This window comes from Stenotrophomonas sp. PFBMAA-4 (genome assembly GCF_030053215.1).
In the GTDB taxonomy this organism is placed as follows: Bacteria; Pseudomonadota; Gammaproteobacteria; order Xanthomonadales; family Xanthomonadaceae; genus Stenotrophomonas.
Map to the genome: position 1 here is coordinate 1 of NZ_JASGBW010000019.1, position 56,985 is coordinate 56,985.

The following is a 56,985-nucleotide window of genomic DNA, read 5'->3' on the forward strand; positions in this document are numbered from 1 at the left end:
AGCAGGAGAGCATGCGAACCAACGGTTCGCACCCACCAGAGCAGGAGAGCATGCGAACCAACGGTTCGCACCCACCAGAGCGGGGGTTCGCACCCACCACAGCGTTCGGGTAGCGCCGGGCCGTGCCCGACGACCACCCGGATCACCTCAACCGTGCAGGTCGTAGCGGTCCAGTTCCATCACCCGCGTCCAGGCGGCGATGAAATCCTGCACGAACTTGTTCTCGCCATCGGCGCTGGCATAGACCTCGGCCAGTGCGCGCAGCACGGCATTGGAGCCGAACACCAGGTCGGCGCGGGTGCCGGTCCAGCGTGCGCTGCCTTCGCCGCGGGCGCGGCCTTCAAAGCTCTCGCGGCCGGTGGCCTTCCACTGCGTGCCCATGTCCAGCAGGTTGACAAAAAAGTCGTTGCTCAACGTGCCCGGGCGTGCAGTGAACACGCCGTGCTTGCCACCATCGGCATTGGCACCGAGTACGCGCAGGCCGCCGACCAGGGCGGTCATCTCCGGCGCGGTCAGGGTCAGCAGCTGTGCCTTGTCGATCAGCAGCGCTTCGCCCGGCACGCTGTAAGCGCCCTTGAGATAGTTGCGGAAGCCATCGGCGGCCGGCTCCAGCACCGCGAACGACTCGACGTCGGTCTGTTCCTGGCTGGCATCGGTGCGGCCCGGGGTGAACGGCACGCTCACCTCATGGCCACCGGCCTTGGCGGCCTGTTCGACACCCACGCCACCGGCCAGCACGATCAGATCGGCCAGCGACACCTGCTTGCTGCCGCCGCCATTGAACCCGGCCTGCACCTTTTCCAGCGCGGCCAGCACCTTGGCCAGCTGCTGCGGCTGGTTCACCGCCCAGTCCTTCTGCGGGGCCAGGCGGATGCGCGCACCATTGGCGCCACCGCGCTTGTCCGAGCCGCGGAAGGTCGAGGCCGACGCCCACGCGGTGGACACCAGCTCGGCGACACTGAGGCCGGTTGCAGCGATCTTCTGCTTCAGCGCGGCGATGTCCTTGGCGTCGATCAGCGGATGCTTCGCTTCCGGCACCGGATCCTGCCAGATGAATTCCTCGGCCGGAATTTCCGGGCCCAGGTAGCGCGCACGCGGACCCATGTCGCGGTGGGTCAGCTTGAACCAGGCGCGGGCGAAGGCATCGGCGAAGGCCTGCGGATCATCGAGGAACCTGCGCGAGACCTTTTCGTAGGCCGGGTCCATGCGCAGCGACAGGTCGGTGGTCAGCATGGTCGGGCGGTGCTTCTTCGACGGATCGTGCGCGTCGGGAATGACCGCATCGGCGTTCTTGGCCACCCACTGGTGGGCGCCGGCCGGGCTCTTGGTCAGTTCCCATTCGTGGCCGAACAGCAGCTCGAAGAAGTCGTGGCTCCACTGTGCCGGGGTGCGCGTCCAGGTCACTTCCAGGCCGCTGGTGATGGTGTCGCCGCCCTTGCCGCTGCCGAAGCTGCTGGCCCAGCCCAGGCCCTGGTTTTCCAGGCCGGCCGCTTCCGGTTCCTTGCCGACGTTGTCGGCCGGGCCGGCGCCGTGGGTCTTGCCGAAGCTGTGGCCGCCGGCGATCAGGGCGACGGTTTCCTCGTCGTCCATGGCCATGCGGGCGAAGGTGTCACGGATGTCATGCGCGGCCAGCACCGGGTCGGGGTTGCCGTCCGGGCCTTCCGGGTTCACGTAGATCAGGCCCATCTGCACGGCGGCCAGCGGGTTTTCCAGCTTGCGCGAATGCACGTCGCCATCGGCATCGTCATCGGACACCAGCACGCCGTGGTCTTCCTGCACGCCTTCGGAGCCGTGCGCGTAGCGCACATCGCCGCCCAGCCAGGTGGTTTCGCGGCCCCAGTACACGTCCTGGTCCGGTTCCCAGGTATCAGGGCGGCCACCGGCGAAGCCCAGCGTCTTGAAGCCCATCGATTCGAGGGCGACATTGCCGGTCAGGATCAGCAGGTCGGACCAGGAGATGGCCTGGCCGTACTTCTGCTTGATCGGCCACAGCAGGCGGCGCGCCTTGTCCAGGCTGACGTTGTCCGGCCAGCTGTTGAGCGGGGCGAAGCGCTGCTGGCCGCGGCCGCCGCCGCCACGGCCATCGCCGATGCGGTAGGTGCCGGCGCTGTGCCAGGCCATGCGGATGAACAGGCCGCCGTAATGGCCGAAGTCGGCCGGCCACCAGTCCTGCGAATCGGTCATCAGCGCCTTCAGGTCGGCCTTCAGCGCGGCGTAGTCCAGGCCCTTGAAGGCCGTGGCGTAATCGAAGCCCGCATCAAGCGGATTGGAGCGGCTGGAGTGCTGGTTGAGCAGGTCCACGCGCAGCTGGTTCGGCCACCAGTCGCGGTTGGTCGTCGCGTCACCGACGACGGCGTGGTTGAACGGGCACTTGGCTTCGCTTTTCATGGGTGTCTACCTGTGGACTGGCGAAAGGTGGAATCGGGGGAGGCCTGACCACCATAGGTGGCGCCTACTGATGGGTAAATTCGATTGATTCAACCGATGCGATAGTGGCGGCCTATCAAGGGCGGGGCTTGGACCGTTGTGCGCGATCAGCGCTTGAGCAGGCCCGCACCGAGCTTGAGCAGATCGCTGGCACCGAACTGGCCATCGCCGTCCTGGTCGAGTGCGCCCCCCAGCAGGCTGCCGAGGCCGCCGCCAGCGTGCTGGGCTTCCTGGCCGAGGGCCGAGCTGAGTTCGCCGGCATTGCCCTGCTGGGCAAAGCGCTGGGCCAGGAACGACATGACGATGGGGGCGAGAATGGCCAGCAGCTTGCCGGTGGTGCCGCTGTCCAGGCCGGTCTTCTGGCCGAGCAGCTCAGCCGCCTGCGGCTGCTGGCCGCCGAATACATGGCCGAGGATGCCGGCGCCGTCGGTGGCACCGCTGCCACCACCGCCCATCACCGCGCCGAGGATGCCGCCGAGGTCGAAACCGCCGCCGCTGCCGCCGCCAAGATGATCGCGCTGCAGTGCATTGAGCAGGGACTGCGCGCCCTGTGGCTCGCTGGCATTCTGGCCCATCGCGCCCAGCAGCAGCGGCAGCGCGCTGCCCACCGCCTGGGTGGTCTGGCTGCTGTCCAGGCCGAGCTGCTGGGATACCTGCTGCAGGCCTTGTCCCTGCTGCAGCTGCTGGAAGAGGGAAGCGGCGAGGGATTCGGTGTTCACGGCGGTCTCCGTTCTGTGAAGGAAGGACCGCCCGAGCATAACGCCGGGTACACGACGGAAATGCGAAGGCAGCCGAGCATGGGCTCGGCTCTACAGGGGTAGCGCCGGGCCATGCCCGGCGGCGGGGGTTACACCAGCCGAGCGTGGGCTCGGCTCTACAGGGAGGGCGTGACGGGGCCGTTGTAGAGCCGAGCCAACGCTCGGCTCAGCCCTGCCGCTTACAACAACGTCTTCAACCGGTACAGGGCTTCCAGCGCCTGCTTCGGGGTCAGCTCATCCGGGTCGATCGCGGCCAGCGCTTCCTGCGCCTTGCTGGCCGGTGCGCTGAACAGGCCGAACTGCTGCGGTGCATCCAGCGCCTGCGGCGAGACTTCAGCGGCATGGCTCTCGCCACCGCGCTGTTCCAGCTCGGCCAGGCGACGGCGGGCCTGCGCCACGGTCGCCCGCGGCAGGCCGGCCAGCGCGGCCACCTGCAGGCCGAAGCTGCGGTTGGCCGGGCCGTCCTTCACCGCATGCATGAACACCAGCGCTTCGCCATGCTCGACCGCATCCAGGTGCACGTTGGCGATGCCGCTGCGGCCGCCTTCGTGCTGCTCGTCGGCCAGCGCGGTCAGTTCGAAGTAGTGGGTGGCGAACAGCGTGTAGCAGCGGTTCTGGTAGGCCAGGTGGCGGGCCACTGCGTCGGCCAGGGCCAGGCCGTCGTAGGTGGACGTGCCGCGGCCGATCTCGTCCATCAGCACCAGCGAGTGCGCGGTGGCGTGGTGCAGGATGTAGCTGGTCTCGGCCATCTCGACCATGAAGGTCGATTGCCCGCGGGCCAGATCATCGCCGGCGCCGATGCGGGTGAGGATGCGGTCGATCGGGCCGATCAGCGCGCGGCTGGCCGGCACGAAGCTGCCGATGTGGGCCAGCAGCACGATCAGCGCGTTCTGCCGCATGTAGGTCGATTTACCGCCCATGTTCGGGCCGGTGATGACCAGCATGCGACGGTCCGGATGCAGGTCCAGATCATTCGGCTCGAACGGCTGTTCGCGCACGGCTTCGACCACCGGGTGGCGGCCGCGTTCGATCTTCAGGCAGGGCTCGGCCTGCAGTTCCGGGCGCGCCCAGTCCAGCGCCTGCGCGCGTTCGGCGAAGGCGGCCAGCACGTCCAGTTCGCTCAGCGCGGCGGCGCACTGCTTCAGCGGTTCCAGCTGGCCGCCGAGGGTGTCCAGCAGCTGCTCGTACAGATACTTCTCGCGCGACAGCGAACGGTCGCGCGCGGACAGCACCTTGTCCTCGAAGGCCTTCAGTTCCTCGGTGATGTAGCGCTCGGCATTGGTCAGCGTCTGTCGGCGGGTGTAGTGCACCGGCGCGCGGTCGGACTGGCCCTTGCTGATTTCGATGTAATAGCCGTGTACGCGGTTGTAGCCCACCTTGAGGGTGGCAATGCCGCTGCTCTCGCGTTCGCGCTGTTCCAGGTCGACCAGGAACTGGTCGGCATGGGTGGACAGGCGGCGCAGTTCGTCCAGCTCGGCATCGAAGCCATCGGCCAGCACGCCGCCGTCGCTCAGCTTCAGCGGCGGCATCTCGGCGATGGCGCTGGCCAGCAGGTGCGCGCACTCGTCGTGCTCGCCCAGCGCGGCGTGCAGGGTCTGCAGGCGCGGCGAATCCAGCGGCGCCAGCACTTCGCGCACGGCCGGCAGCAGGCCCAGGCCATCGCGCAGGGTGGAGAAATCGCGCGGGCGCGCCGAGCGCAGCGCCACGCGGGTGAGGATGCGTTCGAGATCGCCGAGGCGGCGGAACTGCTCGCGGATGTCGGCGTCGCTGCCGCGGTCGATCAGCGTTTCCACTGCATGGTGGCGCTGCACCAGCACCTCGCGCAGGCGCAGCGGGCGGTGCAGCCAGCGGCGCAGCAGGCGGCCGCCCATCGGCGTCACCGTGCTGTCGAGCACGCCCAGCAGCGTGTTGCGGGTGTCGCCGTCCACGCGCGTATCCAGTTCCAGATGGCGGCGGGTCGCGGCGTTCATCGCGATCGCTTCACCGGCGGTTTCCATCGCGATGGAGGTCAGGTGCGGCAGGCGCTGCTTCTGGGTCTCTTCGACATAGCCGAGCAGGGCGCCGGCGGCTGCCGTGGCGCGCGGCTTGTCGTCGATGCCGAAACCGCTCAGGTCGTGCAGCTTGAAGAAGGCCAGCAGCTGGCGGCGGCCGCTGTCCGCATCGAACAGCCACGGCGCACGGCGGCGCACGCCGGTGCGCTGGCGCAGGAACTCGGGCCAGTTCTCTTCGTCGGGCACCAGCAGCTCGGCCGGCTCCAGGCGGGCGAGTTCGGCTTCCAGCGCGTCGTCGGTCTCCACTTCGTTGACCAGGAAGCGGCCACCGGCCAGGTCGGCCCAGGCCAGGCCGTAGCCCTGCTTCGTGCGCGACAGCGCCATCAGCAGGGTGTCGCGGCGCTCGTCCAGCAGCGCCTCATCGGTGACCGTGCCGGGGGTGACGATGCGCACCACCTTGCGTTCGACCAGGCCCTTGGCCAGGGCCGGGTCGCCGATCTGTTCACAGATGGCCACCGATTCGCCCAGCGCCACCAGGCGGGCCAGGTAGCCCTCGTAGGCATGCACCGGCACGCCGGCCATCGGGATGGGCGCGCCGCCGGAGCTGCCGCGCTGGGTCAGGGTGATGTCCAGCAGCCGCGCCGCCTTGCGGGCGTCGTCGTAGAACAGCTCGTAGAAGTCGCCCATGCGGAAGAACAGCAGCAGGTCCGGATAGTCGGACTTGGCTGCGAAGAACTGCTTCATCAGCGGGGTGTGTTCGGTAGCGGCCTTGGAAGGGCTGCTCTTTTGTTTTGAATCAGTGGCTTGCAATGCGTCCGGTCTCGATGGGTGAGGGCGGGTTGCCGTCAGAAGCGGCAAGTAGCGGGAAATAGGGTTGCGAGGGCGGCGAAGGCACCCAGCAGAGCCATGATCGTACCGTGACGCTGGTCAGGATGGCTGGGATCAAGCCAAAAACTGCTTCGGCGGGCCGCGACATCTGGCGCGAGGTGCCTAGTTTAGTCTGACCCACCAACAGGTGATGGAGCTTTCGGTTCGTCCCATCCCTGCGTGAAGGGGCGCAGGCAAGCGGTCCACGCTGGTGGAGCTACCGGACAGGGCTTCAAGGCCTATCGCGTGCTGGATGGAAATCAGGGGGCACCGGTCGGCTTTGGCTTCTACGTGAGCAAGACCCGCACCACCTGCGAGGTCGTCCGAGGGGAGGGGCGCAGGGCGTTGGCCGCTTCGTGTCAAGGAACGTCACGGACATTGGGTGGAAGAGGCGTCCTACGTGGGCCGGGAGCTCATTCACGAGCTCAAGACATCGGGCGAGAATCCGAAGACTCGGGCAGCTCGGGCGAGCCGGCAGCAATATGTCGGACGTCCGGATCGGCTCACCGTGGTCGACTGTTTCGACGTGGCGCTCCGCAGAAGCGCTATGGTCCGAGTTGGACGGGATGACCACGGGCTGACCGCGAAGGATGGGATTGGAGACCCGTTTGCAGTTAGCGTAAAAATTGCTGCCGTCGATGAGTCAGGACATGGAGGTTTCAGATGTGCTGGATTTGCAGGGGAGAAGGCGAAAACGTCGTGTCGTCGGAAGAGGACATGGAAGCGTACAACCGAGAAAGACGGGCTGGCAGAAGCTGGAGAGAGGTGCGCAGGGAGCAGGCCGCGGAATGCGAGGAAAGGCGTGCGTCAGAGCAGAAAAAGGCAATCTTGAAAGACGTCAAAAGCCGCGGAAAGCCGAACAAGAAGCGAAAAATGTAGGTGCCTCGCCACTGCTTCCGGAAATTCCAGGTCACCGCACCCCTGACGTCGAGCACGACGTTCTCAGGCACCCCTATCACTGCATTGGCCGGATTGCCCGGATACGGCTCAAAGCGTCCGGCAGGCTGTTGGTAGAGTTGCCAACAGGCACATATTGGGCCGTGCTCTCCACATGGCTTCACTCGTGCGGTATCGTCGCTGAGCCGCCAGCAGGGTGGCTCGCCAAGGATTGCTCATGCGTTGGTTCATGCCTCCCGTCGTTTGCCTGCTTGCTCTGGCCGGTTCCGCCTCTGCCGCCCAAGGCGAAGTCTGCTTGGCCGCAGAACAAACCACCCCGGCCGGCGTGATGAAGCCCTTCAGCGACAGCACGGTCTTTCAATGCAAGTCGGCCGGCCAAGTGACCGTTCCGCAGTTGTATGCGAAGGGATGGAAGGTGGTGTCGGTGTTTCCGCAGAGCTCCATGGATCCGTCCAAGCCAGGGATGGTCAGTGTCCTCTGGACGCTGGTCGTTGAAAAAGACTGATCCGTTGCACTGACATTCGGGTGCCGTGCTCGGCACCGATGGCTGCGGCCTGACAGTGGAAGTCGGCAAGTGGATTCTCGCTCCCCGCTCTTCCAGGTAGTAGTCGCAGCGCCTGAGACGTTGGAGGAACACACTGAAGGTCACTCACTGGAATTTTCGCCATGACCTTCGATGCCGCAAATCTCAACTTGCTGGAGAAGCTTCGCGACTTCCGTGTCGCGCTGTCGCTGTTGGCATTTGCCGCGCTTCTGGATGTGTTCCTGGTGCTGACGACGGGGGCCAATCTTTGGTCCTTCCAGTGGAATGAAGCCGTGTCGCGTCCAGGGCCTTTGCTGCTGCTGGTTCTTGCTTACAGCGTAATGATGACCGTTGGTGCGGGATTGCTTTCCTGGGTTGCCATGGCCGTTAGGGAACTGTTCGTGCCGAAACTTCAGGAGTGGCTGGGAGGTGGAGAGGCGGCACAGAATCCTAACCCGCAACGCTACGTCACACGTCTGGAGGCGGAGAGCGCATTGGCGAATTTGACCGATGATGCTCGGCCGAGAGCAGTCGAGGCGCAGCTGGCCGAGCGAGGGTCTGAGATGCAGAAGTGGCACGGTCTGGTCGGTGCGGGATGGGTAGGTATGGCATTGGTGATGCTGGACTGGAGGCTCGATGGCTCGGCAGTTCTGGCCTTGGTCGCTTGGCAGTCCTGGACCCCTTGGTTGGTGCTTGCGATCCCAGCGCTCCCCTGCGCTTACAACGTGTGGTATGGCGTGCCCGGCCACGATTTCGTCGAGTGGCCGCAGTTGGCAAAGAACCAAACGCGCAACAACCCCGGCGCTTCCGTTGCAATGCCGCCCGTATGAGAGAGCAATGCTTGCTGTGTATCTGAGCTGCGTCCCAACGCGGATGTAGCCTCTTAGGCAGTCGCAGCTGCCCAGGCCCGCGCGCAGGCCATGGCCGCATCAGGTGGCTGAGCTGCGCCGCATCATGGCTGGCGTCGTTTCCCCTCAGGCCAACGACAACAGGAACAGTCCGTAAGGCAGGTCATGGTCCAGCCACTGATCCTTCACTCTCCAGCCGGCACATTCTGCGATTGCCGCCAGGCGCTGGGGCGTGAATTTGTGGGAGCTCTCGGTGTGCAGTCCTTCGCCAAGGGCGAAGTGAAAAGGATGGCCTGCAATCCGTACCGCCTGCTCGCGGCGGCTGACCAGCCACATCTCCATGCGGGACTCGCTGGCATTCCAGTGCGCACGATGCAGGAATGCACCCGGATCGAAGTTGGCGCCCAGTTCGTCGTTGATCCGCACCAGCAGATTGCGGTTGAAGGCGGCGGTGATGCCGGCGGCATCATCGTACGCAGCCAACAGCGTTTCCCTGTCCTTTACCAGATCCACGCCGACCAGAAGCTGGGCGCCCGGCCCCAGGAGGTTGCGCAGATGCGACAGCAGCGCGACCGATTCCCCCGGGCTGAAATTGCCCAGCGTAGAACCCGGGAAGAAGCCCAGCCGCGCATGTCCATCAGCGAGCCCGGGCAGGGTGACCGCCTGGGTGAAGTCCCCTGACAGTGCGGCCAGTTGCAGATGGGGATAGTCACGTGCGATGGCCGCACCCGCCTGCGCAAGCGCGGACGCGCTGATGTCGATGGGTACGTAAGCGCCGAGGTGGGGTGAGGCATCGAGGAGGACGCGTGTCTTCACGCTGGCGCCGCTGCCGAACTCTACGAGCACGGTTCCGGGTTCGATGTGGCGGGCGATGTCGGCCACCGAAGACCGCAGGAGGGCCAGTTCGGTGCGGGTAAGGTAGTACTCGGGCGTGGCGCAGATCGCCTCGAACAAGCGCGAGCCTTCTTCGTCATAGAAGTATTTGGCCGGCACATTTTTCGGGGTCGCCGAGAAACCACGTAGCACGTCATCGAGGAACGCGTTTGAGGGTGCCGGCACGGCAGGATCGTTGTCGCGTGCCAGGCGCACGCCGTTGAACAGCCAGCGCTGGGCTGGCGCAAAGAAATTGCGGTAACTCGCCCTTGCGTGTCCGGGAGGGGTGATCGAGGAGCCTCCGCGCAGGACCATCTGGCCTGCCATGAACTTGCCGTTGTATTCGCCCACGGTTCCAGGCGGTGCGCGGAAGCCGGGGTAGGCATGGTAGGCGCTGCAGGTCCATTGCCATGCCTGGTCGTAGAGGCCGCCCAGGTTGGGCAGCGTCGTCGCAGCGTGCTCCCACTCGGCTTCGCTGGGCAGGCGCGCACCGGCCCAGCGTGCGTAGGCGTCTGCCTCGTAGTAGCTCACGTGGCGCACGGGAGCGTGTGGATCCAATGGGGTGCGGCCCTGCAGCGTCAGGGTGCTCCATTGGTCGCCTTCATCGCGCCAGTAGAGCGGTGCCTGCCAGCCCTGCGCTTGGGCAGTTGCCCAACCGTCGGCCAGCCACAGCAGAGGCTGCCGGTAGCCGCCATCGGCGATGAAGGTCAACCATTCCTCATTGCTGACCAGGCGATCGGCAAGCGCGAAAGAGGGCAGGAAGACCGTGTGGCGCGGCATTTCATTGTCGAAAGCGAAGTCGTCGCCTGTCGCGCCGATGTCCACCAGCCCGCCGGCGATGTCGGCCCATTGCAGGGGCCCGGCAGGCCGCGCGCGGGAGGGGAGTTCCGGCCGATACGCAGGCGACAGCGCCGATCGGGAGAACAGGTGCAGCACGTCCATGAGGATCAGTTCCTGGTGCTGTTCCTCATGCGCCAGGCCAAGCTCGACCAGTCCGGTGCAGGCCGCCGGCAACGCGTGCAGCAGCCTGTCCATTGCAGCATCGACATGGGCGCGATACGCCAGTACTTCGTCGGCGGAGGGGCGTGTCATCAGGCCGCGTTCTGCACGCGGCAGCCGTGGGCCGGCGCCTTCGTAGTACGAGTTGAAGAGGTAGCCGAACGTTGGATCAAACGCAGCGTACCCCGGCAGGTGCGGCGCCAGCAGGAACGTTTCGAAGAACCAGCTGGTATGTGCCAGATGCCACTTGGTCGGGCTGGCATCCGGCATGGATTGGGCCGCCTGGTCTTCCACGCTCAGCGGGACGGCCAGAGCGACGCTGTGCGCACGTACAACACGATAGCGACGGCGTAGATGGCTCACAGACTCAGCCCGATTTGACGGCCGAACGTGCGCGCGCATTCCTGACGGTCACCCAGATGGCCGAGAGCAGGAAGTAGAACGCGCCCAGGCCGGCGTAGGGGGCCACCGTGGTGACATCCAGGGCAATGCCACTGCTGGCCTGCTTGAAGAAGAACGCGCCGGCGGCTGCCGATTGCGCGCCACTGAGGATCATGACCCACTGGCCACCTGCGCTCTTCCAGCGATGCACCGCGGTAGCCAGTTGCAGCAGGCCGGAGAGGATCGCCCAGACACCGAAGACCTTGATCGTGGCGACCATGCCGGAAGTGAGGGCAACGCCGATGGCAATGGCAGTCACCACGCTGACGATGAAGTTGAACATCTGCGTGCCGTTCGCACCCAAGCCGCCGGTGCGGCGGGCATCGATGTAGTTCGCCAGCGCATCCCATGCCGGGTACAGCACCAGCAGCACCGCACCTACGGCTGCGTTCTGCCGGCCAACCACAACGGCCAGGGCGATCCACGCAATGGATACGCCTGCGCGCAGGAAGTAGTAGCGCTGGAGCCAGGCACTTGCCGGGGAAACGGAAGGGGCGGTGGCAGTCATGAAATTCTCCGGATTCGAAAGGAAGAAGCGTGGGTGGGTGGCAGTCTATCTACCAATAGGTAGGCTAACGTTGTGCATGCTTGCCTACCAGTAGGTAGGTCGTCAATCAGTTTCCGTCAGGGCTCCGCGCCGGGTTGCCTTCTGTTCATTTCCTGGGCTTCAGCGGGGCGCCGGGTGGCTTTGGAAGTGCTCGATGACCCACTGTTCGCAGAGTGCCCACAGGCTCGGCGCGCCTTCGCGGATGACCGGACCATAGCGCTCGAGCACTTGTTCCATGGAGACGCCATTCTCCGTCCAGGTCCCGCCGCCGGCGAATATGTTCGCCAGCAGGGGTTGGAAGCGATCCAGCGCCTTTGCAAACCTGGCGTCGGCGCTGCGCGCGCTTTCAAATTCATGCCACAGCGCCAGCATGTCCTCGCCCTGTGGCTGCGGCAGCATGCCGAAAAGCCGCTGGGCGGCAACGGCCTCCAGCTGCGCCTGATGCGCGGCACTGGTGCCGCCATGGATGGGCATGTCACCCACGTCGATTTCAACGATGTCGTGCAGCAGAAGCATGGTCAGCACGCGTTGGACATCGACCGCTTCTGCGGCGTGCTCAACCAGCACAAGTGCGTACATCGCCAAGTGCCAGGAATGTTCGGCCGAGTTCTCACGCCGGCTGCGGTCGAGCAGGGGAGACTGGCGAACCACGTTCTTCAGCTGGTCGATCTCGCGAAGGAAGGCTACCTGTTTCTGAAGTGTCGTCGCCATGGAGCACGCTTCCCGTGGGGTCGAAGGGGATCAGGCGGCCGGGGCCAGGCGATCAAGCGAAACCCGGACCAGGGACTCGAACGCCGCCGGTTCGCCCAGGCCACGCGCGGCGAGCATCGCACCATGTACCGCGGCCATGAAGGTGCGGGCTTCCACCTGTGGCGTCGCATGCAGCTGCAGCTGGCCCCGGGAGAGACCCCGCGTCATCGTGGAGGTGAGCCATTGGCTCAGATCATCGAAGTGCCCGCGCACCTCCGCCGCGACTTCGGGCGGCAGCGTGGGCAGCTCGGCGGCCAGCATTGCGCCGATGCAGAACGAGGACGTGCCACCCAGGATGCAGCTGGACCAGTAGTCCGAATAGGCGGTCAGCTCGCCCAGCGGGTTGTCCAGTTGGCCTTCCAGCAGCGCCAGGCCGGCACGGGCTTCGGCGCGGTAGCGCGCCACGACCTCCCGGACCAGATCGACCTTGGTGGGGAAGTGGTGGTGGATGCTGGCCTTGCTGATGTTTACCTGCGCTGCGATGTCTGCGTAGCTGAAGCTGTTGTAGCCGCCAGACTCGAGCAGAATACGGGTATAGGCGACGATCTCGGCAGCTTTCGGCGAGAGCTCGGTATCCATGAGGCACCTGAAGGTCCAAAGTATCAATCTACCAGTTGGTAGGCTTTGGCGCAACGTGCCCGTTCAGCGCTCACTCGATGGGCGGTATGTGCCGAACCGGATCTGCACAGCCCCCTCCACCACGTTGACGACGCCGATCTCCTGCGGGCCGATCTCGACAACCGCGGGCCAGGAGTGACGGAAACCGAGTGGCCATGCGGGCGGGCGGATCGTCTTCCACGTAGTGCCGGCGTCCCCGCTTGCACTGACCTCGTTGAGGCAGGAGGTCACGAACATTGCGCCGCTGGCGGTACTCATGACATGCGGGCCGCACTTCTGGTCGGCAAGGGGCGTGCCCAGGCCGACCGGCCACGTGCGGCCGTCCGTTGACGTTTTGTACGACACCGGGCATTGAGGATCGTCGCCGCAGGTTTCCAGCACCATCAGGTAGCCGCCGCCCGGGCGAGCCGAGATGACCGGCATGCCCGGCCGCAGGCGGCCTCCGCCGGGCTGTTCGGCAATGGTCGCCGCTGCAGACCAGGTGCGGCCACCGTCGTTGGATATGCGCTGCGACACCACCTGGTTGTAGGAGGGCGTCTCGTCGGCGCGGGTCTCATCGGCGTAGACCACCGACAGGCTGCCATCCTGCAGTGGCGTCAGCACGGGTTCCCAGACACCGCGGTCCTTGCGGCCGCGCGGCGTTTCGTTGGCGGTAATGGTGCTGAGGAAATGCCACTGCCGGCCCTGGTCATCGCTGGCATACAGGTTGAGGCGGTACGAGCGGCGGTCGATCAGCGAGCGCATGGCCAGCAGCACCCGGCCATCGGGCATGACGCGCAGTTCGCCGTTGTCGAGCAGCCGCCCGGGCTCGGACACGCTGGACAAGGGCGCCCACGTGCGTGCGTTGTCATCACTGACCAGCAGCTGCAGCGTGGTCGGGCGGCCCTTGGGATAGTGGGTGGTTACGGCCAGCCAGCGCCCGTCGGGCAGCCGGGCCAGCCGGCCCCAACCGGCATTGGCAGCGTCAACCGTCACCGTGTCTCCCCACTCCACGGTGGTTGCAGTGGCGGGCTGGGCGGCGACAAGCAGCGCAGCGAAGCCCAGTGCCAGGCCGCTGCGTCGCAGCGGGCGGGCCAGAGCGTCCATCGGGGGCATTTTCATCAGGCGCATCTCGGTCACCAGTAGGTTGCGTACAGCGCGACAAGGATGGCCACCACGGCCAACGAGGCAACGTTGAACGAAGGCGCGGTCGCGAAGCCCACGTCATCGGTCCGGATGCGGTCACGATCCCCGCGTGCACGGGTGGCCAGCGCCACGCCGACGCCGAGCAGCAGCGTGGCCAGGAACACCACGCCCATGCGGTCCATGAAGGGCAGCAGCGGCCACAGCAGCTTGAACGCCAGCGACAGCACGAACGAGCCGATGGCTGCCGCCAGCGCGCCGGCCTCATTGGCACGCTTCCAGAACAGGCCCAGCAGGAAGATCACCACGATGCCCGGAGTGAAGAATCCGGTGAACTCCTGGATGTACTGGAAGCCCTGGTCGAAGCTGCCCAGCAGCGGCCGCGCGGTCAGCAGGGCCACGATGATCGAAACGGTGGCCGCCAGCCGGCCGACCCGGACCAGCTTGGCCTGCGGCGCGTCCGGTGCGCGCTTGGCGTAGAAATCCAGGGTGAAGATGGTGGCCACCGAATTGATCTTGGACGCCAGCGAAGCGACGATGGCGGCGATCAGGGCAGCGAACACCAGGCCGAGAATGCCACTGGGCAGCAGCCCCAGCATGGTCGGGTAGGCGGCATCAGGGCGTTCCAGGTTGGGCGCCAGCATCACCGCGGCAATGCCCGGCACCACCACGATGGCCGGCAGCAGCAGCTTGAGGAAAGCTGCGAACACCACGCCCTTCTGCGCTTCCTGCAGATTCTTCGCGGCCAGCGCCCGCTGGATGATGTACTGGTTGAAGCCCCAGTAGCTCAGGTTGGCGATCCACATGCCGCCCAGCAGCACCGACAGGCCGGGGAGATCCTTGTAGAACGGGTTGTCCCTGCTCAGGATCATCTCGAACCGTTCCGGGTGCGCCTGCCACAGCTGCATGAAGCCATCGCTGACACTGCCGTCGCCGATCTTGCCCAGCGTGATGAACGTTACCAGCAGGCCGCCCAGCACCAGCAGGCAGACCTGCACGATGTCGGTCAGTGCAACCGCCTTCAGGCCACCGTACAGCTGGTACAGCAGCGCGAATGCGCCCAGCAGCACCAGCGCCACGTTCTGGTCCAGGCCGGCCACGCCGGCAATGGCGATCGAGCCCAGCCAGAGGATCGACGTCAGGTTGACGAATACATACAGCCCCAGCCAGAACACCGCCATCAACGTGCGGATGCGGTTGCCGTACCGTTCCTCCAGGAACTGCGGCATGGTGGTGATGCCATTGCGCAGGAAGATCGGCAGGAACCACTTGCCCACGATCAGCAGGGTCAGTGCCGCCATCCACTCATACGAGGCGATGGCCAGGCCGATGGCATAGCCGGAGCCGGACATGCCGATGATCTGTTCTGCCGAAATATTGGCCGCGATCAGCGAGGCACCGATCGCCCACCAGGGCAGGCTGCGGCTGGCCAGGAAGTAGTCCTGGGCCGATTTCTGTTGCCCGTCCTTCTCGCGCGACACCCACTGCGCAAGGATGAAGATGCCGGCCAGGTAAGCCAGGACGATGCAGATATCGAGGGTGGAAAGGCTCATGGAATCTCCGCGGGTGGTCCGCGCTGTCAGCGGGGCGGCAGGTGGTCGGGGTTGCCGGCGAACCGGGGCTCGGGAAGGCCGGCGATGCCGGTATCGATGGCGAACAGATGGCCGGCCAGCGGCTCGCGGAAATTCTGGGCCGGGTCCAGCCCGTCCAGCGCGCTGGTGACGAACAACGTCCGCAGGTCGCTGCCGCCGAAGGCGGGCCGGGTCGGCTGGCTGGCCGGCACGTGGATGACGCAGTCCTCGCGGCCATCAGGCAGATAACGGACGATCCGTGATGCGCCCCAGCGCGCATTCCACAGGCCGCCCTCTGCATCGACCGCGCTGCCGTCCGGCTCGCCGGGCTCATCACGCAGGTCGGCAAACACCTGCACCGGGCCGAGCGTGTCGCCATAGCGGCAGCACCACAGCAGTTTCTGCTGCGAATCGCAGAAGTACAGGGTGTCACCGCGCGGGCTGAACGCCACGCTGTTGGAGATCGCAACCGCTGGCAGGGCAAGGCGCTCCAGCCGTAGATCGGCGTGCAGCCGGTAGAACGGCGCCACCGCCTGCTTCGGGCCCACGGCCGGTTCGTGCAGCATGCCGAACACGAAGCGGCCCTGGCGATCGCAGGCGCCGTCGTTGGCGCGGGTCTGTGCGACCTCGTCCAGCCGGTGCAGTTCGCGCAGTTCGTTGCGCCCGGGATGGAAGAATGCCAGCCGCGTTGCCAGCGCCAGCAGGAGCCAGCCCTCCGCCTCGCACAAGGCCACCGATGCCAGGCGTTCGGGCATCGCCCACTGGTCCACCGCTGCGGTGGCTGGATGGTAGCGCCACAGCCGGGACTGGACGATGTCGGTCCAGTACACCGCCTGCTCGCGTTCGCACCACACGACGCCTTCGCCCAGCGTATTGGCGGACGCCACCGCGGGAGTCAGGGCTGCACTCACACCCAGCCTCCATCCACGATGAAATCCTGCCCCGTACACATGCGGCTGTCGTCGGCCGCAAGAAACAGCGCTGCACGGGCAAGGTCATCCGCATGCAGGTAACCGGGCAGGCACTGCGCGCGGCGCAGCTGTGCCTCGCCTTCCTCATCCAGCCACAGCCGCTGCTGTTTTTCGGTGATCACCCAGCCCGGCACCAGCGCGTTGATGCGGATGCGGTCCTGGCCCAGTTCCCGCGCCAGGCCGTTGACCAGGCCGTGCACGGCCGACTTGGCCATGGCGTACATCGGGTAGCCGCTGTTCTTGATCATCCAGCCGGTGGACCCCAGGCAGATGATCGAGCCGCCGCCGAGCGCGCGCATGTCCGCTGCGACGGCCTGGATGGCGAAGTACTGGTGGCGCAGGTTGACTGCGATGCTGCGCTCGAAGTCTTCGGCCTGCGTGTCGGCAAAGCTGTGGCGGGCGTCGTTGGCCGCATTGTTGACCAGCACCGCGATAGGGCCGATCTGCCGGCGGGCCTCGGCGATGGCGGCCTGGAAGGACGCAAGCGCGGTGACATCGGCATGCAGGTAGATCGGCACGTGGCGCACATCAGCCAGCGCCTGGACCAGTGCATGGCCGCTGGCATCGTCGATGTCGAGGAAGGCGACCCTGGCACCCTGCAGGGCAAAGTGCTCGACGAAGGCCGCGCCGATGCCGGTGGCACCGCCGGTCACCAGCACACTGCGACCGTCCAGGCTGGGATAGGTGGCCATGGCGGGCTGCGGAGGGAGGGGCATGCTCATGCCGCTCACCACTCGGCCACGCTGCCATCGGCATGGCGCCAGATGGGGTTGCGCCAACGATGGCCTTCGGCGGCACGCTCGTCCACGTAGGCCTGGTTGATCTCGATGCCCAGCCCGGGGCCATCGGGGATGCTGACGAACCCGTCCTGGTACTGGAAGGGCGTACGGTCCACCAGGTAGTCGAGCAGGTCGTTGCTGGCGTTGTAGTGGATGCCCAGGCTCTGTTCCTGGATGAAGGCGTTGTAGCAGACCGCATCCAGCTGCAGGTTGGCGGCCAGGGCGATCGGCCCCAGCGGGCAGTGCAGGGCCAGGGCCACGTCGTAGGCTTCGGCCATGGCTGCGATCTTGCGCGTTTCGGTGATGCCGCCCGAGTGCGAGGGATCCGGCTGCAGAATGTCCACGCCACCGGTCTGCAGCACGCGCTTGAAATCGAAGCGCGAGTACAGGCGTTCGCCCAGGGCGATCGGCGCCGGCGAAAGCGCAGCGAGTTCCGGAATGGCTTCCAGGTGTTCGGAAAGCACCGGCTCCTCGATGAACATCAGGTTGAACGGGGCCAGTTCGCGCATCAGCACCTTGGCCATCGGCTTGTGCACGCGCCCATGGAAGTCCACGGCCAGGCCGACATCGTTGCCGACCGCATCGCGCACGGCCTGCACGTTCTCCAGCACGCGGGTGACCTTGGCATGCGAATCGACGAACTGCACCTCCTCGGTGGCGTTCATCTTGACCGCGGTGAAGCCCCGGGCCACGGCTTCTGCAGCCGCACGCGCCGTGTCTGCGGGGCGGTCACCGCCGATCCACGAATAGACCCGGATGCGCTCGCGGACGGGGCCGCCCAGCAAGGTGTGCACCGGTACGCCCAGTGCCTTGCCGTGGATGTCCCACAGCGCCTGGTCGATGCCGGCCAGCGCACTCATCAGGATCGGGCCGCCGCGATAGAAGCCGCCGCGGTAGAGGACGTTCCAGTGGTCCTCGATGTGGCGCGGGTCCTTGCCGATCAGGTAATCGGAAAGCTCTTCCACAGCGGCGGCAACGGTATGTGCGCGCCCTTCGACGATGGGCTCGCCCCAGCCGCTGATGCCCGTGTCGGTGTCGATGCGCACAAAGCACCAGCGCGGCGGCACGAGGAAGGTAGTGATGGCGGTGATTTTCATGCGTGGGAGTCCGTGTTCGCCTGGTGCCAGGCGTCGATGAAGGCGCGTGCGCGGCGTGCGACCTCGGCCGCCGGGGTTCCCGGGGCATACAGCGCCGAGCCGATGCCGAAGCCGGCGGCGCCGGCGCTGCGATAGGCGGCCATGCGCTCAGGGGTGATGCCGCCGACCGGCAGCAGTGCGGTGCCCGCCGGCAATACGCTTGACCAGGCCTTCAATACGGGGGGCGGCAACTGCTCGGCAGGGAACAGCTTGAGTGCGTCGGCGCCAGCGCGCAGCGCAGCGAAGGCCTCGGTCGGGGTGGCAACGCCGGGCGTGCAGCGCATGCCCAGCGCATGTGCCGAAGCGATCACCTCGACATCGGCATGGGGCATCACCAGCAGGCGGCCGCCCGCATTGGCGACGTCCTGTACCTGGCCGGTGGTCAGCACCGTGCCAGCGCCGACCAGGCAACGGTCACCCAGCTGCCGGGCCAGCAGTTCGATGCTGTGCAGTGGCTGCGGTGAATTGAGCGGTACTTCCAGCAGATGGAAGCCGGCATCGGCCAGGGCCGCACCGATCGCGGGTGCTTCCTGCGGGGTGAGCCCGCGCAGGATCGCAACCAGGGGAAGGGGTTGCATCCACGCGGTACTCATCGGAAGTCCTCTATCGAGCGGGTGCGCGCCTGCGCCGGCCACCCTTCAGGTTGGCCTTGGAGTCGGCAATCATGTCCAGCATGGCGGCGCGCGCCACATCGGGCTGCTTCAGCCTGATGGCGTCGTACACGTCGAAATGCCGGGGCAGGGAGTACTTGAAGTCCTTGGCCGTCTGCGCCGAGAGCAGGAAGAAGGTGCCCAGCGCCGCGTCGATGACCGAGAACAACGAGCCCAGCAGCTCGTTGCTGGTGGCATCGAGCACGCTCTCGTGGAACGCCAGGTCGGCCTTGGCCCATGCGTCCTGGTCGGTCGCATCGGCCATCGCCTGGTACGCCTCGCCGATCCTGGCCAGCTGTGCGGGCGAGCGCCGCTGGGCTGCCAGCGCCGCTGCCGCCGGCTCGATCACTTCGCGCATCTCCACCAGCTTGTTGACGAAATCCTGGGTGGGCATCAACGCGCAGCGCCACGCCAGGATGTCGCTGTCCAGCTGCTTCCAGTGCCGTGGCTCGCGTACCCGTGACCCGGTCTTCTGGCGTGTTTCGATCAAGCCTTTCGAGCCCAGTACCTTCAAGCCCTCGCGCAGCGCGGACCGGCTCACGGACAAGGTCTGCGCCAGAAGTTCTTCCTTGGGCAGGAACTCGCCTGGCTGAAGTACGCCGCTGATGATCCGTTGCCCGATCTCCTGGGCGACCTGGTCGTAGAGATTGCGTACCTCGATCCGTTTCACGGGTGCCCCTCTGGCTCGGTGCGCCGCAGGCCGCGGCCACTCCTATTATCCGACAAAAGGGATGCAGCAGGGTGTGGGGGGTGTTCATGCAGTCTTCCTTCAGAGCTTGAACCGGAAGCCGATGCCCACGGTCTTGTCCTGGTAGCGGATGTCACGCGGGCGGGTGTTGCCGTTGCCCCAGTACTGGTGCAGGTTGTTGCCCAGCAGGTTGGTGGCGGAAAACACCACGGTGGTGCGCGGGGTGGCGTCGTAGCTGATCGAGAAGTCCAGCGAGCTGGCAGCCTCGACCTGGTCTTCGGTGCCGGCCACGGTGGGCTGGGTGAAGAAATCGATGTAACGGCTGCGGTAGCCATAGGCCAGGCGTGCCGACATGCCGAAGTTCTCGTAGAACAGCACCGCGTTGTAGTTGTTCTTGGAAACGTTCTGCAGCGGGCGGGTGGTGATCGGGCCGCCGAGGAATTCCGGCGACTTGGTGTCACCTTCGATGTAGGTGTAATTGAACTGCGCACCCAGGCCGCTCCAGGCCCCGGGCAGGAAGTCGAAGGTCTGCTGGTAGGCGAATTCCACGCCCTGCAGGTGGCCGCTGCCGGCGCTCTGCGGCGAGGACAGCTCGTAGGTTTCCCCGGCAATGTCGACGTTGGTGATGTAGTTCTGGATGTAGCCGTTGATGTCGCGGTAGAAAACGCCGGTGCTGACGTAGCCCACCGGTGAGAAGTACCACTCCAGCGAGGCGTCGTAGTTGGTCGACTTGATCGGGCTCAGGTCCGGGTTGCCGCTGCTGGCCACGCCGGCACGGTTGAGCGTGCCCGGGTTCAGCGAGATCGAAGGATTCAGCGCGCCGAAGTCCGGGTAGCTCATGGTCTTGGCCGCGACCAGGCGCAGCTGCCAAGCCTCGTTGAAGTGCAGGTTCAAGCTGGCATTGGGCAGCGCCTGGGTATCTTCGGTGTTGCGGCTGATGGCGCTGTAGACGCCGCTGCCGGCATCGAACGAGTAGGCATTGAGCTCGCGCTTGATCTGCTCGGCGCGGACGCCGACCAGGCCATCCACCCGCAGGTTGCCCAGGTTGAAATCGTACTTGGCCTGCAGGTAGCCGGCCGACTTGCGCTCCTGGATGTCGAAGAAGCGCCCCGGATTCTCTGCGGCCAGGCCGTCGGCCAGGCCGTAGTAGTTGCGCAGCGCATCGGCGTTGCCGATCAGATAGTCATAGCAGGGCGTCAGGAACGGCTGGTTCAGGGCCGAGTTGCCGCGCTTGCTGCAGAAGAACGTGCCGCCCGGGATCGCGCCGGAGGCAAGCAGGGCGTCGACCTGGTTGGTCGGGTTCGGCGAAGCGGTGATGTTGCCGGTGCCGGGACCGCCCGGGGGCGGAGTGCTGATCTCGACGCTGCCCTTCGCGCTGGCATTGCGGTCTGCATAGCGCAGGCCGAACTGGATGGCGGCGATCGGGCCATCGAGGAATTCGAAGCGGCCATCACCGCGCCAGCTGTTTTCCTCGCCACGCGACTCGCCCCACGTCTGGAAAAGCCCATTGAGGTAGTAGCGCGAGGAGTCGCTGGCCGGGTTGCCGGCCAGATGCCAGTTCTGGTGCTTGCCTGCCGTGCCGTCCCAGATCGTGGTGATCGGGCCGTTCATGAAGGTGTCGATGATGAAGTTCTCATCGCGGTAGTAGCCCGAGGTCCGCGACACCTCCGTGGACAGCTCCAGCTGATCCCCGCGCCACTTGAATCCAAGCGCGTTCTGGATGTCCTGGCCGCGCTGCCGATGGGCCTGGGTGCTGCTGGCGGCATAGGTGTCGCCGGTCCATTCGCCACTGGTGGCATCGCAGATGGTCTGCCCGGCCAGGGGGCCGTCAAGGCGGTTGGCATAGCAGTTGTCGCCCACCTGCAGGCGGGTCGGCTGTACCGCGCCCACCGGGAAGCTGAACAGGAATGCCTGGTCGTAGTCATCGCGCACGAAGTCGTACAGGCCTTCGACATAGACCTCGGTGCGCTCGCTCGGCTTCCACTGCAGCGCGTAGTTGAAGGCGCTGCGCTTGCGGTCGCCCTGGCTGTAATTGGTACCCCAGCCATTCGGCGCCGCCACCAGGTTGCCGGCGTCGGTGCGCATCGGTGTGCCGTCGTCGTTGTTCAGCACCTTGGGGAAGTCACCCCACACCGCATCGTAGACATAGTGCTTGCCGACATAGCCGAAGTTGACCATGGCGCCGAACTGTCCGGCGTCGGTATCCCAGCGGTTGCTCAGCAGCAGGCTGGCCGACGGGTCGATGTCGCCGCCGTACTTGCTGTGCGTGCCGGTGACCGTGCCGGCAATCTCGGCACCGTCGAAATCCAGCGGCCTGCGCAGTTCGATATCGACCAGGCCGGCGATGCCGCCCAGCGGCAGGCTGGCTTCGCTGCTCTTGTAGACACTGAGGGTCTTGATTGCGGTGGCCGGCAGGTTCTGGAAGGCATAGCCGCGCCCGGAGCTGCTGAAGATCTCGCGCCCGTTGAGCGTGCTCACCACATTGGGCAGGCCACGGATGACGACCCCGGTGGTCTCGCCCTGGTTGCCCTGCGCGACCTGCACGCCGGTCACGCGCTGCAGGGCATCGGCAACGCTGTTGTCCGGCAGCTTGCCGATGTCTTCGGCAACGATTGAATCGACCACCATGGCCGCTTCCTGCTTGAGCGTCTGCGCGGTCTGCAGGCTCTGGCGCAGCGCGGTCACCGTCACGGTATCAAGATCGGTGGCGGTCGGCTGCTGGGCCGTAGGTGAGGCCGGTCCGGTGGTGCTGGTGTCCTGGGCCCGGGCAAGGCCGGGCAGGGCCAGTGCGGACAGGATGGCAAGGGAGAGCAGGGTGCGGGAAGAAGAAACGGTCATGGCGGTAGCTCCGGATTCCGGAAAACAAGCGCAGGTGGGAGCTGCGCCGGCCAGTGCCGGCGCAGCGGAAGATTCAGAGGGCGGGCACGGCGTTGCGCGGGGTCTTGGCCAGGCTGCGGAACAGCTCTGCCTCACGGGCGCGGTAAGGCGTTCCATCGGCCTTCAACAGGTCGTGGAACCAGACGGTGGGTTCTTCCATCGTGTACGGGCGCTGCCAGCTGTCCCACGGGAAGCGGGTCTGGATGGCGCCATCCACGAAGCCCCAGTTGATCATGCCGATGTTTTCGCGGCGGGCGATCGGCAGGATGGTGTCGACATTGGAACCGGCACCGCGGGCCAGCCACTCGGTGCAGATGAGCGGACGGCCATGTTTGCGCAGCTGCGCTACACGCGCCTTGAAGGCTTCGGGCTGCTCGTAGTTGTGGAAGGTGATCACATCGGACTGTTCCAGCTGGGTGCGCTGGATCGAGGTCAGCGAAGCGGCGCCCGGCGACCAGTCATCACCGATCCACACGCCGCTGGTCAGCGGCTGGGTCGGCTTCCTGCTCCGCGCCCATTCGAAGATCTTCGGCAGCAGCTCGGCAATGCGGGCCTGTTCGCCCTCCAGCTGCTTGTCCATGTAGTTGCCGCCGCCCGGGTTGTCCGGTTCGTTCCACAGGTCCCAGGCCAGCACGCGTTTGTCATCGGCGAAGGCGCCCACGACGCCCTCCACATAGCTGCGGAAGTGGGCGTCATTGGCCGGGTCCACCAGAGCATGGCGGCTGGGGCTCTGCACCCAGCCCGAGTTGTGCACGCCCGGAATGGGGCGGTGCTGGGGGCCGAGCACCGGGTCCGGATCCCAGCAGCTGTCGAACAGCACGAACATCGGGCGGATGCCGTGTTTCTGCGCGATCGTCAGGAACGTGTCGATGCGCTTGATCAGACCCTGCGGGTCCTGCTTCCACAGCAGGTCATGCAGGTATACGCGCATGGTATTCATGCCGAACTGCTCGTGTGCCCAGCCCAGCTCGCGGTCGATCGCCACCGGGTCGAAGGTCTCGGGCTGGAACATCTCCAGCTGGTTGATCGCGTTGGACGTTGCGTAGTTCGAACCGACCAGCCACTGCTGCTTTGCATACCACGCGTCGGCCTGCGCCGGGGTCCAGCGTACGGTGTCGCTCGCATGTGCCATCGGCGCGACGGCGAGCAGGGTTGCCAGCAAGGGGGAAAGCCACTTTCGCATGGGATGCATCTCCTTGGTCATGAGCTGCCCGCTCCCGGCAGGTGCCGGAAGGGCGGGGCGTGGTGCGATGTCGTCGGGTCGCGGCGGCCGCGTGTGCCTGGTCGCCGCGACGGATGCGTGACTCAGCGGCGCGCGGGGGCGTCGCGGTCGGTCGAGAACTGGTAGACGATGCGGTTCAGATAGGTCTGGCCAGGGTCCAGCCGTGACGAGCCGAACGCAGGCTGGTTCGGCGTGTCCGGGAACAGCTGCGGTTCCAGCGCAATGGCATCACCCTGGCGGTAGACCGAACCGCTCTTGCCCACGGTGCTGCCATCAAGGAAGTTGCCGGAGTAGAACTGCAGGCCCGGCTGCGTCGACAGCAGGGTCATCACCCGGCCCGAACGAGGGTCGTGGACACGGGCAACCTCACGAAGCTCTTTGCTGGGGCTGCGGCTGATCACCCAGTTGTGGTCATAGCCGTGGCCGTGCAGCAGCTGCGGCTCATCGCCTCGGCGCAGGTCGCGCCCGATGGGCTTGGCCGTGCGGAAATCAAACGCCGTGCCTTCCACGGGCTGCAGCACGCCGGTGGGAATCAGGGTGGCGTCCACGGGCGTGTAGGTGCTGGCCGGAATGGTCAGCTCGTGCTCCATGGCCGTACCCGAGCCTTCGCCTGACAGGTTCCAGTAGGCGTGGTTGCTCAGGTTGACGATGGTCGGCGCGTCGGTGGTCGCGCGGTACTCGACCAGCAGGCGGCCATTGCCCTGCAGCGTGTAGGTCGCGGTGACGGTGAGCGTGCCGGGGAAACCCTGTTCTCCATCGGCGCTGACGTGGCGCAGCGTCACGTGGTCGGCCTTGGCCTCGACCACGTCCCAGACCACCTTGTCGAAGCCACGGCTGCCGCCGTGCAGGCTGTTGGGGCCGTCATTGGTCGGCACCTGGTAGGTGTGGCCATCCAGGCTGAAGCGACCTGCGGCGATGCGGTTGGCGAAGCGACCGACCGTCGCGCCGAAATACTGTGGCTTGTCCAGGGTGGCCTGCAGCGTGCCGTCAGCGAGCAGCACATCGGCGTACGCGCCATCGCGGTCCGGCACCTGCAGCGAATGCAGTGCTGCGCCCAGGGTCAATACGGTGGCCTGCATGCCGCTGCCGTCGCGCAACTGGATCGACTCGACCCGGGTGCCATCCGCCGTGGTGCCCAGCACCGTGCGCGCCTGTCCGTGTGCGGCTGATGCAGCCGCCAGTGCCATCGCCCCGATCAGTCCCGCCGTCTTTCCCTTGCCAGCAAGCATTGCCCCAGACCCCTCTCAATGTCGTGGGCGTACAAAAACATATAATCAGACAATACGCACGTTGCGACGCAACACGACGTATTCGGCCTAGCTGGCCGCCAGTTGATGAAGCGCATGGAATCCGCGTACCACGGCATCGGCTGAAGCCACCGGACGCGATGCGATGCCCATCCCGGCCAACGCGGCCTGGTAGAGCCGGCACACCGGCGCTGATCCGATCAATGGCACGCAGGCCTGCTGCAGTTGCGGGTACAGCGCCAGCGCATCGGCGATCTCCGCACCGGCGAGCAGGCCACGCAGGTACGCGCTGCTTTCGGTGCGCGGCAGAACCCCGCGCACCACCCGTGCGCGCACGCCGAACAGCAACGTGCCCAAACCCAGCCCACCCCGCACTGCTGCACGCATGCCTTCAGCAAATGCCGGGCCGGCGTCGCCCGGTCCTTCCAGTACCGATGCCAGCAGGCCGCCGCTGGCAAGGCGGTCGAACAGCTCGCCGGACATCGCGGTCATGAAGGAGTGGACGCGGCCATCGACCAGTTCGATCCACTTGGTATGCGTGCCGGGCAGGGCAACAATCGAAGTGGCCTCGATGCCACCACCGGCGAGCAGCCCCAACAGCTCGGTCTCTTCGCCGCGCAGCACGTCCGGCGCGCCGTCGGCGGTGCGCACGCAGGCCATGCCAGGCACGATGCGCATCGACAGCGTCCCGATATGGGCAGTGACCAGGTTGCGCGCCACATCGGTCACACCGGCGGGGCAATCCACATAGCCCGCATCCACCCAGCCCACGGTGGAACCGATCATGCCGGCCGCGTAGACGTGGCCAGCGGCGGGCCAGCGCTGGCGGATCGCATCGGCGGCAGCCACCATGCCATCGCGGTCGAGGCCGGCCACGCCTGCCGGAGTCTCGAGGCTGTCGACCATCTGTCCGGATGCATCGATGAGGTAGGCACGAAGATTGCTGCTGCCCCAGTTGATGCCGATGATGCTGTGCACGTCATGCTGCATGTCCATCCCCACGTCGTGGCCGTTGCCAATTGTCCGATTATATGTTTCTGTGGCGGCCGGCTGGCAACCGGCCAGTGTGGACATCAACGGGAGGGCAGGATGGTGCAGAACACACTTCGGGTATTGCTCGCAGCGGCACTGCTGCAGGCAGCTGCAGGGGCAGCAGCAATCGAGCCGGCGCGGGACAACCCGCTGCTCGATTCCGGCCCTGATCCGTGGATCGTCCGCGACGGGCGGACCTTCTACTACATGGCCACCCACGGTGACCGCCTGGCGATCCGCGCAACCAGCGACCTCGCACACCTGGCGCAGGCCCGGGAAGTCACGGTCTGGCGCCCGCCAGCCACCGGACCCAACGCAACATCCATCTGGGCGCCCGAACTGCATCGCATCGATGGCCGCTGGTACATCTATTACACCGCTGCCGCCAGCGGCGCTGCCGAAGGCCAGGAAGATGCCCAGCGCGGCGTGTTCGTGCTGGAGAACACCAATGCCGATCCGACGAAAGGCGAATGGATTGATCGCGGGCGCCTGGCCACGGCGCATGCCGGCATCGACGGCACCACCTTCGTGATCGGTGAAAAGCGCTATTTCGTCTATTCGCCTTACGTGGGCCCCGACAGCGTGCTGGCCATCGTGGCCATGGCGAACCCGTGGACCCTGCAGGGCGAGGAGGTCATCATTGCGCGGCCGGACCAGGCGTGGGAGCGCCAGGGTGGCCGGCAGATCCTGGAAGGGCCGGAATTCCTGAAGGGCCCCAACGGCGACCTCTTCCTGACCTATTCGGGAAGCGCATGCTGGTCCGACGACTACGCGATCGGGCTGCTGCACGCGAAGGCTGGTTCCGATCCACTCGATGCCAGCGCATGGACCAAGGCGAAGGCGCCCATCCTTGCCAAGAATCCTGCAGGCAACGTGTACGCGCCGGGTCACAACGGGTTCTTCCAGGGCAGTGATGGCACCGACTGGATCATCTACCACGGCAATTCCGGTCCGGACATGGGCTGCACTGCCAAGCGCTCGCCGCGCGTCCAGCCCGTGCACTGGGACGGGAAGGGGTGGCCGGTGCTTGATCTGCCGACGGGACGTGGTGAGCGCAACTAGGCGCTCACCCTCCTGGGGCAGCGCAATGTTTTAGGTACTGCGTTACGCAGCCTCTCCCCAGGGCAGGAAGACGCCGCGGAATCGCATTTTCCCCGATGCCAGCCGGTCGTAGGCTTCGGTTGCCTGGTCCAGTGCGAAGTCTCGACCAGCGGCTTCACTTTGCCCGTGGCCGCCAGATTCAATACCTCGCTGAGGTACTGCTGGCCGCCGTGGGTCGAGCCGATCACGCGCTGGCGCATCATGTGGAAAGGCACGCCTTCTGATGAGATCGAGAACGGCTGGCTGAAGTCCAGGCCGCACAGCACGATGCGCCCATCGACCCGCAGGCCGGCCATGGCTTCTTCGGCAGAACTGAATTCATTGGTCGTTACCAGGAGCACATCGGCGCCGCCGATGTCCTTCAGTTCCTTTCCGCTGGCGACGACATGGTCGGCACCCAACTGGCGGGCGAGGGCATGCTTGTCGGCCGAATGGGTGGTGGCAATGGTTTCGAAGCCGCATGCCTTGGAAAACTGCAGCGCAACGTGCCCCAGGCCACCGATGCCAAGCACCGCGATTTTCTCATTGGGCTGGGGCGCCGCATCACGCAGGCCGCTCCACGTGGTGTAGCCGGCACACATCATCGGCGCAGCGTCCACATAGGACAGGCCGTCCGGAAGCAGAACCGTGCCCTCGGCAGAGACCGCAATGTACTGGGCATGGCCACCCTGCGCAGCGAAGCCGGTGGTACGGGGGGCCTCGCAGTTCATGGCCGTCTGGCCGGACAAGGGGCGGCTTTCGCGGCAGTAGGGGCAGCGGCCGCAGGACGACTGGACCCAGGTGGTGCCCACGCGGTCGCCTACCCGACGCGAGCGCACGCCCGCGCCGACCTCGACGACTTCGCCAACCACTTCATGCCCGGGTGTCTGGGGGTAGATGTCGCCGCCATAGCCCTGGGTCGCCCACACATCGGTGTAGCACATGCCCGACGCGTGAACCTTGACCAGTACCTGGCCCGCTTCGACCACCGGCACGGGCACGTCCTGCACCTGCCATGGACTGTTGGGGCCGGTCGTCACAACCGCTTTCATCGTCTTCATCGTCTCGATCCTGTTTCGGTTTGCGGATCCCGAGGGTTGGCACCCGCGGACAACCGTGAGCCTAGAATCGGTTTACTATCAAGACAATATCTCCAATATTTGATCTAACGATGAAAGCACTTCATTAATCGACAGGCGTTGAGATGACCGCGTTTACGGCGTTCCTGGCGGTGGCGACGCATCGCAGTTTCCGCAGCGCGGCTGCCGAGTTGAACATCACCCCGTCCGCGATCAGTCATGCAATCAAGGCGCTCGAACAGCGGTTGGGCGCACGCCTGTTCAACCGCACGACCCGCAGCGTTTCGCTGAGCGATGCGGGCGAGCGCCTGGCAGAAAAGCTGCGGCCCGCCATGGCCTCCATCGAGGAAGCCCTGCAGTCGGTCGATGCAGATGCAGACGTGCCGCGCGGCACGATCCGCATCAACGGCAGTGAAGGCGCCATCCGCCTGGTGCTGAAACCGGTGATGGCGCGATTCCTGCAGCGCTACCCGCAGGTCCACCTGGATATTGTCAGCGACGGTCGGCTGGATGACATCGTGTCGAACGGCTTCGATGCGGGCATCCGATTGGCCGAAGCAGTGCCACGGGACATGGTCGCCGTAGCCGTTACCGCTCCCATGCGCTTCGCGGTGGTCGCGTCCCCGGCGTATCTGCGGGCGCGCAGCCGCCCAATGCGCCCGCTGGATCTGCATCAGCACGACTGCATCCGTTTCCGGTTCGAAAGCGGGGCCATCTACCGCTGGGAGTTCGAGCGCCAGGGCACGACGGAGCGCGTCAATGTGTCCGGGCCCATGACCCTGACCGATCAGCCCTTGATGGTCGACGCTGCGATGGAGGGCATCGGCATCGCGTTCGTTCCCGAGCATCTGGCGGCCCAGCCGCTCGCCGAGGGTCGCCTGCTTCGGCTGCTTGAAGACTGGTGCCCCGAGTTTCCTGGCCTTGCGCTGTACTACCCGGGCCACCGGTACGTGCCGCCAGGACTGAAGGCCTTGATCAGGCTGATTCGAACTGAAGCTCCAGGCGCGCCGTTCGCAGGGGAGGCATGATGTTTCCTTCCGCGTGTCGGCTGCGCACAGGCCAGCGCGGATGCAGTGCCGCGATCACTCTGGCTGTTCGTCGCTGTTGAAGCCCGCGCCGGGTAGAGCAGGGGGATGGCCATGGCTGCCGGGTGGACGCGGCTTGCGCCGACGCAGCGGTCGCGTGCCGGCCGATTGCGCGGGATCGGCAACGATTCGGCCTGGTATCACGAACAGGATGTTTTCAGGCAGGGACGGGCTCATTGCCGCGACGTGCTGCGGGCATGCGATCTGCGCTCCGTACACGGGGACATTCCAGCAGGAGGCGGCTCGCAACGCGGCTGGATCCTGAGTGTGCTCGGTCAGAAAGGAGGTGTTGGGTCCATCAGGGCAGGCACGGTCGATCGCGTCGGCTGAAGTGCAATCAGTGGCAGCAGCACCACTTGCGGAGGCCGCAGGCGGTGGCCGGCCCACCCTCGGTGATGCCTGCTGCAATACCTTTCGACACATGAGCATCTGTACGAGCATCGCGTCGGTTTCCGGCCGACGGGGCGCTTGTGCGGCCTGCATCAGCGATGTCTCCGCGACCGCTGGCTCGGGGGACCTGGCCTGCGCCTTCACCAGAGCCGGAAAGTCCGAAGTGGGGCAGGCACGCAGATGCGTGTTCTTCCGTTCCACGTTCGGCAGCAGGGCAGGCGTTGTCGCCGTCAGGGTACGAACGCTGGTCATGAAGTTGCCCTCGGTCAGGTAGCCACGCATGACTCAACGTGCCGAGCGCGCCGGGTGGCCGGGCATCAACACTTCGGGTCGTTGATTGCCAGCCTACCAACTGGTAGATTGGATCGCAACGCAGAGCAGGCACCGCCATGAACCAGACCCCTGAAAGACAGAGCGCAACCGGGCTTGAATTCCTCCGCAACGCAATGGCAGCGGGTGGCCTGGGCAAGGGCATCGGCCAGACGCTCGGACTCTCGATTGATGCCGTTGACGACGGCCAAGTGACCTTGAGCGGCGCGCCAGGCCTGGAGCATGCCAACCCGATGGGCGCTGTCCATGGCGGCTACCTCGCGACCCTGCTCGACGGCGCCATGGCGCTGGCCGTGCAGACGCAGCTCGACATCGGCACGCGCTATGCGACCACGGACTTGAACATCACCTACGTCAAGGGCGTGGCACCAGGCCAAGCGGTCGTCCGTTGCGTCGGCGCCGTTCTCCATCTGGGACGAACGATGGCTCTCGCGGAGGCCAAGGTAGTTGACGACGCGGGGAAGCTCTACGCGCATGCAACAGCGACCTTCGCCATTGCTGATCTTCACCCGTGACGCTGCCGGCCCGTACCCTCTCCCATCCTCAATAAATCTGCGTCCGTAGTTTACGAGCGGCTCAGTCCATGCGATTACGGCGAGTCATTCCGCCTGGTCGTCATCATTGTCGACAACGTTCCACAAGGAACCATCGAGCTTGTACCACGTGTATTTTCCGATCCGCTTGCCCTCCTTATAGGTTCCTTCCTCTTTGAGCAGGCCTGAGCTCCACCAGCTCCTGTAGGGGCCATGAAGCTCTCCATCTTGAAGGGTGGCACACAGAAGCAATACGCCATCTTTCGACCACTCCCGAAGCACCCCATTCTTCTGGCCATTCCTATACTCGAACTGACAAAGTAATTCACCGATCTCGTACCAACATTCAAAGGGGCCGACCCATTGTCCATCAGCTCGGGCTCCACGGGACCGCAGGGCTCCTGAGATGAAGTAGCTCTCTGCCGTTTTAAACCTTTTATCTTTCATGAGTGCCGCCTTGCGGAATTCGTGCCGTGACCATTCTGGTGGCTCATCGGCAGCTGTCCCTTTGTTTGCGACGCCAATGAGAGCCTAATCCGCGGAGATGTCAGAAGACCTCCAGAGCGACCCGTCTACTTTGTACCAGTTGTAACTTCCGACTCTTTTTCCAGAGTGAAAATTCCCCTCTTCCTTAACGAGCCCTGAGTCCCGCCAGTTCTTGTATGGGCCGTGAAAATGGCCATCTTGGAGGGTGGCGCAGAGAAGCAGTAGCCCGTCTTTTGACCATTCACGGAGGACTCCGTTCTTTAACCCATTCCTATATTCAAACTCAGAAAACGGTGCGCCACTTTCGTGCCAGCGTTGAAAAACGCCATGCCACCGCCCGTCGACCATGGTGCCACGAGACTGGATTCTTCCAGATGGATAGTATGTATCGACCGTTTCTATTTTTTTTCTGTCATCGGAAATATCCTAGGGGAAGCCGTCTTCCGACCATGGCGGCGGATCATGGTCAGATTGGCCCTTGTTGGCGACGCACAGATTGCGACGATCCGCCGCTCGTGTCAGACATGCTCGATACCAGCGATCAGGGCCCTTGCTTGTTCCCAAGCCTCTCGACCTGTCGCACGACACATCTTCCTCACTGCAGCCATGGCTCGGTCCGTCTATGCGAGATTCTTGACAGAGCCTACTCCTTGGCAATGCTCGAAGTTCTCCAGACCGAGCCATCTGTGTCGTACCAGGTGTAACGTCCGATTCGTTTTCCTGCTCTGTACGTTCCTTCCTCTTTGGGCAAGCCTGAGTTCCACCAGCTCTTGAAAGGCCCATCAAACTCGCCGTCTTTTACGGTGGCAGACATTAGCAAAAGCCCGTCTTCTGCCCACTCCCGGATCATTCCATTCAACTGGCCATTCACGTACTCTCTCTCAGTGAAAAGTGCGCCGTTCTCGTGCCAGCGTCGAAAGATACCCATCCACCGCCCATCGACCTGTGTTCCTCGGGACTCGAGCTTCCCAGAAGGAAAATAATTTTCCACCAATTTAGTTTCGGGATTTTTCATGGGTAGCATCCTAACGAAGGTCGCTTGGTGACCAAGGTTGCGGCTCTCCGTCGATTTGACCCTTGTTGCCGACGCAGAGGTTGCGACGGTCCGCCGCTTGGGTCAGAGATGCTCGATGCCAGCGGTCAGGGTCTCTCACCGCGCCGTATCCTCTTCGCTTCACAGAGGAGCTGCCCCCCCCGCCGTTTGCCATCGGCTCAGTCCATGCGGTTGCGGCAGGTCAATTGGCCTGCTAGTCATCATTATCGACTACGTTCCATATGGAGCCATCGAGCTTGTACCACGTGTACTTTCCGATCCGCTTGCCGTCTTTAAAAGTGCCTTCTTCCTTTAACAGACCTGAACTCCACCAGCTCTTGTACGGACCATCGAATTCACCGTCCTTGACGGTTGCAGACAACGTCATCACCCCGTCCACGGTCCATTGTCGAAGCAGCCCGTTCATCAGCCCATGCCGGTACTCAGCTTGGGAGAATAGCGGGCCGGTTTCATGCCAGCGCTCAAAGAGGGCATGCCATTGCCCGTTGACCTGGGTGCCACGCGACTCGATTCTTCCCGAAGGAAAATAGTTCTCCACCACCTTTGCGCTTGAACTTGTCATGGATTGAACTCTACCGGAGGTCGCGATCAGACCACTCATCAGGTTCTCCGCCTGTTTGTCCCTTGTTGGTACGCAAAAGTTGCGACGGTCCCCTGCTTGCGTCACGCAAGCTCGATAAAAGCGATATGAACCGTTAACTGCTCAGAGTTGCCGCCGGATGTCGTACGCCATCATTTGGCCTACTGGTCATGATCTTCGACTATGTTCCATATGGAACCATCGAGCTTGTACCACGTGTATTTTCGGATCCGCTTGCCCTCTTTAAAGGTTCCTTCCTCTTTGAGGAGGCCCGAGCTCCACCAGCTCCAGTAGGGGCCATGAAGCTCTCCATCTTGAAGGGTGGCACACAGAAGCAATACGCCATCTTTCGACCACTCCCGAAGCACTCCGTTCTTCTGGCCATTCCTATACTCGAACTGACAAAGTAATTCGCCGCTCTCGTACCAACATTCAAAGGGGCCGACCCATTGTCCATCAGCTTGGGTTCCACGGGACCGCAGGGCTCCTGAGATGAAGTAGCTCTCTGCCGTTTTAAACCTTTTATATTTCATGAGTGCCGCCTTGCGGAATTCGTGCCGTGACCATTCTGGTGGCTCATCGGCAGCTTTCCCTTTGTTTGCGACGCCAATGAGAGCTTAATCCGCGGAGATGTCAGAAGACCTCCAGAGCGATCCGTCTACTTTGTACCAGTTGTACCTTCCGACTCTTTTTCCAGAGTGAAAATTTCCCTCTTCCTTAACAAGTCCTGAGTCCCACCAGCTCTTGTATGGGCCGTGAAAATGGCCATCTTGAAGGGTGGCGCAGAGAAGCAGTATCCCGTCTTTTGACCATTCACGGAGGACTCCGTTCTTTAACCCATTCCTATATTCAAACTCAGAAAACGGTGCGCCACTTTCGTACCAGCGTTGAAAAACGCCATGCCACCGTCCGTCGACCATGGTGCCACGAGACTGGATTCTTCCAGATGGATAGTACGTCTCGATCGTTTCTATTTTTTTTTCTGTCATCGGAAATATCCTAGGGGAAGTCGTCTTCTGACCATGGCAGCGGTTCATGGTCGGACTGGCCCTTGTTGGCGACGCACAGATTGCGACGATCTGCAGCGCGCGTGAGGCACGCTCGATACCAGCGATCAGGATCTTTGCTCGGCCCCAAGCCTCTCCACCTGTCGCACGAAACCTCTTCTCTATCGTAGCGCCTGTAGCACTCGTCGGTATTGTCTTCATCGCTCGGGCAGATTGCCAACCCCGTGAGATATCCATAGAAACTGCCGACGACCGAGCCCGCTGCACCTCCCGCACTGCTGCCGGCTAGAGCACCGCCTGCCCCGCAGCCGACTGTGCCGACGCCGGGGGCGAAAAGCGTGCATCCCGCCCCACCACCAACGCCACCTGCAATGCCGCCGCCGGCGTAACCGATATAGCCGCCGATGACACCTCCGCTGATGGTGCACGACGCCATGCAGACCTGATCCTTTGCTTGGCCTGTGCTGTCCGTATACAGAAGGGGGTTGGACTCGACATAGCTGTAAGTGCTGATGCCTCCCGCCAGGCCAATGGGGTCACTCTGCAGATACCGGCCTGTAGCGGGCTCATACTCACGTGCGTAGTTATGGTGAAGACCGCTATAGGGGTCGTACCGCTGTCCCGCGAAGCGCATGTTGAACGTGAACGGCGTACCGTCCGCATCCGGATCCTCGCTGGGTCCGTCGCTGCCAAATGCCTCGCCTCTGCTGTCCCACGACCAGACCGCAACGTTGCGTGCAACCTCGATGACCGCGCGCGGCGAGCCGAGCTGATCCGGCTCGATGTAGTGCAGGCGATTCGAAGACGCTGCGGTGCCAACCAATACACCCACGGGCAGGTCGCCCAGCCAGATCACCTGTTGGATCGGCGCGCCCGTGGCATCGTAGTCACCCAGCCAGTGGCCGCTTTCGTCGTGGACGCTGTAGGTCGTGGTGGTGGTCCCCAGGTAGCTTCGCACCCGCTCACCACGGCCGTTGTATGCGTACTGTTGGATCGCCTGGCCGCTCTGCTTCACCTGTATCAATCGATTGAACGGGTCGAAGACGAACTCTCTATCCGTGCCGTCAATGGAGGCCGTGTTGCCAACGGCGTCGTAGTTCCGGGATACCCCATCTACCGAGAGAAGGCGATGGCTGTCAGCCGGGTACGCGTAACCGTCGGTCCCTCCAGCGTTGGTGAATGATGTGCGGTTTCCCGTAGCGTCGTGGCCATAGCGCTCGATCGCGGTTCCTGTTGCCCCATCCCGGAATGCAACCAGACGATTGAGGGCGTCGTAGTCGTAGGTGGCAAGCGCCGGAGATTCATGGCCAGCGGTGTGCAGGCCGGTAAGGTTGCCAGTGGCGTCGTAGGCGTAACCTGCATCCAGGCCGTCCCGGTCGACATCGCTCAGCGAGATGGTGCGGTAGTTCCGGTCATGGGCTCGGACCAGGGTCCGACCATTACCATAGCTCCAGCCTGCCGCAGGTCCGAATGGGTAGTACGTGACACCGGACAGCAGCACCTCGCGGCTGGCGCCGGGCGATGTAACGCCTATCTCCGAGATGCGGCCCTCGGGATCACGGACGTAATCAACCAAGGTGCCATCTGGGTAGGTGATGGCTTGGAGCTTTCCACCCAAGCTGTAGGCGTAGCGAGCTGCGAAGCTATGGCTGCCGGTTACCTGGGTCTTGCGTACGATGCGGCCGAAGCGGTCGTAGCAGTATCCCGTCGTGCCGCTGGCATCCACGATCTGGCTCAGATAGCCAGAGGCAAAGGTCTCGCCCGTTGCACACTCAGTTGGCGCGGCATCATAGAGGTAGGACGTGTCCAGCGCAGGCGCACCGGCAACTGCAACGCGGGTCAGTCGTTTGAGCGCGTCATAGCGGTAGGCCAATGCCTGCCCACGGGCGTCTGTCACGCCGTCGCGATTGCCTGCGCTGTCATAGCTGTAACGGGTGGTGCCTGTATCTGGACTGCTCAGCTGCAGCAGGTCGCCTAGTGCGTTGTATGCGTAGTGTGTCTGCAGCCCCTTTGGGTCAGTGACCTGTACGAGCCGATTCAACGGGTTGTAGATGTAATGCGTAGCGGCGGCGATTCCGCCGGCATCCTGCGTGGTCTGCCTGAGGCGGTTCTGTGCGTCGTACTCACGGCGTTCAGTGCGGCCCAATGCATCCGTCATCGCCGTAATGTTGCCGTTGTCGTCGTACGTGAAATCCGTCGGGTTGCTGGACGCATCGGCGACGGTCGCAAGCCGCCCGTTCAGGTCGTAGATGCGCGACAGGCTGCGTTGCACTCTCTGGGCCGGGTCGTGGGTCTCCTCCGCAATGCGGTTGCCCGCCGTATCCAGGGTGTAGGCGATGTAGCCGCCACTGTTGTCGGTGAGGCGTACCAGTCGATGCGCGGCATCGTAGGAGAACGCCAGCGAGTCGCCGTCGGGCTGGGTGATCTGCTCGACCAGGCCGGTTGGCCGGTAGTCGGTGCGCGTTATGCGGTCATCACTCTCGGTGCTATCGTCCGGACCTCGCACTTTCTCCGCTGTCATCCAGCCGCGCGGATGGTATTCGTAGTTCGTCTCTACACCGTTCGGATCGACGGAGGACAATCGTCGCCCCGCGCCGTCGTAGGTCGGGAAGGCTGTGGTGCGCCCCAGCGGATCGATGATCTTCCATAGATCACCCTTGCGATAGGCGCATGCCGTCGGGGCAACCTTGCAATCGCCGTGGTCGGTCTGATGGTAGACGTAGGTCGTCGTGTCGCTGATGTCGGTACGCGGGCCCTTGGTGCTGATCGGCAAGCCAACCAGCGGACAGGTGCCGGTGCTTGCGTCAGCGGGCTCGCAGTAGGTCGTCGTCGTTGTGCGACTGATGGATGTTTCCGGATCCCTGCGAGTCTCGGTGAGTACCTGGCCACGGCTGTTGTAAGTGAAGCTGGTCTCAGCAACGAGCGTGTCCGCCGCGTCATAGGTTCGCCGTGCGATGGGCTGGCGGAAGCTGGCATGCCAGTCTGTCTGGATTGTGCGCTTGCTGCCGCCGAAGTCGTTGGCTGCCTCGATCCGCTGGGTCTGCAGTCCGCGAGCGTTGTAGGCATAGCGGGTAACGTTGCCCCTGAAGTCCGTCCTGCTGGCGGGATATCCGTTGCTGTCGTAAGTGCGTGCCGCGGCAACACTGGCACAGTCGTCGCAAGGCGCATCCAGCGATGCGAGTCGCGCAACTCCGTGATCGACGCCAAACGCGTAGCGTCTGGCATTGCCGAGGCTGTCGGTGATCGTGGTGCTGCCGTCCTTGTTGAACTGCAGTTCGACCCGGTCTGCGGTTCCGGAAGCGAAGGGACCGTGCACGCTGAGCACGCCACGCCGCTGGGCGTCATAGGCCCAGCTTGCGTAACGGTTGTTGTCCTCATCGGTGATGCCGGTTAGCAGGTGCGGCTGCGCCACCCCTCCGGTCTGGCCAGGCTCGCTGTAGTGATAGAGACGCGTCGCCGGGCCTGACCGTGGCGAGGGGTAGGTCACGCTGGTCAGGTCGCTGCCGGTGTAGGCGTAGGTGATGACCGCCCCGGCGCTGTCGGTCAGACTCGTCAGGCGATCGCTTGTGTAGCCGAACACCAGTGACCGTCCCTGCGGGTCTGTAACGCGTTGAACGTACGGCGAGATGCCCGCGCCGGCGGCATAGGACAGCGTCTGCACGAGCCCGTCGCGCGAGGTGATGGAGTGCAGGCGGCCGAGTTCGTTATAGGCTTCGACGGAATCGTCCGCACGGCGATAGCTTGCCGAAGCCAGTGACCCTCCTGTCAGGATGACGGTCAGTCTCTCCGGAACATCGCTACCTGCAGTCCATTCGCCATTGACAAGGCTGAAGGTCTGAATGGCGCCATTGGCTCGATGCGCTCGGAGGCGTACGACCGATCCGGCGGCGTCGGTGACCGGTTCGAGTCGGGTTGCATAGTTGTGGCTCCAGCCAATGCCGATAGGAAGCGCTCGGCTGTCCGGCACGCGATGGCTGTTGTAGACGCGAACGAACTGCAGTGGGAATGCTCCCGCTCCAACGTAGTCCGTCTCCTGCTGACGCTTGTTGCCGGTAGCGCTGGCTATGGGGTTGGATGCATTGCCTCCGTCGGCGGGGCAGTTGCTGTCGCACTTGGGTATGCCGCACTGACCGGTGTCCGGGTCGGCGAGGCCGCTGAGCGGGCAGGGCGGTCTTGCGCCGCGTGGGCCGTAGACGAATGTGTTCACAATTTCGACGGGCAGCCACGAATTGAACTGGCGGCGTTGAAGTTGGCCCCGGCATATGGCTTCGCCATCGAGGTATGGTCCGACGGAAACAGCGGCGTAGCGATGCGGTAACGCGCTCTTTGCACGATGGCCATCCAGGCGGCGTTCCAGTTCGCCGGTGACGCAGGCCTCTTCTGCTGTGGGGTAGTGGGGCTCGCTGTCGTTGAAGCGGGAGTCGAGCCAGTAGGTCTCGGCCTGCACCGCGAAGCTGAGCAGAAGTGTGGACGCCATACCGAAGCGCACCGCCACGCGTTGTATCGCCAGAAGTCCCTGCATCGCCATACTCCTTCATGGGTCACGACAGACTCGGCCGAGCTGTTGATATCAGTTGTGTCCTGGCACTTCGCGCAGTCAACCATTTCCATGCTCTGGCCCGGCGCCCAATGTGGTGGGGCAGGCATCGAAAATGACTGGAGCATCACTGCGCCGGCAGACGCTCTTCATTGATCGCTCACTGTGAGGCCAGGCCTGCAAACACCTGCTTTCAGGCGTCAAATGGCGGGTTTGCAATGAGCTCGCCCTGATGCGACAGCTTCCACTCCTCACGCCCGAGGGCGTGCTGAAGCAACGATCAACTTGAAATCATCCAGATGCGTGTGCAGGCCAATTGCGTCAATTGAGCGCGTGCAGTGAGGGCGGAATGCGACATCGCCCGAGGGCACCTATTCCAGCCGCAACGTGATCCGCGGATGGCCCGCGAAAATTTCCATCACGATCTCGAAGTAGGTCTGGCCTTCGCCGCGTTCCAGAGCATCCAGCTGGCGGCGGATCACATCGGTATTGAACGTGCCGGGCTGCTGCAGTTTCGCCTGCAGCCAGGCGCAGGTCGCGTCCACGCCCAGCGCGACGCGGCTGAGCTCGACATCGCGCCAGGCCACGGTGGCCGTGGCGTGCCCGGCCAGCGTGCCGTAGCCGCCGTACAGCAGGTCGTCCAGCGCATCCAGGCTGGGGCCGAGCTGCCAGTCCTCGCCCACCATGAACACACGGTTGAACTCGGCATAGAGGCTGTCGATGCCGGTGATCGCGCGGCCTTCGATCTGCAGGTACAGGGTCATGCATGCACTGTAGGGCACGCGATGCCAACACCGGCGTCGCATCGCTGAACGCTGCATGGCCCTTCAGGTGGTGACGACCGGTATTTCACCTTCGGTTGGCGTTGCCGACGGGACACTGGGCGCACACCGGATCACAGGAGATCGCCATGAACACGTCCCTTCGCGTACTGCTGCTGGGCAGCCTGATTGCGGCGTCGTCGGTAGCCAGCGCACAGAGCTATGGCCCGCGCGATGAAGGCCGCAAGTTCAACGATGGCAGCCGCGTGGTCTGCAAGAACGTGGAAGTGCAGCGCAACTCGCGCGATCCCAACCGCATCGCCGGTACTGCTACCGGTGCGGTGGTGGGTGGCCTGCTCGGCAACCAGGTCGGCGGCGGCAACGGCAAGAAGATCGCCACCGTTGCGGGTGCCGTCGCCGGCGGTGCAGCCGGCCGCCAGATCCAGGGCAACCACCAGAACAAGACCGGTGACCGCGTGGTCGAGCGCCGCTGCGAGCGCGTCTACCGCTGAGTCACCGCACGACCTGATACCCGCTCCCTTCCACGACGCGGTACCTCGAACGCCGGCCCCAGGGCCGGCGTTCGTCGTTGTGGGCGGGCGTATCGCAGGCAACGGCGCGCCCCTATACTGCGCCGACTTCAACGGATGAACGCCCTGTGAACGAATCGCCTGCTGCCGAACCCGTCGTGCCTGCCAGCCACGCCGAACCCGAGCAGGAGGCGAGCACGCGCTTCGGCCGCCTGCGCGAGCGCACCGATGAGCTGGAGCTGTTCATCTCCGGCCTGCTGGCCTTCGCGCTGCTGGCCGTGCCGGGCTATCTGTTCGACATCTGGGCGCGCAGCAGCCTGCATACCGAGGGCATGTACTTCCAGGTGCTGTGGTTCGTCTTCAGCATCAGCGTGGGCATGTGCTACGTGCTGGCGGTGGCACTGATCGCGCACCTGACCGTGCGCGGCTACTGGATCGGCCTGGTCGGTCTGAAATCGCACTTCCCCAAGGGCATCGACTGGGACCACCTGCCGCAGATGGGGCCGGTGTCGCGGGCCTTCATGCGTGCGCGCGATGGCGGCCTGGATGGCAGCATCCAGCGCGCCGACCGGTTGGCGACGATGCTGTTCTCGACCACGCTGATGTGCGTGCAGACCCTGGCCGGCACCCTGGTGATGGCGATCCTCATCCTCGGGCTGGCGATGGTGGTGGCTGCGCTGTCCGGCGGTTCGGACACCGCGGCGTTGATCTTCATGGGCGTGGTGATGGCGGGCCTGCTGGTGCTGGGCCTGCTGCCTGCGATGCTGGAGAAGTCGATCGCGCGGCGGCAGGCGCGCGGGCAGTCGACGGCGCGCCAGCAGCGCATGCTGCAAGGGGTGCTGGGCGGCCTGCAGCGGGTGCCGCTGATGCGCCTGATCCAGACCATGCAGCTGACGATGCAGAGCAACCTGCGCTCGCGGTTCTTCGTCGTGGGCTACATGTCCGCGATCCTGGTGGCGATGCTGCTGGGGGGCCTGCAGGTGGCGGGCTCGGTGAAGTTCTCGCTGTTCAACCGCTACCAGGTGGTCACCGAGGAAGCCGTCGACCACGGCATGCTGAGCGCGCACTACGAATCGATGCGCTCGGCGCACGACCAGCTGCTGCCGTACCCGATGATCCCGTCCGACACCGTCAGCGCGACGCAGCTGCGGCTGTTCATCCCGCACCGCCCGCAGCGCGACAACACCCTGGCGCGTGAGCGCTGCACGCAGCTGCCGGGGGGGCAGAATGACGCCCGCGGCGCAGCGGCCGCCACTGCGGCGGTGGACTGCCTGGCCCAGCTCTGGACGGTACAGCTGGACGGCAAGCAGGTGGACCTGCATGCCTTCGTGCCGATGGAGCGGCGTGACCTGGACATGCGCGGCCTGGCCGGCTACCTGCCGATGGCCGGGCTGGCACCGGGCCGGCATGACCTGCATCTGCTGTGGAATGCCGATGGGCCGACGCGCGGCGGCGATCGCCGCCGCGAATACTTCATTCCGTTCTGGTACGCCCCGGATCCCTGATCGAGGGGCCGTGCAGGCGCCAGAAGGCGAGGGCACCGTAGAGCACCAGCAGGACGCCAAGCGTGACCAGTTCGCGGCTGACGTCGGCCAGGCCGGCATCCATCTGGGTCAGCCGCACCATCAGGTTGATGCCGGAGGTGGTGGGCAGCAGCTGCGCCAGCCAGACCAGCGGTTGCGGCGTCATCACCGTGGGCCAGGACAGGCCGGCCAGGAAGAACAGCGGGATGGACGTGGCGATGATGTACTGGAAGGCGCGTTCGCGGGTGCGGAAGAAGCTGCCGACGAACAGCCCGAATGCCACCGTGGCGGCGATGAACAGCGTGCCGCCCAGCAGCTGGCCCAGGGGATTGCCGCCGCGCGGGTAATCCTGCACCCAGGCGGTGAACCCGGCGTAGTAGAACAGCCCGAACAAGCCGATCAGGCCGAAGCCCAGGGCCATGCCGGCCAGCGTGGGCAGGTCGAAGCGCAGGCGCCGGCCCAGCGCCAGGCGGCGCCCGCCGAGCAGCACGCCGATGCCCATCAGCAGGGTCTGGTGCACGATCAGTTCGGCCACGCCGGGCACGATGGCGCTGCCATAGCCTTCGTGCGTGTTGAACAGTGGCCGCTGCACGAGATTGACCGGCGGTGCCTGCGGGGCGCCCATGAAGGCCGCCTGGGTGACGGCCGCCTCGCGCCCGAATGATCCCAGCGCATCGGCGACGCTGCCCAGCACCCAACTGGCGCGGCCAAGGTAGGCACCGTTGCCGAGCAGGACCAGCTTGGCGGGATGGCCACGCAGGATGTCGCGTTCCAGGTTGGCCGGGATCAGCACGATGCCTTCGGCATCACCGGCTTCCAGCTGGCGGCGCGCGCTGTCGATGTCGGCGGGCTGGCCGACCACGCGCGCCACGCGCAGCGCGTCCAGCTTGCGCAGCAGCTCGCGGCTGGTGGCGCTGTGGTCTTCGTCCACCACCAGGATCGGCAGGTTGCCGGCCACCTGGTGCCGGTATGCGGCCGGGTAGAAGAACGAGTACAGGATGACCGCGCCGACCATCACCACGATGGCATAGCGGTCCAGCAGCACCGCCAGCAGGGTCTGCCGCAGGCTGGCCCAGACCCCGCTCATGCGCCGGCCCCGGCGGGCTGCGCGGCCTGCGTGCTGCGGGCAAAGGCCAGCAGGCGCCAGCCACCCAGCCCACCGGCGAGGATGATCATCAGCAGCAGCGTGCCCAGCGGCCACAGCGTGACCGCCAGCGGCGCACCGACGAACTGCTGCTGGGTCTGCAGCTTGATGTACGCGCTGAGCGGCAGCAGCAGGTGCCAGATGCGGGTGAACAACGGTGCATCGATGACCGGGAAGGTGGCGCTGGAAAAGGCCAGCGCGGTGCCGATGCTGAGGCCAACGGCCGACAGCGCCGTGCCCATATCCCGGGTGATGCCGACGAAGAACAGGGCATAGGCCGCGGTGGCGAGGTAGAACAGCGGCTGGCCGAGCAGCAACAGGAACACGCTGCCAGCGATGCCGTCGCCACGCAGCCAGGCCAGGTAGCCCACGCCGAGTGCGCCATACACGGAGAACAGCAGGACGTACGGCGCGATCTTGCCGGCAAGCGCCGGCCACGGTGTGTGGCCGAGCCAGCAGCGCAGGGTGCCATCGCGGATCTCGCGGCCCAGGCTGCCGGCCACTGCCAGCGCCAGCACCAGCGACAGCACGGCGGGGAAGATCAACGGCAGCAGGAACAGCTCGTAGCTGCGCGCAGGGTTGTAGAGGATGTCCGACTGCACGGTGATCGGTGCTGCGCGCAGCTTGCCAGGGCCGACCTGCAGGGCGATGCGCTCGCGCAGCAGGCGCGCGTTCCAGGCGGCCACGGCATCGCCGATGTCGCGCGCAGCCGACTGGCCGGTGGTCATGTAGGTGGCGTTGTAATAGGCAAATACCGTGCCCTGCTGGCCGCGCAGCGCCTGCCGGGTGACATCGCGCGGCACCAGCACGATGGCATATACCTGCAGCCGGCGCAGCTGCGCGCGGGCGCCGTCGATGTCCACCGGCTGGCTGGCCACGCGCACGCCAGGGCTGGCGTCGAGCATGCGCAGCAGGCGGCTGTCACTGCTGTGGTCCAGGTCGACCACGGCAATGGGCACCTCGCGCATCACCGAGGGGCTGAACATCCAGGCCATCAGCGCCAGCATCAGCAGCGGCAGTACTGTTACCAGCAGCAGGTCGGCGCGGTTGCCTCGCAGCGTGCGCAGTTCGCGCCGCCACGATGCAGCGAAGCCGGCCTCGCCCGGGTTCAGTGCTGGGGCCACGCGAACAGCACGCTCATGCCGGGGCGGAAGCCCTCGATGCGATCTGCCGGACGCACGCGCACCTCAAAGCTGCGCACGTCGTAGCCCGATGACTGGCGGGTGCTGCGCCAGGTGGCGTAGTCACCTGCGGGATTGATGAAATACACCTTGAATTCGGCGTCCTGGTCCAGTGCCGGGATGCGGCCGCGCACCGTGCTGCCGACCTTCAGGCCCTGCATCTGCGATTCGCGCAGGTTCATCGACACCCACATCCGGTCGATGTCGACCAGGGTGAACACCGGGTAGCCGGCCGGCACCAGTTCGCCCGGATCGGCCATGCGCTTGTTGATCTCGCCCGCCACCGGCGCGCGTCCTTCCACTTCGGCGCGCGCGGCGTTGACCTCGGCCACCGCACCCTGCGCCTGCTGCACCTGGCCCTGTGCCGCCCGCTTGTCCTGCTCGCGGGCGCCGGCCAGCGCCATGTCGTACTGCGCGCGTGCGGCGCGTGCCAGCTCGCGCGAACTGGTGGCCTGGGCCTGCGCTTCGTCGCGCTTCTGCCGGGTCATCACCCCTTCGTTGAACAGATTCTGCACGCGGCGGGCGGTGGCTTCGGCCAGGGTGGCACCGGCTTCGGTCCGCTTCCAGTTGGCCTCGGCGGCACGGATGTCTTCGCTGCGTGCGCCCGCGTCGGCCTTGTCGGCCACTGCCTGGGCGGCGGCCAGCGCGCCCTGCGCCTGCTGTTCCTTGGCGGCCACTTCCGGGCTGTCGAGCAGGAACAGGATCTGCCCGGCCTGCACGCGGTCGCCCTCGCGGACCTTCAGTTCGGCCACGCGCGCGGTGATCTTGGCGGCGACGTTGAGGGTGTCCGCGTCGGCCATGCCCTGGATCTGGTCGGCCGGGCGCCGCCAGGCCAGCCACAGGCCCAGCACCACCACGGCCAGCAGCACCAGCACCAGGATCACACCGAGGCGGCGCTTGCCCGGAGGCGTGGTGGCGTCGTCGTGCAGCACATCACTCATGGTCGATCACCTCGTCCGCACGGCGCCGGTAGTCTTCGAAACGGTCCATCTGTCCACTGATCTCCAACAGCTGCGCCAGCGCGATGTCGTACTGGTACGCCGCCTGCGCGCGTTCGACGCGGGCGCCGCCCAGGCCGAGCCGCGCATCGATCACATCCAGCGACGTGGCCTGGCCCTCGCGGAAGGCCAGCTCCTGCAGGCGCAGATTCTCCTGGGCCTGGGCGATGCTGCTGTCCAGCAGCACGAACTGCTGCCGCGCGCTGTCCAGTTCGTTCCAGGCCTTGCGCACGCCCAGCGCCACCTGGTTCTCGGCTTCGCGCAGGCCGGCCTCGGCCTGTTCCTGCTGCGCGCGGGCCGCACTGATCTGCGCCGGCCGCGAACTGGGCGACAGGAAGGTGTATTTCAATCCGATGCCGAAGGCCCAGTCCGGGTCGGTCAGCATTTCATCGCGGCGGCGGAAATCGTACTGGCCGAAGGCGAAGATCTGCGGTTTCAGCTTGGCCTGCTGCACGCGCACGCCCTGTTCGGCCTGGGCCACCATGGCCTGCAGGCGGCGGATCTGCGGCTGCCGCGCCTGCGCGGTGCGCTCGAAACTGGCCACCGGTTCCAGCGGTGCGCGCTGCACGAACAACGGCGACAGTGGCTGCACCTCGCCGCCGCTGCGCAGCAGGGTGGCCAGCGCGGCCTTCAGCGTGGCCAGGTCGTTGAGGGTCTTCTGGTACTCGCGCTCGGCCTTGTCGCGGGCCACGGTGGCCTGCAGGCGCTGGGCGCGGGTGGCGAAGCCTTCGCGTTCCAGCTTCTGCGCATCGGACAGGTGGCGGTCGAGGCCATCACGCACGTCGCGGCGCACGTCCACCGCTTGTTCGGCCAGGCGCTGGCCGAAGTAGGCCTGGGCCAGCTGCACGGTGAGCGATTGCCGCTGCGCCTCGCGCTCCGCGCTGGCCTGTTCGCTGGCGGCGCTGGCCGCGCGCTGCGCCGCGGGGATGACGCCACCGGTGTACAGCGGCAGCACGGCGGTCACCACCGGGCGGGTCCGCCAGTCGCGTTCGGTGAACGTCAGGGGCGAGTCGATGCCATACGCCTCGGCCACCGGTTCCAGCGAGCCCAGCGGCAGGGTGAGGGTCTTCTGGAACTGCAGGCGGCGCACCTCACCGGTGATTTCCGGCAGGCGCAGCAGGCGCGTGGCGTCCTGCAGTTCCTGCTTGTTGCGCACGCCGGCATCAGCAGCGGCCAGTGCGTCGGAAACCTGTTCCAGCCGCTGCCGCGCTTGTTCCCACTGCAGGGCGGCCACTGCGGCGCTGTCCGCACCCGTCTGGGCGTAGCCGGCGGCCGGCAGCAGCGTCGCGCAGACCAGCAGCCAACGTGCGCGGTGCGGTCGCGGGGAGGGACGTTGCAGGTGCACGTCGGGTCCGTCATCGGTAAAGAGTCCGGCAAAAACTAGTGGATACGCCGTGAAGCCGTTGTAGGTGCGGCGCGCGCTACAGTGGCTGCCGCCACGCGGACAGGAGCGCGCGATGCAGGATTGCCACTGGAAATGCCGACGTGCCCACCTGTGGCTGGCCTGCGCGCTGCTGCTCGTACTGCCATCGGGGTGGGCCGCTGCCATGGATGTGGCGGCGCGCACCGGCCCGGCCATCATCGGCGTGCAGGTGCAGGGCAGCGGACGGCTGGCGCATGGCCAACGCGTGCCGTTGCCACGCGTGCTGCAGGCACTGGGCACGCCCTCGCAGCGCGAACCCTCGCCCTACGAGTGCGGCAGCGCCTACGACGAGGGTGATATCCAGCTGCTGGGCTGGGCGGGGCAGGCGTGGGAAAGCGACGGCCGCACCGCGGTGCTGCGTCGCTTCGACGTGGGCCGGGAAGGCGCGCTGCTGTTGGCCAATGGCACGCAGATCGGCGCGCGCACCTCGCCTGCCGATGTGCTGCAGCGGGTGCCACGCGCGCACCGCAGCGGTGACACGGTGCATGTCACCCCGGACCCGCGCGGGCTGACCGAAGAACGCTACGACCTGCGCTTCGACGGCGAGGGGCGCCTGTTCCAGATCGACTACTGGATCGCCTGCTGAGCCTGCGGCGTGCGTGCCATTGGCTCAGCGCAGGTTGCCTTCCGCTGCGCTGCGCAGGGCCTGGGTGATGTGCTGCAGCGTGCTCGAGCGTACGGCGGCGTGCTGCCAGAACAGCGGGACGTCCAGCCAGCGGCGTGGTTCCAGCACGGTCACCCTGCGCTCGGCCAGTGCCGGCGCGATCAGTGTTTCCGGGGCCAGGCACCAGCCCAGTCCACGCGCGGCGGCTTCGACGAAGCCGGTGGAGGAGGGCAGGTAGTGCACCGGCGGCTGCAGCCGTGCGCGGGTCAGGCGGCGCATGAAGCGCGCCTGCAATTCGTCCTTGCGGTTGAACACGATCATCGGCGCCACGGCCAGCGCATCGGCCTGCATGCCCTTGCCGAACCAGCGGCGTGCGAAGGCCGGTGATGCGATGGCGTGGTAGCGCATCGCGCCCAGCGGATGCACGTTGCAGCCCTTCAACGCGCGCCCCTCGGCGGTGACCGCGCCAAGCACGCTGCCATCGCGCAACAGTTCCAGGGTGTGGTCCTGGTCGTCCATGCGCAGGTCGAACAGGTAGCCATGGCGCTGGTGCAGGTCGGCGATGGCGGCGACGAACCACGTATCCAGCGAATCATCGTTGACCGCCAGCGGGATCGGCGTGCGGGTGGCATCGTTGCCGCGCTCGGGCAGCAGCTCGGCCAGTGCTTCGCTCTGCAGCGCCTGCATGGGCCGCACGCTGCGCAGCAGGATTTCACCGGCTGCAGTGGGCCGGCACGGCGCCTGGCGGACCAGCAGCACCTGGCCCAGGCGGTCCTCCAGCGCCTTGATCCGCTGCGACAGCGCAGACGGGCTGATCGCCAGCCGGCGCGCGGCGGCCTCGAAACTGCCTTCTTCCAGCACCGCAGCAAAGGCGGCCAGTTGCGGGTGTACCAGATCCATGCCGGGCCTCTTCAGTTTTCCTGCACAGGATAAAGAAAAACCAGCTGGCCTTAATCGGCCGTGGGCGGCACCCTGCGCGTCCCTTCCTGCTGGATGCCTGTCCCCATGTGGTTCACCGCAGCCCTGGCCGGCCTGTTCGCAGGCGCCGGCCTGATCATCGCCATCGGCGCCCAGAATGCCTTTGTCCTGCGCCAGGGGCTGCAGCGCCGCTACGTGGGCACGGTGGTGCTGGCGTGCATGGGCGCTGACATCGCGCTGATACTGGCCGGTGTCGGCGGGATGGGCGCGCTGGTGCTGCAGTGGCCGCTGCTGCTGCAGGTGCTGCGCTTCGGCGGTGCGGCCTTCCTGGGCTGGTATGGCCTGCAGGCCGGCGTGCGCGCATGGCGCGGCGGCAGCGCATTGGCGGCCGCCCGCAGCGACGGCGGCAACCGGCGCCAAGTGCTGCTGGCCTGCCTGGCCTTCACCCTGCTCAACCCGCACGTCTACCTTGATACGGTGGTGCTGCTGGGCAGCCTGTCCACGCGCTATCCCGGCGACCTGCGCTGGGCATTCGCGGCCGGCGCCAGCGTGGCCAGCGTGCTCTGGTTCTGCGCGCTGGGCTATGGCGCGCGCCTGTTGCAGCCGCTGTTCCGCAACCCGAACGCGTGGCGCGTGCTGGATGCCGGCATTGCCTTGTTTATGGCGGGCCTGGCATTGCTGTTGCTGCTGCGTCCGCTTTAGGCTGCATCCACAGCCCGGATGTTCCGGCTCGAGGGAGGTGTTCTGATGCATCCGGACGTTGCTTCCGGCATGGGCGGCATGCGGGGTCCGTTGTCGCGGTGTGCGCTGCCGCTGATGCTGCTGGCCGGTGCGCTGTTGTCGGCGTGCGGCGCGCACTCACCGCCGTCTGTTTCCGTGCCCGCCGATACGGTGGCTGCGGCGGCAGGCGATTCCGGTTTCGCGCGCATGCTGGCCGGCTTTCATCAGTGCCGCTATGAGGGCCTGTTCGTCAACGATCTTCCGGGGCAGGTGGCCACGGCGCCGGATACGGACTGGTTCCGCGCCCATCCCGGGGCCGCCTGCGGGCGTGACGCCGACTTCTATTATTTCTGCATGGACGAACGCTACCGTGGGCTGACGGTGCAGCGCATGGCGCTGCCCGGCACCGGCGGCCTGCCCAGCGTGGCGCTTTACCTGCAGCAGGATGCCGCAACCGCGCGATCCATCCTGCGCCAGCAGCTGGGCGGCGGCTTCCCGTCCTCACCCGCCTCCGACGCTGGCACGGCCCCTGAGCTGATGGCCGACCCGGCCGATGCCAGTCGTTCGATCCTGGTCTGTACGCGCACGTTCTGAAGGTTCCCGGCCGCTTCCGCCACCCTGGGGTGTCAGTGCTCTGCCTGGTCAATCGCACACAGTGGCGTCTCGCCCGGGCGCAGGGTCAGTACGCGCACGCCCTGTGCGGTCACCGCCACGGTGTGTTCGAACTGCGCCGACAGCTTGCCATCGCGGGTGTACACCGGCCATTCGTCCGGCAGCTGGCGGATGGCGGGCTTGCCCTGGTTGAGCATCGGTTCGATGGTGAACACCATGCCTTCCTGCAGTTCCATGCCGGTGCCGGCGTGGCCGTAATGCAGGATCTGCGGGTCTTCGTGCATCTCCTGGCCGATGCCGTGGCCGCAGTACTCCTTCACCACGCTGTAGCCATGGCTGCGCGCATGGCGGGCAATGGCATGGCCGATGTCGCCCAGGCGCGCGCCGGGACGCACCTCGGCGATGCCCTTCCACATGGCCTGGTAGGCCACTTTCACCAGCTTGCGTGCGGCGTAGTCGATCTCGCCCACCGGGTAGGTGGTGCTGGAATCGGCGATGTAGCCGTTCTTTTCCAGGGTGATGTCGAGGTTGACGATCTGCCCGCTGCGCAGCACGTCATCGTGGCTGGGCACGCCGTGGCAGATGACGTTGTCGATGGAGGTATTGAGCACGTACGGAAAGCCGTACTGGCCTTTGCTGGCGGGCCGCGCGTGCAGTTCGTCGACGATCATCCGTTCAACGAAGTCGTTGATGTCCATCGTGCTGCGGCCTTCCAGCGGCAGGGCGTCGAGTGCGGCGAATACCTGCGCAAGCAGGCGGCCCGATTCGGCCATCAGCGCGATCTCGTCGGGGCGCTTGATGATGGCCATCGGCTCAGGCCTGGCCCGCTGGCAGCAGCGGCGGCTGCACGCCGGCCGCGCGCAGTTCGCTGGCGACGATGTCCTGGAAGCTCAGGGTCGGGTTGAGTTCGCACAGCATGCCGACGCGGATCCAGAAGTTGGCCTGGGCGTTGATCGAGCGGCTGGAGACGGTGCAGGCACGACGCAGCTGGTCGTGCAGGGTGTCATCGATGTTGACGATGCCCATGGCGGGTTCTCGATGGGTAATATACGAAGCATATATGATTCGTATATTGCTGCTCAAGCCCACGCCGTTCAGTCACTGTGGGTGGCAAAGCGCAGGCGGTTTCCGTCCGGGTCGACCAGCAGCATTTCGCGGGTGCCCCAGTCGGTATCGTGCGGTGGCTGCGGGATGGGCACGCCGGCGGCACTGAACGCACGGAACACCGCGTCCACGTCATCGACCTTGAAGTACACCGCGCCGCCGGGCTGGCAGTCACCGGCATGTTCGCTGAGGAACAGGGTCTGGCCATCGCGGGTGAGCTGGGCGAACAGCGGCATGCCGGGCCCGAAGCGGTGTTCCCAGTCGACGGAGAAGCCCAGGCCCTGCACGTAGAACGGCAGGGTGGTATCGGCGTGCAGCATGCGCAGCTGCGGGATGACGGTCTGGGGCATGGCGGTGGTTCCTGATGGGTAGCGTCGAGCTTGTTCGACTATCCGATCAAAAGCAGTCGAGCAAGCTCGACTCTACCAATGCCAACGGCAGTTGAGCTTGCTCGGGGTCAGTCATCCAGGCCGGGCACGCCCTCAGCCAGCGGCACCCGCGTACCGTCCAGCAGGCCGCGGCTGAGCGTGCCGTTCTCGATGAACAGCAGTTCGCCGTTCTCGCCGTTCTTGATGCTGCTGTCGATGGCGATCACGCGGCCACCATGGAAGCTGCTCACGTGCGGCATCGAGGTGTGGCCGACCACGATCCGTTTCAGCTGCAGCTGGTCGAGCACGGCCTGCACGCCGTTGCTGTCCAGGCGTCCATCGAAGTAGCCGCGGTACCAGATCGGGCTGGTCTTGCCGTCATACAGCGGCGCCGTGGCCGGGTTGGCCTTCACCTCGGCCTTGGGCGTGCCCAGCGAGGCCTGGTAGGCGGCATTGGTCGCGGCCGGCTGCAGCGCCAGCTGCACGGCGTCGGGCGAGATGCCGCCGTGCAGGAACAGGGTGTCGCCGATCTTCAGCAGCACCGGGCGGGTGCGCAGCCACTGGCCGATCACCGAATCGGCTCCATAGAGCTGCGGGTAGCTGCGGCCCAGCAGCTGCGCGCTGCGCAGGTACTTGGGATTGACGTAGCGCAGGTCGTCGTACAGCACCATGGTCTCGTGGTTGCCCAGCACGAAATGCACCGCGCCACCGGCTGCGGCGGCCTGCTGCTGCAGCCCGTACAGCAGCCAGAACGCTTCGGTCACCTGCGGGCCACGGTCGAACACATCACCGGCAATCACCAGCGTGTCCTTGCCCAGCGCCCACTGGTCCTGCGCATCGATCACCTTGTTGGCGCGCAGCAGGCGCACCAGCAGGCCGTACTGGCCATGGATGTCGGACACCGCAACGATGCGCGGCGTGGTCGGCAGCACCGACACCGAGGGCGCCACCGGCGGCATCACATGCACGCTGTGGCCGTAGCCGCACTGCGGCGTGATGTCGGTACCGCTGGCTTGGGCGGGCAGGGTGCGCATCTGCACCTGGTCGCCGCAGATCCACTTCGCCCGCAGCTGGTCGCCGACGCGGAACACGTAGGGGCCATCGGCATCGACATGCTCGGCCGGCGCGGCCACCTCGCGTGCCTGCAGCGACGGTGCGCCCAGCAGGGCCAGCGGCAACAGCAGCAGGGCAGGGTGGAGCAGGCGGCGGTGCAGCATGGGCGGTTCCTCGGCGGGCAACAAAAAGGCGGGCCCGAAGGCCCGCCCGTGATGCTACGCCGATGCCCACCCCGGCAGCATGCGCCGAAGGTGGGGGTCACTGTGCGGAGTCGGGTGGCCGGCGCCGCACGGTGGCATCAGAACTTCGCGCGCAGGTTGAACAGCACCCGGCGCGGCTCGCCCCAGTAGCCCGCGTTGAAGAAGCCGACGTTGCGGTAGTAGACCTTGTCGAACAGGTTGGTGACCGTCACGCCCACGCTGAGGTTGTCGTTGATGCGGTAGCGGCCCATCAGATCGAACAGCACGTAGCCGCCCTGGCTCATCTTGCCGGTTGCAGTGACCGGGGTGCCGTTGGCATTGAAGCGGCCGGTGGGGATCGGCTGCATCTGGTAGATCTCGCTCTGCACGCTGACGCCGCCGCCGACCGTCCACTGGCCGTGGCTGTAAGTGGTGTTGAAGCGTGCCAGGTGCATCGGGCTGGTGCTGGCGAAGCGGCTGCCATCGGGGTTGCTGCTGTAGCTGTAGGTGTAGCCGCCGGTCATGCTCCAGTGGTCGGTGATCGAGCCGGACACTTCAAACTCGCCGCCCTGGGTGGTGATGCCCTTGCTGGCGATGTAGGGCGAGCTGCCATCGGGCAGCTTGATCTCGCCGCCGTTCGGGTCCAGCTCGGCCACGTTGTCCTGCTTCATGTAGAAGCCGTTCAACGCGGTGTACAGGCGTCCGCCGAAGAACTCTCCCTTCAGGCCGTACTCGTAGTTGCCGCCGGTGGTCGGGTCGAGCAGCTGGTTGTTGATGTCGCGGCGCGCGGTGGCCTGGAACACGTCCGAATAGCTGGCGAAGGCGGTGATGCTGCTGCTGAGGTCGTACAGCACGCCCACGTAAGGGGTCAGCTCGTGCGCGGTGGTGCGCGCGCTGCGGCTGGTGAACACACCGTTGACGTCGTAGTTGTCGGTGGTGGTGCGGTAATCGGAATAGCGCGCACCGGCGATGATCTTCAGCGGGTCGATCGGGTTCAGGCGCACGGCGGCGTAGTAGCCGGTTTCGGTGGTGTTCACCGTGTTCGACGGAATGCCGTAGTTGAAGGTGGTCGGCCTGCCGATATTGCCGTCCCACTGGTAGATGCTGGGGAACGCGTTGACGTTGTACGGACGCGAGGTGATGCCGGCGCGGATGGTGTCCAGGTCGCGGTCGTAGTGGTTGATGCCTACCACCAGCTCATGCGAACGGCCGAACAGCTGGAACGGGCCGGAGGCGTACAGGTCGAAGGCATCCTCACGCGTCTCGGACACCGAGTAGGTGTCGGCGATGCGCAGGCCCAGGCCGGTCACGGCATCGGCCCAGTTGCCGGTGTTGGAGCCGGCCAGCAGCAGCGAGTCGGTGTCGGTGGCGCGGTGGTTGTAGGCCAGGCGGCCGCTCCAGCCGGCGCCGAGCTGCTGTTCAAGTGTGGCGAAGTAGTTGGTGCTCTCGCGGTTCCACTCGTTCCAGCGCGCCGCGGCGCTGTAGGAACGCGGCATGTGCGCACGCGTGCCGTCGCGGAAGTACAGCGGCGAGGCGCTCCAGGCACCGCCATCCGAACCAGTCTTCAGGTAGTCGATGCCGGCGCGCAGGCGGGTGCTGTCGGTCAGGTCGGCTTCGATGACGCCATACAGGCTGGGCGATTTGTCATGCTGGAAGCGCACCCAGCTTTCCTTGTCGGTGTAGGCGCCGACGAAGCGACCGCGCACGCGGCCGCCCTTGCTGAGCGGACCGGACACATCCACTTCCGCACGCTTGTAGTCCCACGAACCGGCGCTGAGGCTGGTGCTGGCCTGGAAGGTTTCGGTCGGGCGCTTGCGCACCATGTTCACCGTGGCCGACGGATTGCCCGAGCCGGTGACCAGGCCGCTGGCGCCGCGCACCACTTCGATGCGCTCGTAGATGGAGGTATCGCTGAGGATCGAATTGCCGCCCGCACCGGTGGTGTAGTTGGTGGGGATGCCATCGAACATGAAGTTGTTGATGGCAAAGCCGCGCGCGTTGAACAGCGTGCGGTTGCTGTCGTAGGACTGGATGGTGACGCCCGGGGTCTGCTGCAGCACCTCGGAAATGGTGATGAGGTTGAAATCCTCGATGCGCTGGCGGGTGAACACGGTCAGCGACTGCGGGGTTTCGCGCAGGGTCAGCGGCAGCTTGGTGGCGGTGTTGGTGCCGTAGACCTGGTAGCCCTCGGTGCGCTGGGTGACCATCACCCGGTCCAGTTCAGTGGTGGTCGGCGCGCTGTCCTGGGCGAAGGCCGGTGCGGCGGCGCAGGCGAGCGACAAGGCGAGGGCGTTCCGGCGCAGGGCGCCAGAGGAAGGCTGATACATGGTGGAACCTCGGTTTCTGGATCAGGAACGGGAAGACGGGCGTGGCGCCGGCTTGGCCGGGCTGCGGAAACTGAGCCAGAGCACCATCGCCCCGGCACCGGCGGCGAGCACGCCGCACCAACCAACAAACCCCTGTGCAATGCCCCAGGCGGCGATGCTGGCCAGCAGGCTGGCGGCCAGCCCGAGCACGCCCAGCCCCTGCAGCAGGCGACGGCGCGGCGTCGGCGGCGCATGGCCGGCCACATCGCGGTGGTGGCGTTCCATTGCCATGGCCAGGCAGGCGAAGGCGGCGGCCGCCAACAGCAGTGCGAGCACGCTCATGCGCCCGCCTCGGCCGGCGTGGTGGCGCGTGCGGTGCGGGGCTTGCGCTGCGCCGGCACGAAACGGTGCACCTTGCGCGCGGCCCACAGCAGGCCGGCGCCGATCAGCAGCAGGCCGATGTCGATGCCGGCCTTGGCGCCATCCCCGGCAGCAAGCGCGGACAGCGCGCCACCGTGCCAGGCCACCAGGTTGTAGAACGGCAGGCCCAGTGCCAGCACGCCGGCCAGCGCCAGCTGCTCGACCCAGCCGCGACGCGGCGCGCGCAGCATCGCGTGCACCACGCAGGCGGCCCAGGCGTAGAAGAACACCTTCACCTCGGCATCGCTGCGGTTGGCCACGTCCAGCGGCAGCAGGCGGTTGCCCCAGAGGAAGGCCAGCATCGCCACCGGCAGGCCGGTGACGAAGCCAATGTTCAGGCGTTCGACGATGCGGAAGCCCAGGTGCGGCCGCGCCGGATCCGGCAGCTGGGTGCGCCGCTTCACCGTCCACAGCACCAGCCCGGTGGCCACCATCAGCGTGCCGGCCACGCCGGAAAGGAAGAACAGCCAGCGCATCGTGGTGGGTGCGAAGCGCGCGGCATGCAGGCCGATCATGCCGTCGCGGGTGATGACGGCGGCCGAACGCGGCGGCGCCGCATCCAGCAGGTTGCCGCGCGCATCGAAGGCCAGCGTGTCGGCAGCGCCAGCGATCTGGTCGCCCTGCTGGCGGCGCACGCTGATGCGCATCGCCGCATCGCCAGGCTGTTCGATCTGCAGCGAGGCCGCATGGCCGCCGCCCCACTGCACTTCGGCGCGGCGCAGCACCTCGGCCAGCGCCGGCGGGGTCGCGGCGGTGCCGCTGGCTTCGACTTTTTCCGCACGCGGGAACAGTTCGGCGAAGAACGCATCGCGGCCGCCGGGGTAGTTGGCATCCACCGCCCACGGCATGTACAGCGTCATCAGGGTGATCAGGCCGGTGTAGGTGATCATCAGATGGAACGGCAGCGACAGCACGGCCAGTGCGTTGTGGCCGTCCAGCCAGCTGCGCTGGCCCTTGGCCCGGCGGAAGGTGAAGAAGTCGGTGAAGATCTTCTTGTGGGTGATGACCCCGCTGATCAGCGCGATCAGCATCAGCATCGAGCAGGCGCTGATGAACCAGCGCGCCCACAGCACCGGCACGTAGTGCAGGTCGAAATGCAGGCGATAGAAGAAGTTGCCGCCGCGCGTCTCGCGCACCTGCACCGGCTTGCCGTCGGCATCCAGCGTGGCCTGGTTCGGGTTGCGCTGGCCGCGGCGGCGTTCCTTCTCGCCCTGTGGCTGCCAGCTGACGGCGGTCGCGCTGCTGCGCGCGTCGGGCAGTTCGATGCTCCAGCGCTGCGCATCCGGCGCGGTGCGGGCGAGGAACTGCTGGGCCTGGCTGACAGCCGTGGCGCTGCTGGCGGGCAGGCCGATTTCCGGCTGCATCCAGCGGGTCAGTTCTTCCTTCCAGTACGCAGCGGTGCCGGCAATGAAGATCAGGAACAGCACCCAGCCGACCACCAGGCCCGACCAGGTATGCAGTACCGATTGCGATTGGCGGATGCCACCCAGATTGCTCATGCCACGCTCCCGCGCAGCAGCCAGGCAAGCAGCGCGCCCAGGCCACCGGCAACCAGCAGGCCCAACGTGGCGCGCAGGGTGCTGCGTGCGGCATAGGCCCAGATCGCGGCCAGCGCGTAGACCACGAAGGCGGCCATGGTGGCGACCAGGGTGGCATCGGCCTTGGCGCCGGGCAGCAGGCGCGCCAGTGCGGCGGCCCAGCAGGCGGCCACGGCATAGCCACCGAGCAGGCCGAGCAGGCCACGGGCCCACAGCAGGCCATGGCCGTTACCGCGCGGCACGCGCTTGGCCGGCGCGGTGCCGGCAGCAGGAGGGGAAGAGGGTGCGGCCATAGCCGATGTCAATAGGAATCGTATGCAATTGCGAGCGAATGCTATTTGACACCGGTAGCGCTGTCGAGTCCCCCATTCGGGGGAGGCGCTGTTTCAGAGCTTGCGCACCACGGTCTGCTCGGCGCCGATGGCGTGGCCGGCTGCGTCCTGCGGCTGCATGTACGCCAGGGCGCTGCCGGTGCTGCGCTCGACCAGGGTGGAGTGGGCCTCGCCGGGGGCGAAGCGATGGCGCTCGCCCCATTGGCGCAGGGCCACCAGCAGCGGGAACAGGTCGCGCCCGGCCGCAGTCAGCACATAGTCCTGGTAGGCGCTGCCATCGGCGGCGGGCTGCTGCACCAGCAGGCCGGCCTCCACCAGCCGGCGCAGGCGGTCGCTGAGGATGTTGCGGGCGGCGCCGAGGCTGCGCTGGAAATCACCGAAGCGGGTGATGCCGTCGAAGGCATCGCGGATGACCAGCAGCGCCCAGCGGTCGCCGAGCAGATCGGCACTGCGGGCCACGGGGCAGGGGCTGTCGGCGTGCATGGCGGCGTCCGGGTGTGGAATCTGGTTGCAGTTTAAAACCGGCGGCGCTACCGTGCATTCAGTTTCGATATGCAACCACATTGATGAGCACTCCCGTATCGCGGCCATTGCTGGGCTTGCTGGCCGTCGCCGCCGGCGCCAGCGTGGCCAATGTCTACTACGCCCAGCCCCTGCTGGAGCGGCTGGCGCAGGCGTTCGCGCTGGATGCGGCCGTCGCCGGTGGGGTGCTGGCCGCGACCCAGGTGGGTAGCGTGCTGGCCCTGCTCGGCCTGCTGCCGCTGGCGGACCGCGGCGACCGCCGGCGCCTGCTGCGCGTGCAGTTGCTGGCCCTGGTGGCCGCGCTCCTGCTGCTGGCCAGCGCCCGCACGGCACCCTGGCTGCTGGCGGGCATGCTGCTGGCCGGGCTGCTGGGTACGGCACTCACCCAGGGCCTGATCGCCTACACGGCCACGCTGGCGCCGGCCGCGCAGCGCGGTCGCATGGTTGGCGTCGTGCAGGGCGGGGTGTTCATCGGCCTGCTGTCGGCGCGTGTGCTGTCCGGCAGCGTGGCCGCGGTGGGCGGATGGCGTGCGGTCTACCTGCTCTCGGCAGTGCTGATGGCCCTGCTGGCACTGCTGCTGTGGCGGCGGCTGCCGGCCTTGCCGCTACCAGCGATGCCACCTTCATGGCGGGCGCTGCTGGCGTCGATGGCCACGCTGCTGCGCGACGACCGCGCGCTGCGTGAGCGCGGGCCGCTGGCGCTGCTGCTGTTTGCGGGCCTCAACGTGTTCTGGGCGGCGGCGCCGTTGCC

The 56,985-nt window shown here is 65.9% G+C and carries 51 protein-coding genes (1 of these 51 only partly in view); 11 read left to right on the forward strand and 40 right to left on the reverse strand.

Annotated elements, in window-relative coordinates; genetic code table 11:
* Positions 1 to 147: 147 nt before the first annotated feature.
* The 4 genes from katG to QMZ26_RS12825 form a co-directional block, all read right to left on the reverse strand.
* Positions 148 to 2,388 (reverse strand): catalase/peroxidase HPI, encoded by a 2,241-nt coding sequence (gene katG / locus QMZ26_RS12810; protein WP_283221674.1) that lies wholly within the window; start codon positions 2,386 to 2,388, stop codon positions 148 to 150.
* A gap of 146 nt (positions 2,389 to 2,534) precedes the next feature.
* Positions 2,535 to 3,185, reverse strand: coding sequence for a DUF937 domain-containing protein (locus QMZ26_RS12815; protein WP_200732749.1), 651 nt, complete (start codon positions 3,183 to 3,185; stop codon positions 2,535 to 2,537).
* Positions 3,186 to 3,364: 179 nt separating this feature from the next.
* Positions 3,365 to 5,986, reverse strand: coding sequence for a DNA mismatch repair protein MutS (gene mutS, locus QMZ26_RS12820; RefSeq protein ID WP_079221138.1), 2,622 nt, complete (start codon positions 5,984 to 5,986; stop codon positions 3,365 to 3,367).
* A 716-nt stretch (positions 5,987 to 6,702) separates the two neighbouring features.
* Positions 6,703 to 6,993 (reverse strand): hypothetical protein, encoded by a 291-nt coding sequence (locus QMZ26_RS12825; RefSeq protein ID WP_283221675.1) that lies wholly within the window; start codon positions 6,991 to 6,993, stop codon positions 6,703 to 6,705.
* A 164-nt stretch (positions 6,994 to 7,157) separates the two neighbouring features.
* Here QMZ26_RS12825 and QMZ26_RS12830 point away from each other — a divergent pair, with 164 nt between their 5' ends.
* Positions 7,158 to 7,445: a hypothetical protein gene (locus QMZ26_RS12830; protein WP_283221676.1), complete on the forward strand. Its 288-nt coding sequence runs from the start codon at positions 7,158 to 7,160 to the stop codon at positions 7,443 to 7,445.
* Positions 7,446 to 7,606: 161 nt separating this feature from the next.
* Positions 7,607 to 8,293 (forward strand): hypothetical protein, encoded by a 687-nt coding sequence (locus QMZ26_RS12835; protein ID WP_283221677.1) that lies wholly within the window; start codon positions 7,607 to 7,609, stop codon positions 8,291 to 8,293.
* A gap of 144 nt (positions 8,294 to 8,437) precedes the next feature.
* Here the strand turns inward: QMZ26_RS12835 and egtB are convergent, their stop codons facing one another.
* The 15 genes from egtB to QMZ26_RS12915 all read right to left on the reverse strand — a co-directional run bounded on the left by egtB (position 8,438) and on the right by QMZ26_RS12915 (position 25,798).
* Entirely contained in the window at positions 8,438 to 10,585 is a 2,148-nt protein-coding gene (egtB, locus tag QMZ26_RS21290) for an ergothioneine biosynthesis protein EgtB (protein WP_345782675.1), read from the reverse strand.
* Positions 10,551 to 11,132, reverse strand: a complete 582-nt coding sequence (locus tag QMZ26_RS12850) for a DUF308 domain-containing protein (RefSeq protein ID WP_283221678.1) — start codon at positions 11,130 to 11,132, stop codon at positions 10,551 to 10,553. Before QMZ26_RS12850 ends, egtB begins: the two co-directional genes overlap by 35 nt.
* A 159-nt stretch (positions 11,133 to 11,291) precedes the next feature.
* Positions 11,292 to 11,882 (reverse strand): HD domain-containing protein, encoded by a 591-nt coding sequence (locus QMZ26_RS12855; RefSeq protein ID WP_283221679.1) that lies wholly within the window; start codon positions 11,880 to 11,882, stop codon positions 11,292 to 11,294.
* Between the two features lie 30 nt (positions 11,883 to 11,912).
* A complete protein-coding gene (locus QMZ26_RS12860; RefSeq protein WP_079221150.1) occupies positions 11,913 to 12,500 on the reverse strand; it encodes a TetR/AcrR family transcriptional regulator in 588 nt (195 codons plus the stop codon).
* Positions 12,501 to 12,563: 63 nt separating this feature from the next.
* The gene (locus tag QMZ26_RS12865; protein WP_283221680.1) at positions 12,564 to 13,625 is read right to left on the reverse strand and encodes a sialidase family protein; all 1,062 of its coding nucleotides are present in this window, start codon (positions 13,623 to 13,625) and stop codon (positions 12,564 to 12,566) included.
* 29 nt (positions 13,626 to 13,654) lie between these two features.
* The gene (locus QMZ26_RS12870; RefSeq protein WP_283221681.1) at positions 13,655 to 15,214 is read right to left on the reverse strand and encodes a sodium/sugar symporter; all 1,560 of its coding nucleotides are present in this window, start codon (positions 15,212 to 15,214) and stop codon (positions 13,655 to 13,657) included.
* A gap of 26 nt (positions 15,215 to 15,240) precedes the next feature.
* A complete protein-coding gene (locus QMZ26_RS12875) occupies positions 15,241 to 16,143 on the reverse strand; it encodes an SMP-30/gluconolactonase/LRE family protein (protein WP_283221682.1) in 903 nt (300 codons plus the stop codon).
* Entirely contained in the window at positions 16,140 to 16,925 is a 786-nt protein-coding gene (locus tag QMZ26_RS12880; protein WP_283221683.1) for an SDR family oxidoreductase, read from the reverse strand. Before QMZ26_RS12880 ends, QMZ26_RS12875 begins: the two co-directional genes overlap by 4 nt.
* A 5-nt stretch (positions 16,926 to 16,930) precedes the next feature.
* A complete protein-coding gene (dgoD, locus tag QMZ26_RS12885) occupies positions 16,931 to 18,079 on the reverse strand; it encodes a galactonate dehydratase (RefSeq protein WP_108760093.1) in 1,149 nt (382 codons plus the stop codon).
* Positions 18,076 to 18,696 (reverse strand): 2-dehydro-3-deoxy-6-phosphogalactonate aldolase, encoded by a 621-nt coding sequence (locus QMZ26_RS12890; protein WP_254051543.1) that lies wholly within the window; start codon positions 18,694 to 18,696, stop codon positions 18,076 to 18,078. Before QMZ26_RS12890 ends, dgoD begins: the two co-directional genes overlap by 4 nt.
* Positions 18,697 to 18,721: 25 nt before the next feature.
* The gene (locus QMZ26_RS12895; protein WP_283221684.1) at positions 18,722 to 19,438 is read right to left on the reverse strand and encodes a FadR/GntR family transcriptional regulator; all 717 of its coding nucleotides are present in this window, start codon (positions 19,436 to 19,438) and stop codon (positions 18,722 to 18,724) included.
* A gap of 99 nt (positions 19,439 to 19,537) precedes the next feature.
* The gene (locus QMZ26_RS12900) at positions 19,538 to 22,294 is read right to left on the reverse strand and encodes a TonB-dependent receptor (RefSeq protein ID WP_283221685.1); all 2,757 of its coding nucleotides are present in this window, start codon (positions 22,292 to 22,294) and stop codon (positions 19,538 to 19,540) included.
* Positions 22,295 to 22,367: 73 nt separating this feature from the next.
* Positions 22,368 to 23,516, reverse strand: a complete 1,149-nt coding sequence (locus QMZ26_RS12905; RefSeq protein WP_283221686.1) for a cellulase family glycosylhydrolase — start codon at positions 23,514 to 23,516, stop codon at positions 22,368 to 22,370.
* Positions 23,517 to 23,638: 122 nt separating this feature from the next.
* On the reverse strand, positions 23,639 to 24,742 hold the full coding sequence (locus QMZ26_RS12910) for an aldose epimerase family protein (protein WP_283221687.1): 1,104 nt from the start codon (positions 24,740 to 24,742) through the stop codon (positions 23,639 to 23,641).
* A 129-nt stretch (positions 24,743 to 24,871) separates the two neighbouring features.
* Positions 24,872 to 25,798, reverse strand: a complete 927-nt coding sequence (locus tag QMZ26_RS12915) for a 2-dehydro-3-deoxygalactonokinase (RefSeq protein WP_283221688.1) — start codon at positions 25,796 to 25,798, stop codon at positions 24,872 to 24,874.
* Between QMZ26_RS12915 and QMZ26_RS12920 the strand changes: the two genes are divergently transcribed.
* A complete protein-coding gene (locus tag QMZ26_RS12920; protein WP_283221689.1) occupies positions 25,784 to 26,896 on the forward strand; it encodes a glycoside hydrolase family 43 protein in 1,113 nt (370 codons plus the stop codon). The genes QMZ26_RS12915 and QMZ26_RS12920 overlap by 15 nt on opposite strands.
* Here the strand turns inward: QMZ26_RS12920 and QMZ26_RS12925 are convergent.
* Entirely contained in the window at positions 26,893 to 27,975 is a 1,083-nt protein-coding gene (locus QMZ26_RS12925; protein WP_283221690.1) for an alcohol dehydrogenase catalytic domain-containing protein, read from the reverse strand. The genes QMZ26_RS12920 and QMZ26_RS12925 overlap by 4 nt on opposite strands.
* A gap of 143 nt (positions 27,976 to 28,118) precedes the next feature.
* Between QMZ26_RS12925 and QMZ26_RS12930 the strand changes: the two genes are divergently transcribed.
* Positions 28,119 to 29,021, forward strand: a complete 903-nt coding sequence (locus tag QMZ26_RS12930) for a LysR family transcriptional regulator (protein ID WP_283221691.1) — start codon at positions 28,119 to 28,121, stop codon at positions 29,019 to 29,021.
* Between the two features lie 54 nt (positions 29,022 to 29,075).
* Here the strand turns inward: QMZ26_RS12930 and QMZ26_RS12935 are convergent, their stop codons facing one another.
* Entirely contained in the window at positions 29,076 to 29,750 is a 675-nt protein-coding gene (locus tag QMZ26_RS12935; RefSeq protein WP_283221692.1) for a hypothetical protein, read from the reverse strand.
* Between the two features lie 107 nt (positions 29,751 to 29,857).
* On the opposite strand from QMZ26_RS12935, the gene QMZ26_RS12940 reads away from it, so the two are divergent.
* Positions 29,858 to 30,313, forward strand: coding sequence for a PaaI family thioesterase (locus QMZ26_RS12940; RefSeq protein WP_283221693.1), 456 nt, complete (start codon positions 29,858 to 29,860; stop codon positions 30,311 to 30,313).
* Positions 30,314 to 30,397: 84 nt separating this feature from the next.
* On the opposite strand, the gene QMZ26_RS12945 is transcribed toward QMZ26_RS12940, so the two are convergent.
* The 5 genes from QMZ26_RS12945 to QMZ26_RS12965 form a co-directional block, all read right to left on the reverse strand.
* Positions 30,398 to 30,778, reverse strand: coding sequence for a hypothetical protein (locus QMZ26_RS12945; protein WP_283221694.1), 381 nt, complete (start codon positions 30,776 to 30,778; stop codon positions 30,398 to 30,400).
* A 682-nt stretch (positions 30,779 to 31,460) separates the two neighbouring features.
* Positions 31,461 to 31,832: a hypothetical protein gene (locus QMZ26_RS12950; protein WP_283221695.1), complete on the reverse strand. Its 372-nt coding sequence runs from the start codon at positions 31,830 to 31,832 to the stop codon at positions 31,461 to 31,463.
* Between the two features lie 232 nt (positions 31,833 to 32,064).
* The gene (locus tag QMZ26_RS12955) at positions 32,065 to 32,472 is read right to left on the reverse strand and encodes a hypothetical protein (protein WP_283221696.1); all 408 of its coding nucleotides are present in this window, start codon (positions 32,470 to 32,472) and stop codon (positions 32,065 to 32,067) included.
* 978 nt (positions 32,473 to 33,450) lie between these two features.
* Positions 33,451 to 37,980 (reverse strand): RHS repeat-associated core domain-containing protein, encoded by a 4,530-nt coding sequence (locus QMZ26_RS12960; protein WP_283221697.1) that lies wholly within the window; start codon positions 37,978 to 37,980, stop codon positions 33,451 to 33,453.
* A gap of 386 nt (positions 37,981 to 38,366) precedes the next feature.
* Entirely contained in the window at positions 38,367 to 38,759 is a 393-nt protein-coding gene (locus tag QMZ26_RS12965; RefSeq protein ID WP_283221698.1) for a ribonuclease inhibitor, read from the reverse strand.
* A gap of 146 nt (positions 38,760 to 38,905) precedes the next feature.
* On the opposite strand from QMZ26_RS12965, the gene QMZ26_RS12970 reads away from it, so the two are divergent.
* Both QMZ26_RS12970 and QMZ26_RS12975 read left to right on the forward strand, forming a co-directional pair.
* Positions 38,906 to 39,268 (forward strand): glycine zipper 2TM domain-containing protein, encoded by a 363-nt coding sequence (locus tag QMZ26_RS12970; protein WP_079221169.1) that lies wholly within the window; start codon positions 38,906 to 38,908, stop codon positions 39,266 to 39,268.
* Positions 39,269 to 39,414: 146 nt separating this feature from the next.
* Complete coding sequence (locus tag QMZ26_RS12975; RefSeq protein WP_283221699.1) at positions 39,415 to 40,791, forward strand: hypothetical protein; 1,377 nt, start codon at positions 39,415 to 39,417, stop codon at positions 40,789 to 40,791.
* Here QMZ26_RS12975 and QMZ26_RS12980 read toward each other — a convergent pair.
* The 4 genes from QMZ26_RS12980 to QMZ26_RS12995 are packed head-to-tail and all read right to left on the reverse strand — an operon-like array spanning position 40,760 to position 45,414.
* Entirely contained in the window at positions 40,760 to 41,896 is a 1,137-nt protein-coding gene (locus tag QMZ26_RS12980) for an ABC transporter permease (RefSeq protein WP_283221700.1), read from the reverse strand. The genes QMZ26_RS12975 and QMZ26_RS12980 overlap by 32 nt on opposite strands.
* The gene (locus QMZ26_RS12985; RefSeq protein WP_283221701.1) at positions 41,893 to 43,077 is read right to left on the reverse strand and encodes an ABC transporter permease; all 1,185 of its coding nucleotides are present in this window, start codon (positions 43,075 to 43,077) and stop codon (positions 41,893 to 41,895) included. The genes QMZ26_RS12980 and QMZ26_RS12985 overlap by 4 nt, the downstream gene beginning before the upstream one ends.
* Complete coding sequence (locus QMZ26_RS12990; protein ID WP_283221702.1) at positions 43,062 to 44,075, reverse strand: efflux RND transporter periplasmic adaptor subunit; 1,014 nt, start codon at positions 44,073 to 44,075, stop codon at positions 43,062 to 43,064. Before QMZ26_RS12990 ends, QMZ26_RS12985 begins: the two co-directional genes overlap by 16 nt.
* Positions 44,068 to 45,414 (reverse strand): TolC family protein, encoded by a 1,347-nt coding sequence (locus QMZ26_RS12995; protein WP_283221736.1) that lies wholly within the window; start codon positions 45,412 to 45,414, stop codon positions 44,068 to 44,070. The genes QMZ26_RS12990 and QMZ26_RS12995 overlap by 8 nt, the downstream gene beginning before the upstream one ends.
* 175 nt (positions 45,415 to 45,589) lie before the next feature.
* Between QMZ26_RS12995 and QMZ26_RS13000 the strand changes: the two genes are divergently transcribed.
* Positions 45,590 to 46,141 carry a hypothetical protein gene (locus QMZ26_RS13000; protein WP_283221703.1) on the forward strand — a complete coding sequence of 184 codons (552 nt, stop codon included), beginning with the start codon at positions 45,590 to 45,592 and terminating at the stop codon, positions 46,139 to 46,141.
* 24 nt (positions 46,142 to 46,165) lie between these two features.
* Here the strand turns inward: QMZ26_RS13000 and QMZ26_RS13005 are convergent, their stop codons facing one another.
* Positions 46,166 to 47,059: a LysR family transcriptional regulator ArgP gene (locus QMZ26_RS13005; protein ID WP_108760075.1), complete on the reverse strand. Its 894-nt coding sequence runs from the start codon at positions 47,057 to 47,059 to the stop codon at positions 46,166 to 46,168.
* Between the two features lie 105 nt (positions 47,060 to 47,164).
* Between QMZ26_RS13005 and QMZ26_RS13010 the strand changes: the two genes are divergently transcribed.
* Positions 47,165 to 47,779, forward strand: coding sequence for a LysE/ArgO family amino acid transporter (locus QMZ26_RS13010; protein WP_108746245.1), 615 nt, complete (start codon positions 47,165 to 47,167; stop codon positions 47,777 to 47,779).
* 45 nt (positions 47,780 to 47,824) lie between these two features.
* Positions 47,825 to 48,391, forward strand: coding sequence for a hypothetical protein (locus QMZ26_RS13015; RefSeq protein ID WP_283221704.1), 567 nt, complete (start codon positions 47,825 to 47,827; stop codon positions 48,389 to 48,391).
* A gap of 32 nt (positions 48,392 to 48,423) precedes the next feature.
* On the opposite strand, the gene map is transcribed toward QMZ26_RS13015, so the two are convergent.
* From map to QMZ26_RS13060, 9 genes are all read right to left on the reverse strand, one after another.
* Positions 48,424 to 49,212 (reverse strand): type I methionyl aminopeptidase, encoded by a 789-nt coding sequence (gene map / locus QMZ26_RS13020; RefSeq protein ID WP_200732778.1) that lies wholly within the window; start codon positions 49,210 to 49,212, stop codon positions 48,424 to 48,426.
* Between the two features lie 10 nt (positions 49,213 to 49,222).
* Entirely contained in the window at positions 49,223 to 49,435 is a 213-nt protein-coding gene (locus QMZ26_RS13025; RefSeq protein ID WP_079221179.1) for a ParD-like family protein, read from the reverse strand.
* A 68-nt stretch (positions 49,436 to 49,503) separates the two neighbouring features.
* Entirely contained in the window at positions 49,504 to 49,863 is a 360-nt protein-coding gene (locus tag QMZ26_RS13030; protein ID WP_283221705.1) for a VOC family protein, read from the reverse strand.
* A 107-nt stretch (positions 49,864 to 49,970) separates the two neighbouring features.
* Positions 49,971 to 51,098, reverse strand: a complete 1,128-nt coding sequence (locus tag QMZ26_RS13035) for a metallophosphoesterase (protein ID WP_283221706.1) — start codon at positions 51,096 to 51,098, stop codon at positions 49,971 to 49,973.
* A 137-nt stretch (positions 51,099 to 51,235) separates the two neighbouring features.
* Positions 51,236 to 53,398: a TonB-dependent siderophore receptor gene (locus tag QMZ26_RS13040; protein ID WP_283221707.1), complete on the reverse strand. Its 2,163-nt coding sequence runs from the start codon at positions 53,396 to 53,398 to the stop codon at positions 51,236 to 51,238.
* A 66-nt stretch (positions 53,399 to 53,464) separates the two neighbouring features.
* Complete coding sequence (locus QMZ26_RS13045; RefSeq protein ID WP_079221184.1) at positions 53,465 to 53,764, reverse strand: DUF3325 domain-containing protein; 300 nt, start codon at positions 53,762 to 53,764, stop codon at positions 53,465 to 53,467.
* Positions 53,761 to 55,341: a PepSY-associated TM helix domain-containing protein gene (locus QMZ26_RS13050; protein ID WP_283221708.1), complete on the reverse strand. Its 1,581-nt coding sequence runs from the start codon at positions 55,339 to 55,341 to the stop codon at positions 53,761 to 53,763. Before QMZ26_RS13050 ends, QMZ26_RS13045 begins: the two co-directional genes overlap by 4 nt.
* Positions 55,338 to 55,673, reverse strand: coding sequence for a hypothetical protein (locus QMZ26_RS13055; RefSeq protein WP_283221709.1), 336 nt, complete (start codon positions 55,671 to 55,673; stop codon positions 55,338 to 55,340). The genes QMZ26_RS13050 and QMZ26_RS13055 overlap by 4 nt, the downstream gene beginning before the upstream one ends.
* Before the next feature lie 93 nt (positions 55,674 to 55,766).
* Complete coding sequence (locus tag QMZ26_RS13060) at positions 55,767 to 56,195, reverse strand: helix-turn-helix domain-containing protein (RefSeq protein WP_283221710.1); 429 nt, start codon at positions 56,193 to 56,195, stop codon at positions 55,767 to 55,769.
* Between the two features lie 83 nt (positions 56,196 to 56,278).
* On the opposite strand from QMZ26_RS13060, the gene QMZ26_RS13065 reads away from it, so the two are divergent.
* Positions 56,279 to 56,985, forward strand: partial view of an MFS transporter gene (locus QMZ26_RS13065; protein ID WP_283221711.1) — the 5' portion only. The gene runs 484 nt beyond the window's last position; only the first 707 of its 1,191 coding nucleotides appear in the window; its start codon is at positions 56,279 to 56,281; its stop codon lies off the right edge, out of view.

Coding starts and splice junctions, on each gene's coding strand:
- QMZ26_RS12935 (WP_283221692.1), bottom strand. CDS start 29,750: ATGCGTGGCTACCTGACCGAGGGCAACTTCATGACCAGCGTTCGTACC.
- QMZ26_RS12855 (WP_283221679.1), bottom strand. CDS start 11,882: ATGGCGACGACACTTCAGAAACAGGTAGCCTTCCTTCGCGAGATCGAC.
- QMZ26_RS13030 (WP_283221705.1), bottom strand. CDS start 49,863: ATGCCCCAGACCGTCATCCCGCAGCTGCGCATGCTGCACGCCGATACC.
- QMZ26_RS12870 (WP_283221681.1), bottom strand. CDS start 15,214: ATGAGCCTTTCCACCCTCGATATCTGCATCGTCCTGGCTTACCTGGCC.
- QMZ26_RS12835 (WP_283221677.1), top strand. CDS start 7,607: ATGACCTTCGATGCCGCAAATCTCAACTTGCTGGAGAAGCTTCGCGAC.
- QMZ26_RS12950 (WP_283221695.1), bottom strand. CDS start 31,832: ATGAAAAATCCCGAAACTAAATTGGTGGAAAATTATTTTCCTTCTGGG.
- egtB (WP_345782675.1), bottom strand. CDS start 10,585: ATGCGCGCGCACGTTCGGCCGTCAAATCGGGCTGAGTCTGTGAGCCAT.
- QMZ26_RS13035 (WP_283221706.1), bottom strand. CDS start 51,098: ATGCTGCACCGCCGCCTGCTCCACCCTGCCCTGCTGCTGTTGCCGCTG.
- QMZ26_RS12860 (WP_079221150.1), bottom strand. CDS start 12,500: ATGGATACCGAGCTCTCGCCGAAAGCTGCCGAGATCGTCGCCTATACC.
- QMZ26_RS12990 (WP_283221702.1), bottom strand. CDS start 44,075: ATGAGTGATGTGCTGCACGACGACGCCACCACGCCTCCGGGCAAGCGC.
- QMZ26_RS12930 (WP_283221691.1), top strand. CDS start 28,119: ATGACCGCGTTTACGGCGTTCCTGGCGGTGGCGACGCATCGCAGTTTC.
- QMZ26_RS13000 (WP_283221703.1), top strand. CDS start 45,590: ATGCAGGATTGCCACTGGAAATGCCGACGTGCCCACCTGTGGCTGGCC.
- QMZ26_RS13050 (WP_283221708.1), bottom strand. CDS start 55,341: ATGAGCAATCTGGGTGGCATCCGCCAATCGCAATCGGTACTGCATACC.
- QMZ26_RS12905 (WP_283221686.1), bottom strand. CDS start 23,516: ATGCGAAAGTGGCTTTCCCCCTTGCTGGCAACCCTGCTCGCCGTCGCG.
- QMZ26_RS12850 (WP_283221678.1), bottom strand. CDS start 11,132: ATGACTGCCACCGCCCCTTCCGTTTCCCCGGCAAGTGCCTGGCTCCAG.
- QMZ26_RS12955 (WP_283221696.1), bottom strand. CDS start 32,472: ATGAGTGGTCTGATCGCGACCTCCGGTAGAGTTCAATCCATGACAAGT.
- QMZ26_RS13045 (WP_079221184.1), bottom strand. CDS start 53,764: ATGAGCGTGCTCGCACTGCTGTTGGCGGCCGCCGCCTTCGCCTGCCTG.
- QMZ26_RS13005 (WP_108760075.1), bottom strand. CDS start 47,059: ATGGATCTGGTACACCCGCAACTGGCCGCCTTTGCTGCGGTGCTGGAA.
- QMZ26_RS12890 (WP_254051543.1), bottom strand. CDS start 18,696: ATGCAACCCCTTCCCCTGGTTGCGATCCTGCGCGGGCTCACCCCGCAG.
- QMZ26_RS12920 (WP_283221689.1), top strand. CDS start 25,784: ATGCTGCATGTCCATCCCCACGTCGTGGCCGTTGCCAATTGTCCGATT.
- QMZ26_RS13015 (WP_283221704.1), top strand. CDS start 47,825: ATGCATCCGGACGTTGCTTCCGGCATGGGCGGCATGCGGGGTCCGTTG.
- QMZ26_RS12925 (WP_283221690.1), bottom strand. CDS start 27,975: ATGAAGACGATGAAAGCGGTTGTGACGACCGGCCCCAACAGTCCATGG.
- QMZ26_RS12980 (WP_283221700.1), bottom strand. CDS start 41,896: ATGAGCGGGGTCTGGGCCAGCCTGCGGCAGACCCTGCTGGCGGTGCTG.
- QMZ26_RS13025 (WP_079221179.1), bottom strand. CDS start 49,435: ATGGGCATCGTCAACATCGATGACACCCTGCACGACCAGCTGCGTCGT.
- QMZ26_RS12900 (WP_283221685.1), bottom strand. CDS start 22,294: ATGACCGTTTCTTCTTCCCGCACCCTGCTCTCCCTTGCCATCCTGTCC.
- QMZ26_RS13055 (WP_283221709.1), bottom strand. CDS start 55,673: ATGGCCGCACCCTCTTCCCCTCCTGCTGCCGGCACCGCGCCGGCCAAG.
- QMZ26_RS12915 (WP_283221688.1), bottom strand. CDS start 25,798: ATGGACATGCAGCATGACGTGCACAGCATCATCGGCATCAACTGGGGC.
- dgoD (WP_108760093.1), bottom strand. CDS start 18,079: ATGAAAATCACCGCCATCACTACCTTCCTCGTGCCGCCGCGCTGGTGC.
- QMZ26_RS13060 (WP_283221710.1), bottom strand. CDS start 56,195: ATGCACGCCGACAGCCCCTGCCCCGTGGCCCGCAGTGCCGATCTGCTC.
- QMZ26_RS12945 (WP_283221694.1), bottom strand. CDS start 30,778: ATGAAAGATAAAAGGTTTAAAACGGCAGAGAGCTACTTCATCTCAGGA.
- QMZ26_RS12940 (WP_283221693.1), top strand. CDS start 29,858: ATGAACCAGACCCCTGAAAGACAGAGCGCAACCGGGCTTGAATTCCTC.
- QMZ26_RS13010 (WP_108746245.1), top strand. CDS start 47,165: ATGTGGTTCACCGCAGCCCTGGCCGGCCTGTTCGCAGGCGCCGGCCTG.
- katG (WP_283221674.1), bottom strand. CDS start 2,388: ATGAAAAGCGAAGCCAAGTGCCCGTTCAACCACGCCGTCGTCGGTGAC.
- QMZ26_RS12830 (WP_283221676.1), top strand. CDS start 7,158: ATGCGTTGGTTCATGCCTCCCGTCGTTTGCCTGCTTGCTCTGGCCGGT.
- QMZ26_RS12910 (WP_283221687.1), bottom strand. CDS start 24,742: ATGGCACTGGCGGCTGCATCAGCCGCACACGGACAGGCGCGCACGGTG.
- QMZ26_RS12965 (WP_283221698.1), bottom strand. CDS start 38,759: ATGACCCTGTACCTGCAGATCGAAGGCCGCGCGATCACCGGCATCGAC.
- QMZ26_RS12970 (WP_079221169.1), top strand. CDS start 38,906: ATGAACACGTCCCTTCGCGTACTGCTGCTGGGCAGCCTGATTGCGGCG.
- QMZ26_RS12960 (WP_283221697.1), bottom strand. CDS start 37,980: ATGCAGGGACTTCTGGCGATACAACGCGTGGCGGTGCGCTTCGGTATG.
- QMZ26_RS12880 (WP_283221683.1), bottom strand. CDS start 16,925: ATGAGCATGCCCCTCCCTCCGCAGCCCGCCATGGCCACCTATCCCAGC.
- QMZ26_RS12865 (WP_283221680.1), bottom strand. CDS start 13,625: ATGGACGCTCTGGCCCGCCCGCTGCGACGCAGCGGCCTGGCACTGGGC.
- QMZ26_RS12815 (WP_200732749.1), bottom strand. CDS start 3,185: ATGCTCGGGCGGTCCTTCCTTCACAGAACGGAGACCGCCGTGAACACC.